A 56,163-nucleotide genomic window follows, 5' to 3' on the forward strand; every position below is an offset into this window, starting at 1 on the left:
CCATGTACTCTACGGAGTCGGCAATGATCTCCCGGGAGGGCAGGGAGTACAGCATGCCGTCGTGGCCCATGGCGATACCGTCGTCCACGGCGATGGTGTTGAATTCCTTCGCCACACCACCGGCGGCTTCGATTTCGCGACAGACCAGCTGGCCCAGGTCTTTCAGGTGCACGTGGCCGGGCACAAACTGGGTGAACGAGTTGGCAACGGCGATAATCGGTTTGCCGAAATCGTCATTTTTCATACCGGTGGCGCGCCAGAGCGCACGGGCTCCAGCCATGTTGCGGCCGGCGGTTGAGGTGTGGGAACGATACTGGGGCATGGTGTGCTGCTCTCTCCCTTAATTTTGAACGGACTAAGCGAAACCGAGAGGATAACAGATTCCGTGCCCCTCGCATGGCTGTTTTCCGGATCGGTGTTTACAATAAACCTTCAGCCCGCAGGCTGAATTCCATAAAACCAACCAAGAGCCATTCCCACAGTGACTGACTCACTTTCCAGCGTGCCGCTGTTTCCGCTCAATTCCATTATCCTGCCCAAGGGGCGTATTCCCCTGCAGCTGTTCGAGCCCCGCTACATAGATATGCTGACCCGCTGCCTGAAAGAGCAGCAGGGCTTTGTGGTGGTGCTTTTGCAGGATGGCGACGAGGTTGGCCGCAAGGCCCTGTTCCACGATCAGGGCACCTACGTGCGGATTATCGACTTCCAGCAGCTGGAGAACGGCTTGCTGGGTATCACCGTTGAAGGCGACACCAAGGTGCGGGTAGTCCGCAACTGGCAGCAGGAAGACGGTTTGCACATGGGGGACGCCGAGCCGCTGGAGCCGGAGCAGCAGGTTGATATCCCTGGCCGGCACTATGAATTGCCGGCGGTTCTGCAGGCCCTGTTCCGGCATCCGGTGGTGAAGGATCTGGGCATGGATGTCGATTTTGAGGATGCCCGTGAGGTGGGCTGGCGGCTTACCGAGCTGTTGCCCCTGGACAAGTCCGAGAAGCAGCAGCTGGCGGAGTGCCAGGATCCGGTCGAACGCCTGGACCGGTTGCAAGCCCTGCTGGATATCCTTGAACAAGGCTCCTGAAACCGGTCAGGGCGTCACAGGCTGCGGCGAGTAGGCCAGAACGGCACCGTCCCAATGGCCGGCAATGTAAACGGCGGTGAATGCCAGCCACAGGCCCAGCGCTGCCCAGGTGAACGGATCCGGGCTCAGCGGCACGCGATCATATCGGCTGTAGCTGGCGCGGATAACCCCGGTAATGGCCAGGCCCAGGAACAACCCTCCCAGAACATCGGTAAACCAGTGTACCCCCAGATACAGCCGGCTCAGGGCTACCGGCAGCAATGGCAGTGACAGCAGCACGTAGCTTTGCCAGCGCTGCCGTTGCCGGCTTTCCGCCGCAATGAAGCTGGCGCACAGGGTTACCAGCACCGTGGCCCCGGCAGTGTGGCCGCTGGGAAAGGCTCCTGAAGGTGGCGGGAGCATCACCGTATCGGGCCGTGGTATTCCGAAGCCGGCTTTCAGTAACCAGATGCTCCCGCTGGCCAGGATGGCGGCGGCTGCAACGTGGATAGCGGCGGCATAGTAGCCGCGAAATACCAGCACCAGAAACCCGAGCACGGCGGCGGCAATCAGTACCGGTGGGTCTCCGGCCAGGGTAAAGGCAACCATCGGCAAATCCAGCAGCGGCTGGCGCAGCAGGGCAAACCAGGCCAGCACCTGTTGGTTCAGTTCATACAGTTTGCTGCTGACCGTCACCACCTGAGCCAGGATCAGGAACAGCGCCAGGGCTGTAACGGACATCATCAGGGACGGCAGCGGGAATTCGCCACGGCGGGCCGGCCGCTCGCTGGTGTACAGCCGCCAGAACCGGTGGGTTGCATCGTAGCGGGCCATGGTGGTTTCCAGCCACCGGTACGGGCGGCTGCCTTCTCCCAGGCCCAGTCGCATTTGCAGCAGGATCAGGTAAACCACCAGCAGTACCCCAAAGCTGACTCCGAGCACCAGGTAGAAGTGAGGTGGCGGCTTGATTTCGCTGGCCAGTGCCGTGCCTACGGTGAACCCGGGCAGGATATACACCAGTGCCCACCCCACGGCTGACAGCAGGTTAAAGGTAATGAAGGTGCGCCAGGGCATGTGCAGTGCGCCTGCCACCATGGGAATGATAGGGCGTATCGGGCCCACGAATCGCCCGATGATGACGCTCTTGCCGCCATGGGCCCGGAAGAAGGTTTCTCCCTTGGCAATCAGGCCGGGGTAACGGCTCAAAGGCCACACGGCGTCGAGTCGTCCTTTGAGTAGCCGGCCGATGGAGAAGCTCAGGACATCGCCGGCAACGGCGCCCAGGCCGGCCCAGATCAGGGCTTCGGACAGGGGAATGCCGGTTTTTCCGGCCAGGGCGGCAAAGGCAAACAACATAGCCACGCCAGGCACGATGATGCCGGCGATAGCCAGGGATTCAATCAGCGCCGTGGCAAACAGGGCGAACACCAGCCAGCCCGGGTTTCCAGCTACCCAGGTGGTCAGCTCAGTGAACCAGCTCCCGGTCATGCCCTGACCGGCTCTCCCGGGGTGAACCATGCGGAATCAGCCCCGTGTTTCCTGGCTTCCAGCATGGCATTGGTTGCCCGCTGGCGAAGCAGCTCGGTGCTGGTATCGCCATTGCCCCGTGTAGTACAGCCAAGGCTTACGGACACCTTGCCGGTTTCCGGCCAGTCCCGTTCGGCGATGGTGCGGCGGATGCGTTCGGCAATTACCCGCAGGCCTTCTTCCGGGGTGAATGGCAGGATCAGGAAAAACTCGGAATCCTGCAGGCTGTACAGGGAGTCTCCCGCCCGGATGGTTTCGAACAGTTGCCGGGTAATCTGGCTCAGCAGGCGGTTCAGGCCGCGCTTGCCGTGCAGGTCGCGGATCTGGTCGTGGTGGTCCAGGCTCAGGCTGATGACCGACAGCGGGTGGCCGGTGGCAATGGCCCGGCTGATTTCCTTTTGCAGGGTTTCATCCAGGAAACGGGCATTGTGGGCGCCGGTGATCGGGTCGGTAATGGCCAGGTCCTGGGCGGACTGGGTCATGTGGTCGTAGTGCCATACATACAGTGCGGTGACGGCGGCCAGGAGCAGCAGGCCGGCACTGGTGATGACGGCATCGGTAACAGGGTTGCCGAGCCAGGTCACGGCAATCACCGGCAGCAGCAACAGGGCGCACAGCGCCAGCCCCTGCCGAAGGGGCAGGATCAGTAGGTTAAGCACCAGCAGGGGCATGGCCCAGTGGCTGATGCCGGGCGCGTTCATGGTCAGAACGGCCGCCACCAGGCCACTGTTCAGGCCGGCCAGGATGATCAGGTGGCCCGGTGCCGAAAGCTGGTGGCGACGGCAGAAGTAGGTATACACCAGCCCGGCCAGCAGCAGGGCGGTCATTGCCAGGGCCAGGTAAAACAGTTGGTAGAAGCCGTAGCGCAGGTTCTGCAACGCCAGGACGGAAATAACCAGGGCTGTCAGGCTGTAGGCGGCGCTGTGGCTCCAGGTACGCAGGCGGGTTTCGGTCATTGAGCGTTGGCCTCCGGATCCTGTTTGCCCGGAAGGTCGGACGGCAGCGGGTTGCTGAAGGTCTGGGTGCGATTGCCACCCTGTTGCTGGGCCCGGCGCAGGGCGTTGGCCACGCTTTGCTGTAGGCTGTCGGCATCATCGCCAATGTTCAGGCCGGCGACGCCGGTGCTGACGGTGAGTTTCAGGCCGTGAGACTCCATCAATTTATCAAGTCCCTGGCGGATGAGGTCTGCCTTCTTTGCGGTTTCGGCGGTATTTGCGCCCGGCAGAATCGCCAGGAATTGCAGGTCGGCCACCCGGTAATAGGTATCGAAGTCCCGTAACTGGGAATGCAGGTAACGGCCGATTCTGGGCAGGATAGCGCGGATGTCTTCGTCCGGGTCGCTGTCACTCAGATGGGTGTCGAGGCCGATCATCATCACCGACAGGTTGGTGCCCTCCCGTTCGCTGCGCTGGATTTCCTTGTGCAGGTCCGCCGACAGGTACTCCCGACTGGCGGCCTGGGTGAGCTCGTCGGTGCGGCGCAGTGGCGCCAGCTGGCGGGACTTGTATTCCCGCAGGAACACCAGGATGCCGGCCAACAGCGTGGTCAGTACAAACGCGCTGACCATCTGGTGGCGGTCTGGCAGGTTGACCAGCCATTGGGCGCTGGACAGCACAAGGACCAGCAGAACCAGGGTCACCGGTGCCGCGAGGTAAACCGGCAGCAGGGCGAAGGTGGCCAGCGGCAGGGCATAGAGCCAGTGGCTTAGCGACCACGGCCCCAGCCACAGGGCGGCAACAAGCGCCAGGGCCAGGGCGCCGAGGAAAAAATACCTCAGTTGTGGCCATGGCAGTTTGCCCTGTTGATTGTTCAGGGGGCTGCCTGCCAGGCACAACCCGGCAGCAGCCGCTGCAGAAGCCGCCGCAAGGGGTTCGCCAAGCAGCACACTCAGAGCGCTGGTGAGTGCCAGGGCGGCACAACCGGCTTTGGTGAGGGTGCTGGGCAGGAATTTTTCGGCCGACTGGGGCATGGAACCTCTGTCCTTCGCTGGCACATCCATTGAATATTGAAAGCAGTGCAGCGGTATAATAGTCGTTTGGGGTGCGGACTTGAAACGGGAAAGGTAAAGTAACCGCCCGGTTTTGGAATCAGCTAGCAGAATAAAAGGTAAATCGATGGATGTTGCAGCCTATATGGCGGAGCTTGGCCAACAGGCCAGGGTCGCCTCAAGAGAAGTCGCCCGTTCGGCAACCGCCGTGCGCAACCAGGCCCTGCTGGCAACAGCGGAAGCACTGGATGCGGCGCGCCAGGCACTGGCAGAGGCTAACCGCAAGGACCTGGAAAACGGCCGGGCCAATGGCCTGGACGAGGCCATGCTGGACCGCCTTGAGCTGACGCCGGCCCGTATCGACACCATGATTGAAGGCCTGCGCCAGGTAGCAACCCTGCCGGACCCGGTGGGCGAAATCACCGATATGACCTATCGCCCCTCCGGTATCCAGGTGGGCAAGATGCGCGTTCCGCTGGGCGTTATCGGCATCATCTACGAATCCCGGCCGAATGTGACGGTCGAGGCGGCCAGCCTTTGCCTGAAATCCGGTAATGCCACCATTCTGCGCGGTGGCTCCGAGGCCATCCATTCCAACCAGGCGATTGCCGAATGCCTGGCCACCGGCCTTGCGGCCGCCGGGCTGCCGGAAACCGCAGTGCAGGTGGTGAAAACCACCGACCGCGCCGCGGTGGGCGAGCTGATCACCATGCCCCAGTACGTGGATGTGATTGTGCCCCGGGGTGGTAAAGGCCTGATCGAACGCATCAGCCGCGATGCCCGGGTGCCGGTGATCAAGCACCTGGACGGTGTTTGCCACGTGTACATCGACAGCCATGCCGACCCTGAAAAGGCCTTGAAGGTCGCGGTTAACGCCAAGACCCACCGTTACGGCACCTGCAACACCATGGAAACCCTGTTGGTGGACCAGGAAGTGGCAGACGATATGCTGCCCCTGCTGGCGGCCGAATTTGCCGCCAAGGGTGTGGAGTTGCGGGGCTGTGAACGTACCTGCGCGATTGTTGAAGGCATCAGTGCCGCCACCGAGGACGACTGGCACGAAGAGTACCTGGCGCCGATTCTTGCGGTGCGTGTGGTCGACGGCCTGGATGGCGCCATCGAGCACATCAACCGGTACAGCTCCCAGCATACCGACAGCATCATCACCGAGAACTACACCCGGGCCCGCCGGTTCCTGACCGAGGTGGATTCCAGTTCGGTGATGGTCAACGCCTCCACCCGCTTTGCGGACGGTTTCGAATATGGCCTGGGGGCTGAAATCGGCATTTCCACCGACAAGATCCACGCCCGTGGCCCGGTTGGCCTGGAAGGCCTGACTTCCCAGAAATATGTGGTATTCGGCGACGGCCACATCCGGGCCTGATGCCATGCATGTAATCTACGGTGGCACCTTTGACCCCATCCATCACGGACACCTCCGGCTGGCGCTGGAGGTATCCGACGCCCTGGCGGTGGATCGGGTTCACCTGGTGCCCTGTCATATTCCTCCCCATCGGGGCGACACGGGAGCGACCTCTGCCCAGCGGCTCGAGCTGATCCGCCTGGCCATCGCCGGCGAAGAACGCCTGCGGGTGGATGACCGTGAACTTCAGCGGGCCGGTGCCTCCTACACCGCAGACACTTTGCGCCAGCTCCGGCAGGAACTGGGTGCGGAGACGCCCCTGGTGATGGTCGTGGGTACTGATTCCTTTGCCGGTTTTGACCGCTGGCAGGACTGGCAGCAGATTCCTGAACTGGCGCACATTGTGGTGGTCCGCCGGCCCGGGGCTGAGCTGCCTGAAAACAGTGGTGCGGCACACTTGCTTGCAGGCCGGCGCGCTGCCGGTGCGGCCAGTTTGCGGGAGAGCCCCGCTGGCCGGGTACTGGAGCTGGATCCGCCGCTGCTGGACATCTCGGCAACCGGCATTCGGGAGCGCATTGCAGCCGGCCGTTCGCCCAGATACCTGATGCCCGATGCCGTGTGGCAGAGAGTGCAGGCACTGGGCCTTTATGGTTCCGGCAGCGCCAACGGTTTTTAGGAGTTATCCACAGCTGGCTTTGATGCTACAATCGCGGCTGAATATCACTTATCGGGTGGCCACTCCGGCCAGAGCCCGGAAAACAGGGTAATTATGCAGGCAGAACAACTGAAAGATCTGGTCGTAAACGCTCTTGAAGAGGTCAAGGCACAGGATATCAGCGTGATTGATGTCCGTGATCGCACCAGCGTGACCGACTTTATGGTTCTCGCATCGGGTACTTCCAACCGTCACATCAAATCCCTTGCCGATTCCGTGGTTGTCGAAGCCAAGGAACAGGGTGTGCGCGCCAACAATGTTGAAGGCGGCGCCGGTAGTGACTGGATTCTGGTAGATCTGGGCGATGTGGTGGTTCACGTGATGATGCCTGCTACCCGCGAATTCTACGATCTGGAGCGCTTCTGGCGTGATGCTCCGGACCTTGGTGCAGCGGGCAGCGAGTAACCATGCGCCTGCGTCTGATCTGTGTCGGGCAGAAAATGCCCGACTGGGTCAGTGCGGGGTACAACGACTACGCCCGCCGGATGCCTCCGGAGTTGCCCCTCGAACTGACTGAAATCCCCATGGCCCATCGCGGCAAGAATCCGGATATTCCCCGGTTGATGCAGCGTGAAAGCGACGCCATCCTGTCGGCAGTGGGTCAGCGTGACCGCGTGATTGCGCTGGAAGTAGGTGGCCGGCCCTGGTCCACCGAGAAACTGGCAAGCCAGCTGGAAAACTGGCAGCAGGATGGCCAGGATGTCTGCTTTCTGGTGGGCGGCCCCGATGGCCTGGCCGATGCCTGCCGCAACCGTGCCGACCAGCAATGGTCGCTTTCCCCCCTTACCCTGCCGCACCCGCTGGTGCGCATCGTCCTGGCCGAACAGCTGTACCGGGCCTGGTCCATCACCCGTAACCATCCTTACCACCGGGCATAGGGCTGCCAATGGCCTGGGGCGAATTCAAGGACACCGTAGCAGAGCGCCGACTGTTCCAGCGCCGGGCACTGGTTATGCTGGTGCTGGTTATGCTTGCCCTGGGTGGTTTGCTGGCGCGGATGTACCAGTTACAGATCGTCGAGCATGAAATCTATACCACGCTGTCTGACAAAAACCGGGTGCAGGTGCAGTCGGTCCCGCCTCCCAGAGGGCTGGTTTACGACCGCAATAACCTGCTGCTGGCGGAAAACCGGCCGGTGTTCAGCCTCACCCTGGTGCCCGAGCGGATTGGCAGCATGGATGAAACCCTGGCCCGGCTGACGGAAATCCTGAGTATTTCCGATGAAGACATTGAACGCTTCCAGCGCCGGCTGAATGAACCGCGCCGCCCGTTCCAGGAAATTCCCCTGAGTTACGACCTGAACGAAGAGGAAATCGCCCGGATGGCGGTACACCGGCACCGGTTCCCCGGTGTCGAGGTCAAGGCCGAACTCGTTCGCTATTACCCGCACAGTGAGTTGACCGCCCATGCCCTGGGCTATGTCGGCCGTATTAACCGGAATGAACTGCAGCGCATTGATCCGGTGAATTACGCCGGCACCAACTACATCGGCAAATCCGGTGTGGAGCGATTCTACGAAAAAGTGTTGCACGGCAAGGTGGGGTACCAGCACGTAGAAACCAATGCCCGGGGGCGGATACTCCGGGTGCTGGAACGGGAAAACCCGGTACCCGGGGAAGACCTGCAGCTGCACCTGGATTTGCGCCTGCAACGCAAGGCCCACGAATTGCTGGAAGGCCGGCGTGGCGCCATCATTGCGATCGAGCCCGCCACCGGCGGCATCCTGGCCCTGGCCAGCGTGCCCGGCTTCGATGCCAACAAGTTTGTGACCGGTATCAGTGTCAAAGACTACCGGGATTTGAGTGAAAGCATCGACAAGCCCCTGTTCAACCGGGCCCTGCGTGGCCAGTATCCTCCCGGCTCCACCATCAAGCCTATGATGGCCGTGGCCGCCCTGGACAGTGGCGTAACCACCCGCGAGCGAACCATCTGGGACCCGGGTTATTTCCAGCTCAAGGAAAGCGGTCGACGCTACCGGGACTGGAAGCGAACCGGGCATGGCTGGGTAGACCTGATGGATTCCGTGGCGGAGTCCTGCGATGTTTATTTTTATCAGATCGGCGTCGAAATGGGTGTCGACGTGATGTACGACTATCTGTCCCGCTTCGGGTTTGGTGAAGACGCCACCCTCGACGTCGCCGGTGCCCTCAGTGGTCTGCTGCCGTCCCGGGACTGGAAGCGGGCGGTCCGCAGTGAACCCTGGTATCCGGGGGATTCCGTCAATATGAGTATCGGCCAGGGCTTTTTCCTGGCTACACCCCTGCAACTGGCGACCGCCACGGCCCTGATTGCCAACCGGGGTGAGTGGGTAGAACCGCGCCTGCTGAAAGATATCCGTGGTGACCGCCCGGTGGAAGAGTTCCTGCCGGCATCCACCCATAAGCCCCTGGATCTCAAGAATCCTGACGATTGGGAATACGTGGTGGATACCATGGAAGAAGTTATGCACGGAACCCGCGGCACGGCTCGTGGTGCCGCAGCGGGTGCCAGTTACCGTATGGCCGGTAAAACCGGTACTGCCCAGGTGTTCAGCCTGGGTGAAGACGAAGAATACGATGCCGAGGAGATCCGCGAGCGCCTGCGGGATCATGCGCTGTTTGTCGGCTTTGCCCCCACAGACGATCCGAAAATCGCCGTTGCCATCATTGTCGAGAATGGCGGTGGTGGCAGCAGTGTCGCGGCACCGGTCGCCCGCGGGCTGTTTGATGCGTGGCTGGAGGAATTCCCTGCGGCAGAGGCGGCCCAGGTGGTGGGCCAGGCTGAAACCGGAGGTGAGGGCTGATGGCACTCGGAAAGCTGTTGAACAGCCAGGAATCGGGCGCTCTGGGCCGGCCCAGAAGCATCTGGTCAACGTTACACCTGGATCCAATCCTGCTGGCGTTATTGTTGCTGCTGGTGGGTGGTGGCCTGTTTGTATTGTACAGCGGTGCAGACCGGAACTTTGCCGTGGTTAAGGGCCAGATGATCCGGTTGGGCGTGGCCTTTGTGGTGATGTTTGTGTTTGCCCAGCTGGACCCTGCCATATTCCGGCGCTGGGCACCCTGGCTGTACCTGGCAGGCCTGGCCGGGTTGGTGGCGGTATTGCTGGTGGGTGTTGGCGCCAAGGGTGCCCAGCGCTGGCTGGCGCTACCCGGGCTGCCCCGTTTCCAGCCTTCGGAGCTGATGAAACTGGTGGTACCGATGATGGCGGCCTGGTATTTGTCCCGCTATTACCTGCCACCCACGTTTTCGCGGATTGTGGTTGGCCTGGTGATTGTTCTGTTGCCCATGTTCCTGATCATCCAGCAGCCTGACCTGGGTACTTCGCTGCTGGTGGGCATGGCGGGCATCTTCGTGGTGTTCTTTGCCGGCATCAGCTGGAAGCTCATCACCGCCTTTTTCGGCATGGTGGCGGTTTCCGCGCCGCTGATGTGGTTCTACGTGATGCGGGACTATCAGAAGCAACGGGTGCTGACCCTGCTTGATCCGCAAAGTGATCCTCTGGGCGCGGGCTGGAACATTATCCAGTCGAAAACCGCCATTGGCTCCGGTGGTATGGATGGCAAGGGCTGGCTCCAGGGCACCCAGTCGCACCTGGAATTCCTGCCGGAAAGCCACACTGACTTTATTGTGGCGGTGCTTGCCGAGGAATTCGGCTTTGTCGGCATGATGCTGCTGATGGCGGTGTATTTCCTGATTATCCTGCGCTGTCTCTACATTTCCGTAACCGCCCAGGATTCCTTCAGCCGTTTGCTGGCGGGTGCCCTGACCATGACCTTCTTCATCTACATCTTTGTGAACGTGGGAATGGTCAGCGGGCTGCTGCCAGTGGTTGGTGTTCCGCTGCCCCTGATCAGTTACGGGGGCACGTCCGGGGTCACCCTGATGGCAGCCTTCGGGGTGCTGATGTCGATTCACACCCACCGCCGGATGATCTCGGCGTAGCCGGGCTGGCAATAATGGCCGGCCGGTAATGGTGAATCGCGCCTGGAACCCGTTACAATGTTGCCGGTCAGTAATGACTGACCAACCGAGACAATACAGGGGTAGGCGCTGATATGCTGCAGGTTCCGAAACATTGGCTGCCGGGGTTGATCACACTGGTTCTGGTGTCTGGCTGTGCCAGCACGCCGGCTCCGGAAACCGATCATTCCTCGCGCTATACCATAAAGCAGGATCGTGGCCCCTCCGGTGACTACGACATCAGCGGCTTGACCGACGCGGTGCCCCGGTACGAGGAGCCTCGCCGGGCCGGTAACAAATCCCCGTACACCGTGTGGGGCAAGAGTTACCGGGTGATCGACAGCAATGACGGCTATGTGGCCCGGGGTACAGCCAGCTGGTATGGTGAGAAATTCCACGGCCACAAAACGTCCAATGGCGAGACCTTCGACATGTACGCCATGTCGGCCGCCCACAAGTCTCTGCGCATACCGGGATATGCCCGGGTGACCAACCTGGACAATGGCCGGTCGGTGATTGTCCGGGTGAATGATCGTGGCCCGTTTCACGGCGACCGCCTGATTGATCTGTCCTATGCGGCAGCCAAGAAGCTGGATTATCACGCTCGCGGCACAGCCCGGGTGGAGGTGGCCGCTATCACGGTTCGTCCGGATGGCGCCATGTTCCTGGCGGGCGAGCCGTTTGAGCCCACTGGCAAGGTCCAGGCACCGGTGCAGGTAGCCTCAGAACCTGCCTCTGCGCCGGCAGCATCGGGACAGGCGTTGTTTGTGCAGCTGGGTGCCTTCAGCAGCCGGGACCCGGCCGAAGCCCTGCTGGCCAGGGCCCGGGAAGCAACGGAGACTCCGGCACGATTGCGTGAAGTGAGCACCGGCTCGGGACGTTTCCACCGTGTACAGGTGGGCCCGTTCCCGAATGAAGACGAAGCCCGCTATGCCCGGAACCTGCTGGAATCCCGGGGTTTCGGCCAGCCCATAGTCCTGACGGATTCGCACTGAGTTGCCGCCGGCACACATAAGACCAACATCTGACGACGAATGACACAACCCATGGCTTTCAAAATGTTTACCCGAATTTTTCTACTGGCATTTGCTCTGTTTGTAACCGCAGGGACGGCTTCGGCCCAGTCCCAGTCGGTCCTGATTCCTTCTCCTCCGGCCATTGCCGGCAGCTCCTGGGTTCTGATGGACCCCCTGAGCGGCCGTGTGATCATGGAGAACAACAGCAACGAGCGTTTGCCCCCGGCCAGCCTGACCAAGATGATGACGGCTTACATTGTTGAGCGTGAGCTGGACGAAGGCCGGATTTCCATGTCTGACATGGTGCCCATCAGTGTGAAAGCCTGGCGTACCGAGGGTTCCAGGACCTTCGTACAGGAAGGCACCACGGTATCCGTGGAAAACCTGCTGAAAGGCGTGATCATCCAGTCCGGTAATGATGCCTCCGTGGCCCTGGCCGAATTTATTGCCGGCAGTGAGGGTGCGTTCGTGGACATCATGAACCAGCAGGCGCAATTGCTGGGTATGACGAACACCAACTTCCAGAATGCCACCGGCTTGCCGGCCCCGGACCATTTCTCGACCGCCTACGACCTGGCTCTGCTGGCCCGGGCAATTATCCAGGACTATCCGGAAAACTATCCGCTGTATGCGGAGAAGCACTTCACCTACAACAATATCCGTCAGCCAAACCGCAACGCCCTGTTGTGGCGGGATGACAGCGTGGATGGCCTGAAGACCGGCCACACCGAAGAAGCCGGTTACTGCCTGGTGGCATCTGCCAAGCGTAACGATACCCGCCTGATTGCCTCGGTAATGGGCACCTCGAGTTCCGAAGCCCGGGCCCAGGAAGTTCAGAAAATGCTGAACTACGGTTTCCGTTACTACGAAACCGAGCGTTTGTTCCGTGCCGGCCAGGAGCTGGTGCAGGCAAAGGTCTGGGGCGGCCAGGCTGACCAGATTTCCGTGGGTATGCCGGAAGATGTTTACGTAACCATTCCCCGCGGCTCCAGAAACCAGCTGGAATCTACCGTAGACCTTGATTCTGTGATCAAGGCACCCATCAATGTGGGAGACGAGCTGGGTCGCGTTCGGGTTATCCTGGATGGTGAAACCCTGGTGGACGAACCGGTACTGGCGCTGACCGAAGTACCGGAAGGCGGGCTGTTCAAGCGGCTTTGGGATGCCATCAAGCTCTTTTTTGTTCAACTGTTTGAGTGAGCCACAGGCACAGAGCGTGCCCTGGCCGGGAGAAAGACGGCGTGAGTGAGCCGAAAGCACCGAAAATTGAATTTCCCTGCGATTACGTGATCAAGGTGATCGGTAATGCCGCCCCGGATTTCACGGAATTCGTGGTGGAAGTGGTGGAGCAGCACGCGCCGGGCATCTGCGAGGCAGATATCTCGGTAAACGACAGCAGCAAGGGCCGGTTTTCGTCTGTGCAGCTGAAAATCGTTGCCACCGGCGAAGAGCAACTCAAGGCACTGTTTGAGGACCTCAAAGCCAGTGGCCGGGTTCACATGGTGCTGTAAATGCCAGACCTGATTGTCCGCTCGCTGGGCCAGCAGCCCTACATGGAAGCCTGGGAGGCGATGAAGAACTTCACCGCCAACCGGGACGACTCCACGGTCGACGAACTCTGGTGCCTGGAACATCCCCGGGTGTTTACCCAGGGGCAGGCGGGCAAGGCCGAGCATATCCTGTTACCGGGTGATATCCCGGTTATCCAGGTAGACCGCGGCGGCCAGGTGACGTACCACGGCCCGGGCCAGCTGGTGATCTACCTGTTGATTGACCTGTCCCGGCGCAAACTGGGTGTCCGGGCCCTGGTGGATGTGATCGAGCAGGCTATTGTGCGCACACTGGCCCAGTCCGGTGTGGAAGCGGCACCCCGTGCCGACGCACCCGGTGTCTATGTGAACGGGGCCAAGATTGCATCGCTGGGCCTGCGGGTGCGCCGGGGCTGTTCCTTCCACGGCCTGGCCCTGAACGTGAATATGGACATGGAGCCGTTCTCCCGCATCAATCCCTGTGGCTATGCCGGCATGAATATGTGCCAGGTGAAAGACTTCGAGCAGGGGGCCTCGGTATACGAGCTTGAACGCCGCCTGGTGAAAGAGCTGGTAGCCGGGCTGGGCAACCAGCAGGTGGAGCATCGCCAGGGCTGGTAAGCCGGTTCAGCGTGCAGCCGTGGCCTCGATGCACACCTGGTCCCGGCCGCCGGACTTGGCGGCATACAGGGCTTCATCGGCCCGCTGCAACAGCCGGTCAATCGATTCCGATCCCCGAATGCTGGCAACGCCGGTACTGATGGTAACCCCCATGGTTTTGCCGCTTTCGGTCTGAACAGACTGCCTGGCTACTGCGGCCCGCATCCGTTCAGCGCTGGCACTGGCTTCGGCCAGAGCCGTTTCCGGTAACAGCACCAGGAATTCCTCCCCGCCCCAACGGGCAATGGTATCCATCTTGCGACAGCCGGATGCCAGCGTGCGCGCCACCAGGATAATCAGTTCGTCGCCCACCTGGTGGCCATGCTGGTCGTTCACGGTCTTGAACAGGTCAATGTCCATCAGTAATACCGAGAAAGGCCTCCCGTTGCGCAGGTAGCGCTGGTATTCGCCTTCGAGCTGGGTCAGGCCTTCGCGGCGGTTGGCCAGCCCGGTCAGGGCATCGTGCTTGGCCGCATATTCGAACTCCGCCGCCAGTTTCAGCAGCCCCAGCTTGCTGCGGCGCCGGCTCTGGTCGAGGATATAGCAAGTGATCATTTCGAACGCGAGCACGATCACCAGGGAAATCCGGAAACTGCTGCTGTAAGTGGCGCCAAACAGCCATTCGCCGGCGGGGCTGAACAGAAACAGTACGGCCAGCCAGCCGCCAGCACAGGCAAACACGCCCACCCGGGCTTCACTGATGTAAAAGATGATGGGCGGGTAGGCAAACAGCCAGATAATGGCAGAGCCATCTTCCACCGCGTGCACGGCAAGGTACGTGAACAGCACGGTGATCAGCGAAATGAAGCCCCGACGCTGCAGGGTTTTGTGGCGAAAGCCCAGAAACACCAGCAGGTTGAGTGACAGCAGGCCGGAGAATACCAGCAGAACGCTGGCGTTCAGGTTGTCGCCATGCTGGCTCGAGCGCCAGGCGAAGAAGGCCAGTATGGGAACCGCGGCCGCGCTCAGCCAGTTGATCAGGGCCGGTACAGGAATTTCGCCTTTAACCCGAAACTGAGACAGCTCGGAATCGGCAGCGGATTGGGGTGTCTGCGTCATGGCATTATTGTTGTATAAGATTTCAGGGCGGCCAGTTGTGGCCGGTCTGTATATAGTAGAGACACTTAAGCGCTGTGACTGTATCGAATCGTAACCTTCAGCGGGTACTGATTATTACTGGTTAAAGTTTGTGCACATTGGCCCCGGAAACGGAAATCCGGCGACGAATCGGTTAGCTTGTATCGGGGCAGGATCCGTATAATGCATGGAAGTATCGGAAAAGCAGCAAATTCCCAGACAAAGACAGGTCGTTCATGACAGAAAGGCGCTCCGGAAAATCCGTCTCACGCATCAAGACCGGTAGTTTTGAGCGTCGGCTGTCGCTGACCAAGGCCGGTCTCTTTGCCGGAACCCGCATGGCCTCCCACATGGCTACCAACTGGTTCAGCAGCAAAGACACCCGTGAGCAAAGGCACAAGGCCATGCTGTCCAGCCAGGCCCGGTTCCTGGTGGATGAGCTTGGCCGCCTGAAGGGCAGTGTGGTCAAGATCGGCCAGGTGATGGCGCTGTACGGCGAGCACTTTCTGCCGGAAGAAGTGACTGAAGCCCTGCATACCCTGGAAGACCAGACCACGTCCCTGGAGTGGCCTGCCATTGAACGGGTGCTGAAGGCGGAAATCGGTGCGGACCGGCTGGCAGAGCTGGAGGTAGACCCGGAACCCATAGGCGCTGCCTCGCTGGGGCAGGTGCACCGTGCCGTGCGCCGTAGCGATGGCCTGGAACTGGTGCTGAAGGTTCAGTACCCCGGCGTGGCCGATGCAGTAGACAGCGACCTCAACGCCGTGGCCCAGTTATTGAAAGTGGCCAGGCTGGTGAGCTTCGGCCCCGAATTCAATGACTGGCTCGAAGAAGTCCGGCAGATGATGCACCGGGAGGTGGACTACCGGCTGGAAGCCCGCACCACGGAAAAATTCCGCCAGATGCTGGCGGACGATCCCCGGTTTATCGTGCCTCGGGTTCTGCCGGAATATTCCACCGATCACATCATCGCCTCAACCTATGAACACGGCCATTCCGTAGGCTCCCAGGAAGTGCGGGAGCTGTCCCTGGAGCGCCGGAGCGCCCTGGGCAAGGCGGCCCTTGAGCTGTTTTTCCGGGAGCTGTTTGTCTGGGGCGAAATCCAGACCGATCCCAACTTCGGCAATTACCGCATTCGTATTGCCGGTGAAGCCGGGGAGGAGCCGGATTATGATCGCATTGTGCTGCTCGATTTCGGTGCGGTACAAAGCTATTCCCGGGAGTTTCTGGATCCGGTCATCCAGATGATCCGCGCGTCTTATGAAGACGACCTGGAGCAGGTGATCGAGGGCGGCGTGAAGCTGCGCTTTATGAGCTACGACTGGCCCCGGGAAGTGCTGGAAAAGTTCGGACAGGTTTGCATGTCGGTGCTGGAGCCCCTGGCCCGGGACCAGGGCCAGTGGCCGGACTATGCGGTGAACAGCCACGGCCAGTACCGCTGGAAACAGAGCGACCTGCCCTCCCGGGTGGCCCGGCAGGCAGCCCGCTCGGCCATCAGCCGTTACTTCCGGGTACCGCCCAAGGAGTTCGTGTTCCTGAACCGGAAGCTGATTGGCGTGTACACCTTTGTGGCAGTGATGCATTCCGAGTTTAATGGTGAGCCACTGTTGCGCCGTTACCTTTACGGTGAGGATCCGACCAACCCGGACGCTTCGAGTACCACCCAGATCACAAAGGCGTAGCGCAAGCCCTTGCCGATGGCTACCAGCACCACAAAGTTGAGCCAGGGCACCCGCATAATGCCGCCCACCAGTGTGAGCGCGTCACCCCCGATCGGCAGCCAACCGAGGAGCAAAGACCACTGCCCGTAGCGGTTGAACCGGTTGCGGGCCTTGTGCAGTTGCAGTTCGCTGACCGGAAACCAGCGTTTGTGTTTGAACCTGTCTACCTGCCGGCCAATGATGCCATTCACCACCGAGCCCAGGGTATTGCCGGCGGTGGCCCAGAACCAGATCCAGAACAGGGCGTAATCCTGGTTCACCAGGGTACCCACCAGGATCTCGGAGTAGGCTGGCAGCAGGGTAGCGGCCGCGAAGGCGGTCAGGAAAAGAGTCAGGTAGGCCATGGCGTCTCCATGGCTGAATCGTAAAGTACTATGGCTGTAATGGTAAGTGCCAATTTCCAATCCCCGGACGAGCTGTCATTATTTGCCCAACTTTCAGGTTTTGGTTTTCCTTTATTTCCCGAGGAGGTTTTATGGAGCAGGTTACCATCTACGGTCGCATGAGCTGCCCGTTCTGCGTAGCGGCAAAGAACTTGTGCGAGTCCCGGAACATGCCCTACGTGTGGGTCGACATGATCGAGAAAGGGCTGAGCAAGCAGGATGTTGCCGACAGGATTGGCCGCCCGGTGTATACCGTGCCGCAGATTCTGGTGGGTGACGAATACGTTGGCGGCTAAGACGATTTCTCCGCCTACGTGCGCAGGCAGCCCGCCTGACCCCATTTTCTGTCTTCCAGAAACACAAAGGCCCGGCTGTAAAAAGCCGGGCCTTTGTGTTTCTGGCGATAGCTGTTATAGGGTGAACTCTGTTTTCAGCTTTTTCTCGGCCAGTTGGTTTTTCAGCTTGGCCACCTTGGGCAGGCCATTCTCGAACGGCGGGAAGCTCTCGCCCTCGATCAGCGGCTGCAGGTAGTCACGGCACTCCTCGGTAATGCCGAAGCCGTCATCCGTAATGTAGTGGATGGGCATTTTCTTTTCCTGGTTAGCCACTTCGCTCAGGTTGGCCTGGCCAATGCTCCAGCGGTAAGGCTTGGCCTGGTCCCGCACGATGGTGGGCATCAGTGCCTGTTTGCCGTTCAGGGCCATTTCCACGGCAGCCTTGCCCACGGAGTAGGCCTGTTCTACGTCGGTAGCGGAGGCAATGTGCCGCGCTGCGCGCTGCAGGTAATCGGCAACGGCCCAGTGGTACTTGTGGCCCAGGGCCTGTTTCACCATATTGGCCAGGGCCGGTGCAACACCGCCCAGCTGGGTGTGGCCGAAGGCATCCTTGGCGCCAGCGTCGGCTACAAACCGGCCGTCTTCGTACTGGGCACCTTCCGAGGCAACCACCACGCAGTAGCCGTAATCTTTCACGCACTGGTCTACGCGCTCCAGGAACTTCTCCCGGTTGAACGGGATTTCCGGGAACAGGATGATGTGGGGCGGCTCGCCTTCACCCTGGCCGGCCAGTCCGCCGGAAGCGGCAATCCAGCCCGCGTGCCGGCCCATCACTTCCAGGATAAACACCTTGGTGGAGGTTTCGCACATAGACTTGATGTCCAGGCTGGCTTCCAGGGTAGAGGTGGCAATGTACTTGGCGACCGAGCCAAAACCGGGGCAGCAGTCGGTGAACGGCAGGTCGTTGTCGACGGTTTTGGGCACGCCGATGCAGGTAATCGGATAACCCATCTTGTCGGCCAGCTGGGACACCTTGTAGGCGGTATCCTGGGAATCGCCGCCACCGTTGTAGAAGAAGTAGCCGATGTCGTGGGCGCGGAAGACTTCGATCAGGCGTTCGTACTCGCGCTGGTTTTCCGACAGGTTCTTCAGCTTGTAGCGGCAGGAACCGAAAGCGCCGCCCGGGGTATGAATCAGCGCCTGGATGGCGTCATCTGACTCCAGGCTGGTATCAATCAGCTCTTCTTTCAGGGCGCCGATGATGCCGTTACGGCCGGCAAACACCTTGCCGATCTTGTCCGGGTGCTGGCGGGCGGTCTGAATAACGCCACAGGCACTGGCGTTAATAACGGCGGTTACCCCGCCAGACTGGGCATAAAACGCATTCTTGATAGCCATCTCGGGCTAAAGCCTCCTGCTGGTTCAATGATGGCGCAAATCATACGCGAATCAGGTGGAAGTTTCATGAGCATATACCGTGCCCTTGACCCCGCAGAAAGTATGGTAGAGGCTTGGCAGGTTTCAAACCGGAGGCCTTACCTTAATGCACATACACATACTGGGAATCTGCGGCACTTTCATGGGCAGCCTGGCGGTCATCGCCCGGGAACTGGGGCACACTGTGACCGGCTCCGACCAGGGGGTATACCCGCCCATGAGTACCCAGCTGGAGGCCCAGGGTATCTCGTTAATGGAAGGCTACCGGGTGGAGAACCTGGAGCCGAAGCCGGACCTGGTGCTGATTGGTAATGCCATGTCCCGGGGCAACCCGGAGGTAGAAGCCGTGCTGAACCGGCGCATCGATTACATGTCCGGCCCCGAGTGGCTGGCCCGGGAAGTTCTGCGCCATCGCTGGGTGATGGCGGTGGCCGGCACCCACGGCAAAACCACCACCACCGCCATGCTGCTGTGGATCCTGGACCAGGCCGGGTTTGATGCCGGCTACCTGGTGGGCGGCGTGCCCCAGGATTTCCCGGTGTCCGCGCGCCTGGGTAGCAGCGACTTCTTTGTCATCGAGGCCGATGAATACGACAGCGCGTTCTTCGACAAGCGCTCCAAGTTTATCCATTACCGCCCGAACACCCTGATCCTGAACAACCTCGAATACGACCACGCCGATATTTTCGAGAACGTGGAAGCCATCGAACGCCAGTTCCACCACCTGGTGCGCACTGTCCCGTCCCAGGGTCTGATCATTCGCCCGGCCCTGGACCAGCACCTCGATAATGCGTTGGAAATGGGCTGCTGGAGCCCGGTGCAGGATACCGCCATCGGCAGCGAGATCAGCCGTACCGCAGACTGGCGCGCGGAGCTGCTGGCAGAGGACGGCAGCCGCTTTATGGTCATCCACCACGAGCAGCCGGTGGCTACCCTGAAGTGGAAACTGACGGGTATGCACAACGTGCGTAATGCGCTGTCAGCCATTGCCGCTGCCCGCCATGTGGGTGTAACGCCGGACCATGCCGTGGCCGCCCTGTGCCGGTTCTCCGGTGTTAAGCGACGGATGGAGCTGGTGGGCGAGGTTGGTGGTGTGCGGGTGTATGACGACTTTGCCCATCACCCGACTGCCATTGCCCTGACGCTGGAGGGCTTGCGCAGCCAGGTGGGGGACGAGCCGATTATGGCCATTATCGAGCCCCGTTCCAACACCATGAAACAGGGCGTACACCAGCAGACCCTGATTCCCAGTGCCGCGGCAGCAGACCGCGTTCTCTGGGGTAACCTGAGCGAGATGAGCTGGCTGCCGGAACTGGTGAACGTCTGGCGTGCCGAGCACGGCGAGCTGGACCACCATGGCGTGGAAGAGTCGGTCGATGCCCTGATTTCCCGGGCCGTGGACCAGCTGCCGGAAACCTGCCACATTGTGATCATGAGTAACGGTGGCTTCGGTGGTATTCACCGCAAGCTGGTGGCGGAACTGGAGAAACGTCGTGGCTGAGAATTCCCCGGTAATTAACCTGGCATTTACCGGCGCGTCCGGGGCCCAATACGGACTGCGCCTGCTGCAGTGCCTGGTAGCCAACGGTTGCCGGGTGAACGTGATGATCAGCAAGGCGGCCCAGGTGGTGATGGCCACTGAAACCGATTTCCGCCTGCCCGGCTCCACACCCGCCATGGCGGAGGCTTTGTCGGCCTATGCCGGTGCCGAAGATGGCCAGGTGCAGGTGTTCGGCCGGGAAGAATGGTTCTCGCCCCCGGCCTCCGGCTCCGGCGAGAAAGCTCCACTGGTGGTTTGTCCCTGCAGCACCGGCACCCTGTCGGCCCTGGCGACCGGTGCCAGCAACAACCTGATCGAGCGGGCCGGGGATGTTGCCCTGAAAGAGCGCCGCAAACTGATCCTGGTGTTGCGGGAAACTCCCTATTCCGAAGTGCACCTGGAGAACATGCTCAAGCTCACCCGCATGGGGGCGGTGATCATGCCGGCCAGCCCGGGCTTCTATCACAACCCTCAATCCCTGGATGACCTGGTGGACTTCATGGTGGCCCGGATTCTTGACCACCTGGACCTGCCGCAAACCCTGGTCCCGCGCTGGGGTGCAAAGAAAACAGATTGACCCTTCCCGGGACGTTGGTTTTGGCCAAAGCGATTGATGGTTTTCACCATTGAGCCAAAACCCGCCCCGCCACAGACTTGCTGAACACAACGATAAACCAACCCGTTCACCGAGGTTCAGCATGATTCCACGTACTCTGTTCGACGCCGATCTTGAAGGCTTTCGCGATTCCGTTCGCAAGTTCCTGGAACAGGAAGCCGCGCCTTATCACGAGCAATGGGAAAAGGATGGCCAGGTCAGCCGCGAGCTCTGGCGAAAGGCGGGCGAGCTGGGCTTCCTGTGCCCGATGCTGCCGGAGGAGTACGGCGGCGTGGGGGCCGATTTCCGCTACTCGGCGGTGATTATGGAAGAGATCTCCCGGGCCGGTCTGTCCGGCATTGGCTGGGGACTGCACTCCGATATTGTGGCGCCGTACATCCTGAACTACGGCTCGGAAGAGCAGAAGCAGAAGTACCTGCCGAAAATGGCCTCCGGTGAAATGATTACCGCCATCGCCATGACCGAGCCGGGCGCCGGTTCTGACCTGCAGGGCGTAAAGACCACCGCCATTCGCCAGGGCGACCACTACAATCTCAATGGCTCCAAAACGTTTATTACCAACGGTCAGCTGGCAGACCTGGTGATCGTTGTGGCCAAGACCGATCCCAAGGAAGGCGCCAAGGGCACCAGCCTGTTGCTGGTGGAAACCGCCTGGGAAGGCTTCGAGAAAGGCCAGAACCTGAACAAGGTGGGCATGAAGGCCCAGGACACCTCCGAGCTGTTCTTCCAGGATGTAAAAGTGCCGGCCGATAATCTGTTGGGCAGCATGGAAGGGCAGGGCTTCTTCCAGCTGATGCAGGAGTTGCCGGCGGAGCGCCTGCAAGTGGCTCTGACTGCCGTAGCCGCTGCCGAAGCAGCCTGGCAGTGGACCCTGGACTACGTGAAAGAGCGCAAAGCCTTCGGTAAACCGGTTATCGCGTTCCAGAACACCCGTTTCAAGCTGGCGGAGCTGAAAGCCGAAATCACGGCCGCCCGGGTGTTTACCGACCGCTGCCTTGAGCTGCACCTGGACAAGAAGCTGGATATCCCCACTGCAGCCATGCTCAAGCAACACACCACAGACCTGCAGTGCAAGGTGATGGATGAATGTGTGCAGCTGCACGGCGGCTACGGCTATATGTGGGAATACCCCATTGCCAGGGCCTGGGCCGATTCGCGGGTGCAGCGCATCTATGCCGGCACCAACGAAATCATGAAAGAAATCGTGGCTCGTTCATTCTGAGGGTTTTGACCCGACTGGCCCCGACACCGTGCGGGGCCAGTGCTTTACCAAACTTTACAATTTGCCAAGCCTGTCAAGGTCTCCCGGCAGGACATCCCCTAAAGTAGCGGCACAACCTCTAACAAGGATAACCGGTTGCCGCGATGAAACGCCTGACTGCTCTCTCCGTTCCCCTGCTTACCCTTGCCATCGCCGGTTGTGGCGAAGAATCCGACCAGCTGCCCGTGGATGGCCGCGAATTCGATGGCGTGAATTACAGCGAACCGGCGCCTTATCAGGGGCGGGTGATTGACGGCTATCTGAGGAATGCCCGGGTGTGGCTGGATGTGAACGGTGATGGAAAGTACACCGCCGAGTCGTTCACCGTAGAGCTGGATAATGGCAATTCTGCGGTTATCGAAGGCGGCGAACCCATGGCCATGAGCGGTCAGGATGGTGCGTTCAGCCTGGACCTTGCCGCTTTGCAGTTGTCACCCCAGGAAGGCCGACCGCTTGATCCACGGGACTACCCGCTGTTCGCAGCCGCTATTCCCGGAACCACGGTTGAGCAGACCGAAGTGGGGGATCAGGCCATAGCCGTGGGCTATGTTTTGTCGGCTAATCCCGGTGTCCGCAATGTAACGCCGCTGACCACCCTGGCCCGTTACCAGACGGCATTGGAATTGATGCCCGGGGGCGATCTGGGTGAGAGCCTGGCTGGCATCAACGTGACTGCGGATTACATCCGTGGGCAGGATGACCGGGCCCATGCCTATGCCCGGGCACTGGTGAAGTTTATGACGCAGCAGGTGGCAAGCAGCATGCCCGAAAGGGCGGGCGCAGAGCTTAGCCTTAGCCCGGAAGAGGCCCGGCTTCTGGGCACTTCCCTGTTGCGGCACGCTCCGGCCGTAATTACGGCCGTAGATCAGGCGGCTGGCGATGACTACTCCAGCGTGGCGATCGATACTCTGGAACTGCCGGATGTCACCGTCAGTATCACCGATCCGCTGGTGCTAACGGGTCAGCAGATCTTTGCCCGCGCGGAAAGTGGTGAGCTGCCGGTGGCACCGGATAACCTGGTTGCCTCATCCGGGCTTGAGTTTGAGTACGGTGAAGACGGGCGGCTGGCTAAAATTGCGGCGAATGGCTGCCTGGCGCTGTCGATGCGGGAACTGGCCCGGCTGATTGTTGCTGGTGGTTATATGGGCGGGCTTTCTACCCAGTGGCTGCCTTCGGTATCCCTCGCGCCAGCGGGTTGGGATGCGTTCAATCCTGAAAATGATCCCGACCAGGTAGTGGATGAAACTCTGACCTTTGACTGGGGTACCCAGACAATCGAATTCCAGACGTCGACACTTTGCCATGCAGCCAGGGGCATCGAACCGGCGTCCACCGAGCTCGGAGCCGGAGCGGAGGTTAGCTATAGCTGGAGTGAGCAGGACGGTGCAATTTCGGAGCTTGTTGCGACAGTCGGTGGCGTTGGTGCGATCGCGGGGGTTGTCTACCGGCTAGCTCCGGGTTCAGGGGAGTTGGTGGCCGATTACACTATTACCAAAGATGGCCAGCCACTCGAGTCTGTTGAACGGCAGGGCGAACCCGGCACCTGTGAGCCGGTTGACGAAGAAACCGCACAGGAAAACTTTGTAGTTACCGAAACCCTTAGCTATCTATTTACCGGCTATGAGCCACAGCCGACAACCTTTACCGACCTGGCGTTCGAATACGATACCCGGACGTTTTCGGCCGACGGTGTTGAGGTAGAGGTCAATCGCCTCCTGCGCTACGCCTTCCTGGATCCGGCGCTGGCCGGTTCGGGCAATGTCGCGGCAGACGCCGGGTTCCAGTGGTTACTGCACTACGACGCCACGCCGGATGTAAATGCTCCGAACCTGATTCGGGAGGCTTATCTGTCTGATTATTCTGTGCGGAGTTGCGGAACCGGGAGGCCCGCGCCAGCCAGGGCCTACGCGAAGGTTGAGTACAGTTACATGAAGTTATCCGAGTATTTACTGGAAGCAATCCAATAAGAGTCAGGTGGATGCCGGGTGACGCTGTGCGCCCGGCAGTCCAGGCAGGATGATTGGAGGCGAAGGTACAAGGTAAACAAACGCAGAAAGACCGACAGCAGGCCGTTTGGCTTGGTCAGTGGCGTATCGCGCTTTTAAGGCTTTCTAAGGAATCTTGCCATTTCCTGAGGGAGGAAATGGTGCCGAGGAGAGGACTTGAACCTCCACGGGGTTGCCCCCACTAGCACCTGAAGCTAGCGTGTCTACCAATTTCACCACCTCGGCAGGTGATTTGCAGATTCGCTGTTAGTCTATTGAAAACTTAGCGTTTCTGCCAGCCCGGTGAGGTGTTCCCCTCAACCGATGGCGCGTACTTTAATGATTCCGTTCGGGGCTGTCAAACATTTTTTCAAAAAAAGTTTTCGCCGTATTTGTGCCTATTAATTGTCCCCTGGTTAGGCAGGTTCGACATACCAACGTTATACTGCAGGAATAATGAATTCCGCCGCAGTATCGCGGCCAGATAGCAAGGATCCGAATGGTTTCCAGGAAGAAAGAACACAAAGACCCTCACGCCAGTCGCGAGGCTCAGAAATACGAAAACCCCATCCAGAGCCGGGAGTTTATTCTCCAGCACCTGAAAGAGCGGGGGGCACCGGCCACCCATGAGACTCTGTGCCAGGAGCTTGGGCAAACTTCCGAGGAAAGTATAGAAGCCCTTCGCCGCCGGCTGATTGCCATGTGCCGCGACGGGCAGCTGATTTGTAACCGCCGGGATGCGTTCCTGCCTATAGAAGAAGCAGACCTGGTAACCGGCCGGGTAGTCGGGCATCGGGACGGCTTCGGTTTCCTGATTCCTGATGATGGCGGTTCCGACCTGTTTCTCACCGCGCGCCAGATGCGCCAGGTGTTCCACGGTGACCGTGTAGCTGCGCGGGTTGACCAGGTGGATGACCGTGGTCGCCGGGAAGGCAAGATTGTTGAAGTGCTCGAGCACCGTACCCAGCAGATCGTTGGCCGCTTCTTCAAGGAAAGCGGTATTACCTTCGTGGTGCCCGAGAATGCCCGCATCAACCAGGAAATCCTGGTTCCGGACGAGCACGCAGGCAAGGCGGTGCATGGCCAGTATGTAGTCGTACAGATTCTGCGTCAGCCGACAATCCGTACCCAGCCGACAGGGCAGGTTGTCGAAATCCTGGGTGAGCACATGGCGCCCGGGATGGAAATTGATGTGGCCATCCGTTCCTACGAGATTCCCCACAGCTGGCCGTCCGCAGTGGGTGAGCAGGCAGCAGCGATTCCTGCCGAAGTGGCAGAGAAGGATAAGGCCAACCGGGTTGATATCCGCAATATGCGGCTGGTGACCATCGACGACGAAAGCGCCCGGGACTTCGATGACGCCATCTATTGCGAGCCGCGCCCCCGTGGCGGCTACCGCCTGGTAGTGGCGATTGCTGACGTATCCCACTATGTGCGTCCGGGCTCCCCGCTCGACGAAGAAGCCATTCAGCGTGGCAACTCGGTGTACTTCCCGGATCATGTCGTGCCCATGCTGCCGGAGAAGCTCTCCAATGGCCTGTGCTCCCTGAATCCGGGCGTGGATCGCCTGTGTATGGTGGCGGACATGACCATCAGTGCCGCTGGTAATATCAGTGGTTACACCTTCTACCAGGCGGTGATGCGCAGCCATGCCCGGCTGACCTACAACAAGGTCAGTGCCATGCTGGAGCATCCGGATACCGAGCAGGGCTACAAGCTCAGCAGCCATTACGCTGATTTGTTGCCGCACCTGCATAACCTGTATGAACTGTACAAGCTGCTGCGCCGTGCCCGCACCGAGCGGGGCGCCATCGATTTCGAAACCACCGAAACCAAGATTGTGTTCGATCCCGAGCGCAAGATTGAGGAAATCGTTCCGGTGCACAGGAACGATGCCCACAAGATTGTGGAAGAGTGCATGCTGTGCGCCAACGTGGCGACGGCGCGGTTCCTGAAAAAACACAAGATGCCGGCGCTTTACCGGGTACACGATGGCCCGTCGGAAGAGCGTCTGGGCAACCTGCGCCTGTTCCTGGGCGAGCTGGGTTTGCAGCTGGGTGGTGGTGACAAGCCCACCTCCGGTGATTACCAGCAGTTGCTGGAGCAGGTGGCGGATCGCCCGGATGCCAACGTCATCCAGATGGTGATGCTGCGTTCCCTGAGCCAGGCGGTCTATAGCCCGGAAGAAGCGGGCCACTTCGGCCTGGGCTTCCCCAGCTATACCCACTTTACGTCGCCGATTCGCCGCTACCCGGATTTGATTGTGCATCGGGCTATCAAGTCCCGCATCCATAATCCGGAAGTGACCAAGGATGTGGTCTCACCCAAGGTGGCGGATCCGCAGCTGGCAGAGTACCCCTACGACCTCGCCAAAATGGAACAGCTCGGTGAGCATTGTTCCATGACCGAGCGCCGGGCTGATGATGCCACCCGGGATGTGATGGCGTGGCTGAAGTGCGAATTCCTGCGTGACCACGTGGGCGAGGAGTACAACGGTGTGATTGCCGCCGTGGTGCCTTTCGGTTTCTTTGTGGAACTGTCTGATATCTACATCGAAGGCCTGGTGCACGTTTCCACCCTCAGTGGTGACTACTTCCACCACGATGCCGCCAAGCATCGCCTGATCGGCGAGCGCACGGCAGTCAGCTTCCGCCTGGGTGATGAGGTGCGTGTGAAGGTGGTGCGGGTCGACCTGGAAGATCGCAAGATTGACCTGGAGCTGGTCAGCACCCCGAAGAAGCGCACGGCAGACCGCGATGCCCTGGATATGTCCAAGCGTGAGTCCCGTGGTCGGGGCGATCGTGCAGGCAAGGGTGGTAAAGGCGGTAAGCGTACCGGCAAGCCGGCCAGTGCCAAGGAAAAGCTGGCGGCTGAAGCGGCCAGGGACGCAGCGCGCAAAGGTGGCAAGGGCAAATCTCCGGCGGCAGGCAAGAAGCGCAAGCCCCGAAAGTAACCAGTTACACAGGAATTGATCGTTAGTGTCTCAGGAATATGTATTTGGCTGGCACGCCGTGGATGCGGTGCTGAAGCGGGAGCCGGAGCGGCTTCAGCAGGTCTGGATCCAGACCGGGCGGCAGGATAAGCGGGTAAAGTCGGTGACCGATGCCCTGGATGGCCTGGGTGTGCGTTGGAAGGTGGTGCACCGCCGGGAGCTGGATGAACGCGTGTCCGGCGTCCATCAGGGTATTGTGGCGGCCGTGGCGGAAAGCCGTGAATGGACGGAAGACGACCTGCTGGCCCAACTGTCCAATAGCGACAAGCCGCCATTTTTGCTGGTCCTTGATGGCGTAACCGACCCGCACAATCTCGGTGCCTGCATGCGCACCGCAGATGCGGTCGGAGTGCAGGCCGTTATTGTGCCCAAGGACAAGTCCGCGTCGCTCACACCGGTGGCCCGTAAAGTGGCCTGTGGTGCGGCAGAAACCGTCCCCTTTGTACGGGTCACCAACCTGGCCCGCTTTCTGCGGGAGCTGAAGGATCTGGGGGTGTGGCTGATCGGCACCGCCGGTGAGGCCGATGCCGGCCTTTACCAGGCTGATTTCAAGGGGCCGGTAGCGCTGGTTATGGGGGCCGAAGGCAAGGGCATGCGCCGGCTGACCCGGGAACACTGCGACCAGCTCATCAACATCCCCATGCAGGGCCATGTCGACAGCCTGAACGTGTCGGTGGCCACCGGCGTTTGTCTGTACGAGGCCTTGCGCCAGCGACTCGGTTAATCCTTGCACTGCAGGCCCCTTGGGCCTAGAATACGTGACCCCTTTTTTAAGGGGCGGTTTTGTATTGCCTGTATTCCGGGCTGCAAAACGCCGCTTTTGATCTGGCCTTACCCGTAAGTGCCTAGTTGATAAAGCAAAAAAGAAGCCGGCAGCCTTGCTGTCACCTCCTTGCTTTCATGCTGGGTCGCGGTCCGGAAGGATCGCCGAAAGAAGAAAGCTGTTTAACCCGTAGGGAGAACTCATGCGTCACTACGAAATCGTTTTCATGGTACATCCGGATCAGAGCGAGCAGGTGCCCGCGATGATCGAGCGTTATACCAGCGTCATCACTGAAGATGGCGGTAAGGTACATCGCCTGGAAGATTGGGGCCGTCGTCACCTGGCATACCCGATCAACAAGATTCACAAGGCTCACTACGTACTGATGAACGCCGAATGTTCACAGGCCGCTATGGACGAGCTGACTCATAACTTCCGGTTCAACGATGCCATCATCCGTGACCTGATTCTGCGTCGCGACGAGGCTGTTACCGACATGTCTCCGATGAAAGCCGCTGAGTCCCGCGAGGACCGTCGTTCCGGCGGAGACGATCGTCCGCGTCGTTCAGCTGATTCTGACGACCGTCAGAGCAGCGCATCCCAGGACGAAGAAGAGTAATTAACCGGAGTTAGGAGTTACGTTATGGCTCGTTTTTTCAGACGTCGTAAGTTCTGTCGTTTCACGGCAGAAGGTGTTAAAGAGATCGATTACAAAGATCTGGACACCCTGAAAGGCTACATCACTGAAACCGGCAAAATCGTGCCCAGCCGCATCACCGGCACCAAAGCACGTTATCAGCGTCAGCTGGCTACCGCTATCAAGCGTGCCCGCTACCTGGCACTGCTGCCGTATACGGACAGCCACGATCACTAAGCACAGATAGACAGGACCCGGGACCATGCGTGCACTGGCACAGTATGTAATGCGCGGTCCCATGCAGGCCGGCGGGGTTGCGGCAGTTGCGACTGCATTACCCTTGCTGTTCTGGATTGGCGCAGCAGTTATCGGCCTGGTCATTTTGCGACTGGGCATCCGGCAGGGGCTGAACATCGGTCTCTGGGCAGTACTACCCGCACTGGGTTGGGCCACCTTCGGGCAGGATCCGACCGCGCTGGTGGTGCTGTTGCAGGTGATGCTGATGGCGTCGATTCTCAGAACATCGCTGTCCTGGGAGAGAGCGCTGCTGTCGGGCGCCTTTCTGATGATACTGACAGGGCTGATGATGCCCTTGATGTATCCGGCACTGCTGGACGAACTGGTCCAGGCCGGTGTCGGGTTTTACGAGCAATACAACGCCGAGGTGGCGCGGTCACTGGGCAGCGAACTTGAGCTGATCATCCGCAACACCATGAACGCCAGTATGGCGGGCACCTATTTCGCCACGGCCATTGGTATGACAATGCTGGCGAGGGCATGGCAGGCGGGGCTGTATAACCCCGGAGGTTTCCGCAAGGAATTCCATGCCCTGAGGTTGTCGCCGGCCATTGCGGTTGTGTGCGCTGTCACCATGGTGATAGGCCCGCTGCTGGGGCTCAATTCCATGCTGCTGGCATGGGCTGCGGGAACACCGCTGTTCATCGCTTCGCTGGCACTGGTGCACGGGTTTGTTGGTCGTAAACAGTGGGGCGGGCAGGCATTGGTAGCATTCTACGTGCTACTGGTTCTGCTGGGTCCGAGTCTGATGATGCTTTTGTTGGTTCTGGCTTTTGTGGATAGCTGGCTGGATATCCGGGGGCGAATAAAACCCGCCGGGCCGGCTGAATAAAGCACGAAGAGGTTAACGAGATGGAAGTTATTCTGCTCGAGAAAGTAGCAAACCTTGGCTCCCTGGGTGACAAGGTAAAGGTTAAGGCCGGTTACGGTCGTAATTTCCTGCTGCCGTATGGCAAGGCTGTTCCTGCCACGGCTGCAAACGTACAGGCGTTCGAAGAGCGTCGTGCCGAGCTGGAAAAAGCTGCCGCTGAGAAGCTGGCTGCTGCCCAGGCCCGTGCCGAGGCCCTGGAAGGTGCGTCCTTCACCATCAGCTCCAAGGCTGGTGAAGAAGGCAAGCTGTTCGGTTCTATCGGTGTTCGTGACATCGCAGAAGCTGTTTCTGCCGGTGGCACTGAAGTCGAGAAGAGCGAAGTTCGTCTGCCGGAAGGTCCGCTCCGGACTGTCGGCGAGTTCGACATCGAACTGCAGCTGCACACTGATGTTGAAGTTACTATCAAGCTGGCGGTTGTTGCCGAGTAATCGGTAGCCGCTACAGGTAGCTTCAAAGGAGCTGAAACCCCGGGTTTCAGTTTCCCCAGACGGGCCCGAACCGGAGACGGTTTCGGGCCCGTTGCTTTCTGGTATTCTTGTACTCCCGTATTCCCATTTCAATGTTGTCGGTATTTATGGCCAATCCCACTCTGAAACCTGCGTCGATGGATCCCGAAACCAGCCGGATCAAGGTTCCCCCTCATTCGGTAGAGGCAGAACAGGCTGTTCTCGGTGGTTTGATGCTGGATAACCGCCGTTTTGACGAAATCTCCGAAGTTATTTCTGCCTCCGACTTTTACCGGCAGGATCATCGGCTGATCTTCGGTGCGGTGGAACGGCTGGCCAGCGAAAGCGAGCCGCTGGATGTGGTTACCCTGGCCGAGTTCCTGGAGCGGGCCGGCGACATTGAAGATGCCGGCGGCTTGTCGTACCTGGCCGAGTTGGCCGAGAAAACCCCGGGCGCGGCGAATATTCGCGCCTACGCTGATATTGTCCGCGAGCGTTCGATCCTGAGAAAACTGGTGGAAGTTTCCGGCCAGATTTCCGACTCGGCCTTTAACCCGCAGGGTCGCAAAAGCAGCGAGATTCTGGACGAAGCCGAGCGCAGCGTGTTCCAGATTGCAGAATCCCGCAGCAAGGAGGGCTCTGGTCCCAAGGCCATCAACCCGATCCTGGCCACCACGCTGAGCCGTATTGAAGAGTTGTTCGAATCCGGCGAGCAGACCACCGGCCTGACCACCGGTTTCCGGGACCTGGACGACCAGACCTCCGGTATGCAGCCGGCAGACCTGATTATCGTGGCGGGGCGGCCCTCGATGGGTAAGACCACCTTCGCCATGAACATTGTTGAAAACGCACTGATCAGCACCGGTACTCCCATCCTGGTGTTCAGTATGGAAATGCCCGCCGATGCACTGGCCATGCGTATGCTGTCTTCACTGGGCCGGATCGACCAGACCAAGGTACGAAGCGGCAAGCTGGAAGAAGACGACTGGCCGCGGCTGACCTCGGCGGTCAGCCTGCTGAAAGACAAGCCCCTGTACATAGATGACACCCCGGGCCTGAGCCCTACGGAAATGCGTTCCCGTGCGCGCCGTATTGCCCGGGAAAACGGCGGCAAGATCGGCCTGATCATGGTCGACTACCTGCAGCTGATGCGGGTGCCCGGTAACACCGAGGGCCGTACCGCCGAGATCTCGGAAATATCCCGTTCCCTGAAAGGCATTGCCAAGGAACTGAGCTGCCCGGTGGTTGCCCTGTCGCAGCTGAACCGGAGCCTGGAGCAGCGGCCCAACAAGCGACCGGTGAACTCGGACTTGCGGGAATCCGGTGCGATCGAGCAAGACGCCGACGTCATCATGTTTGTATACCGGGACGAGGTGTACAACGAAGACACCCAGGATAAAGGCATTGCCGAGATCATCATCGGTAAGCAGCGGAACGGCCCCATCGGCACCATTCGCCTGGCGTTTATCGGCAAGTACACCAAGTTTGAGGACCTCGCCCACGGGGATTACGGTGACTACGGTGGTGATTACTGATGCCACGCCCCACCGTTGCCCGTATTGACCTTGAGGCGGTCAGGTTCAACTATCGCCTGGCTCAGCAGAAAGCCGGCAATGCCCGGGCCATGGCTGTGGTCAAGGCCGACGGTTATGGCCATGGCATCCAGGCGGTGGCCGGTGCCCTGGACGGGCTGGCCGGGAAATACGCCGTAGCATGCCTTGAAGAAGCGGAAGCCATCCGTCAGGCGGGCCTGCCGCAACCGGTGGTGTTGTTGCAGGGCGTGCACGAAGCGAGAGACCTGGCCCGTTGTGCCGCCATGGACTTCGAGCCGGTGTTGCACTGCCGGCAGCAGCTGGGCTGGCTGTCTGAAGCCTCGGTGCCGAGCTTCTGGCTGAAGGTAAATACCGGTATGAACCGGCTGGGTTTCCGGCCCCGGGAGTTACCGGAGGTGGTGGCCGGCCTGGAGTCCATGGGCGGCCGAGCCCGGTTACAGGGCTTTGTCACCCACTTTGCCTGTGCGGATGACCTGGCCAGTGATTTCACCGGGCAGCAAACCCGCAGCTTTGAAGCGGCTGTCGCGCCCTGGCCGGATCTGATGCGCAGTGTCGGTAACTCGGCGGCCCATTTCCGGCCCAACCAACCCCTCTACGAATGGAGCCGGCCTGGCATCATGCTGTACGGCGCCTCGCCAATGATTGGTAAAACCGGACTGGATCTCGGGCTGAAACCGGCCATGACCCTGGAGGCACCGTTGATCACCACCCGCACCGTGCGTGCCGGTGAAGCCATTGGCTATGGGTGCACCTTTACCGCAGACCGGGACACCCGCATGGGCATGGTGGCGATCGGTTACGGCGACGGCTACCCGCGCCATGCGGGCACGGGAACGCCGGCGGCCATCAATGGCCAGCGCATACGGCTGCTGGGCCGCGTATCCATGGATATGCTGGCGGTGGACCTGGGCAATGCGCCTCAGGCCCGTGAAGGGGACAGGGTGGAGCTTTGGGGCCCGACCGTCAGCGTGGATGAGGTGGCGGAATGTGCCGGCACCATCGGTTATGAGCTACTGACCGGGGTGTCTGCTAGGGTGCCTCGGGTTCATGAATGATCTCCTCGATGAAATCGAGAATCGCCGCCAGGCTACGGTCATCCAGTTTTTTCAGAACCTTGTGAATCACCATCTTGCTGCCTTTGAGCATGCTGCTGATGCCCATCCTGGCCATGCCCATCATCATGCTGCCGGCTTTCAGGCGGCGCAGCGGTTCGATGAAGAAGAAATCCAGCCCGGCTTCGGTCAGCTCGTTGATCAGGTCGTACAGCTGTTCAATAGCCTGCTTGTCGGCCTTGCCGCGGCTTTTCAGCTCGCTTACTGTGTACAGCGCGCGGGTACGGAGTTCATCGGGAATCGGGGCAACAATATGGCTCTGTTGTTTCAGCATAGGGCTTCCTGTTGTTGTATGCTCGCAAGTGAGACTTCAATTAACACCGGCGTTTCAGGTTGCAGGCATAGTGCAGCAACCCTCCGCTCCGGCCATTGGCCTGAGTGGTTTCCGACAGGCGTCATATCAGTGATATTCCGGAGGCGTTGATTCCGCGTGCATGTACTTGTTGTTCACGACTACGGCCCACTGGGGAAAGTGCTCCTGGAGCGCTTGCGCAAAACCCATCTGCGGGTGAGCCCTTTGCTGGTCAGCGACCCGGCCAATGCCGACCTGAAAGCCCTGGAAAGCTGGATTCCGGAAGATGCAGACCTGATTGTGAATGCGCTCTGGCTGGCTGACCCGGAGAAGGCCGAAGCCAACCGGGAAGCGGCCCATGAGGTGGCCTTTTCGCTGCCCCTGTGCCTGGCCGAGCACGCCCGGGACCGAGGCATGGCGCTGCTGCAGTTGTCTTCCTGCTACGTGTTTGACGGTCGCAAACAGGGTGCTTACATAGCGTCTAACCCGGGCCAGCCAATCAACGAGCTGGGCCGCTGGCAGTGGGAGTGTGAACAGGCGCTGCGTACACTGCTGCCCCGGCACATCCTGCTGCGTACCGGTTGGAGCCTGGGCCGCTTTATCCGCAAGCTGTACGAAAGCACGGGGCGCGCAGACACCTTGTCGCTGCCCGGCCGCTGCCAGGGCCAGCCAGTGGCAGTCCAGGACCTTGCCCGGGTGATAAGTGCGATTGTGCTGCAGCTGGATTGCGGTGCCGAAGTCTGGGGCACCTATCAGTATGCCGGTTCCGAAGAGATCAACCTGTACGAGCTGGGGCTGGCGATTGCCGGTATGCCCGGTATTCCGGAAGACATTCGCGTGGTGGACGAACTGCCACAGTGGGGACACCTGGAGCCGGTAAACACCACCATGGTGTGCAGCAAGATCAAGAACACGTTCGGTATCAAGCAGCTGCCCTGGCGCACATGGCTAAACGAAGAGGTTGCCATGATCAAGGGTACGGGTAGTATCGACGAAAAAGCTGAAGAGAAGACCGAGCCGACGGACCTGTAATCCGCCGGCCAGTGATATTCAGAAAGAAGTCAGGGTGGTTACTGACAGCCCTGGCGGGCGAAGTCACGGGTAACCAGCTGCAGGGCTTCTACATCCAGCAGTTCTACTTCACGGCCACGGGCACGGATAATGCCCTGGTTCTGGAAGCGGGTGAACACCCGGCTAACGGTTTCTACTGCCAGGCCCAGGAAGTTGGCAATGTCGTTCCGTGCCATGGGCAGGCTGAAGTTGGTCGGCGACATGCGACGGCGACGGAAGCGGCTGGACAGTGACAGCAGCAGGGCGGCAATGCGCTCTTCTGCGGTGTTCTTGCTCAGCAACATGGCCAACTGGTGGCTGTTCTGGATTTCCTGGCTCAGCAAGTGGTACATATGATGCTGAAGCTCGGGCAGTTTGCCGGTGAGCTCTTCCAGCTTTTCGATCGGGAACTCGCACACACTGGTGCGTTCCAGGGCCTTGGCCGTGCAGGCGTAGGTGTCGCTGCTCATGCTGTCGAGCCCGACCAGCTCGCCAGGCATAAAGAAGCCGGTCACCTGCTCGTCACCGCCTTCGGTAATGATAGAGGTCTTCACCGACCCGCTCTTCACCGCAAAGCAGGACCGCATCGGGGTGCTCTGGTCAAAGATGTGCTCGCCCCGGTTGTAGATTTTGCCCTGCTGGACAATATCTTCGAGCCGCTCGAGATCGTTCTCTTCAACGGCAAGGGGAAGGCAGAGGTTGCTCAGGCTACACTGCTGGCATGAGGCTTTGAGCGGAGATACTTGGTGGAGATGAATTGCCTGGGCCATAGTTGATAAACCATCCGGGTTGATCCAAATCAAGCATAGCAGAATGGTAGCCTGATATGTAAGTGTTGAACAGCGAACGATCTATTCAGCGTTTCTTTCGTTTCCGCTGTTCGGCTTTGATGGCTTTTTCCTTCGCTTCCTGCTCTTCCTTGATACGGGCTTCTGCCAGTTCCTGTTCAACCATGTCAGGTGTTTCCAGAGAAATCTGCCCCAGTGTGCCGGCCCGGAATTCGTTCAGCAACACCTCGGAAACCTTGTGCAGGTCCGGTACGCCGCCGCGGCCCAGGAAGCGCCGCTTTTCCGCAATCGCGTCCATCAGCGCCAACCCGTCCTGTGGCTTCTGGTCGAGGCCGTAGCGGGCCATGACCAGCTCCGGGTAGGCCTGCACCAGGTAGTCGGCTTCGAACATCGCAACATCTTCAAAATCCAGTACCGCGCTGCGGATGGCGCCGGTGACTGCCAGCCGGTAGCCGCACTGCTCCGGTGACAGCTTGGGCCAGAGGAACCCCGGGGTGTCGTACAACAGCACGTTATCCGGCAGCTTGATGGCTTGCTGGGCCCGGGTAACCGCGGGCTCGTTACCGGTCTTGGCGGCAGGGCGACCGGCCAGTGTGTTGATCAGCGTAGACTTGCCCACGTTGGGGATGCCCAGAATCATTACCCGCAGGGCGCTTTTTTCCCGGTTGTGGGTAGGGGTCATTTCCTCCGCCAGCTTGAGGATGCCCAGGGCTTCCTGGCGCTGGTTGTGGGTGAGGGTGATGGCCCGCACTCCGCGTTCTTTTTCAATCCAGGCCAGCCATTGTTCGGTGATTGCCGGGTCAGCCAGGTCTCGCTTGTTCAGCACCTTGATCAGCGGCGTGTCGCCACGCAGCGACGGCACCAGCGGGTTCTCGCTGCTGAACGGGATTCTGGCGTCTACCACCTCGATGATCAGGTCCATCTGGGGCATGACCTGTTTGATCTCCTTGCGAGCCTTGTGCATGTGCCCGGGAAACCAGTTAATCGCCATCGGTGTTGCTCCGCCTGTTGCTGAAAGGCGCCATTATGCAGGGGAATGACTAAACTTTCACATTTATCGGAAGCCCCGTGTTGCCTGGGCTGGCAACGGTTTTTCTGTGTGCTGTGTACAGAAAGACGGGATATCGGGATGAAATCCGGTGTGTGATTGTTTTAGGGTGTGGGGTCTCAAACGTTAAGCCAATAAACGGCGGCTTTGACAGTGGCCGTCTGCGATGGAGAAAATTATGCAGCAAGTTGTGAAATTTATCGGTTCCGCACTGATTGCCCTGAGCCTGTCGGCCACCGCATTCGCCCAGCAGCCCGGCCAGCCGGACCAGGTTGCCCAGCTTGCAGAAATGGTGGGGCTGTCTGACGACCAGCAGAGCGAAATCCGCGGCATTATTGATGACATGCAGGGCGAGATCGGCGAGTTGCGCCAGAGTGCCCAGAACCTGCAACAGAAGCTGCAGGGTGAAATCAAGCCGGACTACAACGAATCCGCCATCCGCGACAACGCCGAAGAGCTGGGTGATGTAACCGGTGAAATTGCCGCGCTTTCCGCACTGATGCAAGCGAAAGTGGATGCCGTTTTCACTGAGGAACAGCGCGCAGAGCTGGACCGCCAGATGCAGGAAATGCAGCGTCAGATGCAGCAACAGCGTCAGATGATGCAGCCGGGCCAGTAAGTTCGCCCGTCGTAATACCGCCCGCGCCTGCCGATGCTGCAGGTGCGGGTTGTTTTCTCTCCGGTTACCCCCTTTGCCATTCCGCCTTTTCCCCGCAACTCCTTCTGCACAAAAGCCTTGACCGGTCTATAAGTTTATTTCACGGTTAGAAGTATTCTGTGTAATCCAAATAATGCATTTGATCCTATACTTTTCGTAATGCTCGAAAGGGCTCGCAAGAAGCCCTGTAAAACTCACTCATAACATGGATGGACTCTATGGCTTCAGATACGAAAGCTATCCGTTCCACTATCCTCGTACCGGTCTTTATTCCGGCCGTTGTTGTTGCGCTGTTGCTGGTGATCGGAACCATCAGCAATCCCGAGCTGGCAGGGGAAGCGTTCAGCGCGACCCTGGCCTGGATTACCGATACCTTCGGCTGGTTCTACATGCTGTCGGTTGCCATCTTCCTGGTCTTTATTGTCTCTGTGGGTGCATCCAAGTGGGGCAATATCAAACTGGGGCCGGATCACGCGGAAGCCCAGTACTCCTTCCCGGAATGGTTTGCCATGCTGTTTTCGGCCGGCTACGGTATCGCGCTGCTGTTCTTTGGCGTGGCCGAACCCGTGCTGCATTACGCCACGCCGCCTGCCGGCGCTGCTGAAACCGTGGATGCGGCCAAGCAGGCCATGCAGATTGCTTTCTTCCACTGGGGCTTTCATATCTGGGCCATCTACGGCCTGGTAGGCCTGGTGCTGGCGTACTTTGCCTTCCGCCATGGTCTGCCGCTGTCTATCCGCTCCGCGCTCTACCCGCTGATTGGCGAGAAGATCTACGGCCCCATCGGCCACGCAGTGGATATCTTCGCCATTCTGGGCACCATGTTCGGTATAGCCACTACGCTGGGGCTGTCGGTTACCCAGATCAACGCAGGCATCAACTATCTCTGGCCGGAAGTCCCCATCAGTACCACGGTGCAGATTATTGCCATTGCGGTGATTACCGCGGCGGCGACCGTGTCGGTGGTGGCAGGTATGGATAAGGGTGTAAAGCGTCTGTCCATTCTCAACATGGTGCTGGCGGTATCCCTGATGCTGTTTGTGTTTGTGGTCGGGCCCACCATCCACATCCTGGAAACCTTCCTGCAGAACACCGGCAGCTACCTGAGCGGTATTGTCGAGCGCACCTTCAACCTGCAGGCCTACACCCGCAGTGACTGGATCGGTAACTGGACGCTGTTCATCTTCGGCTGGACCATCGCCTGGGCGCCTTTCGTGGGCATGTTTATCGCCAAGATCAGCCGCGGCCGTACCATCCGCCAGTTTGTGTTCGGTGTGATGCTGGTGCCGTCGGTGTTCACCTTCCTGTGGTTCTCGGTATTCGGCGACACCGCCCTGAACCTGATCATGAACGAAGGCCTGGATACCCTGATCACGGACGTGCAGGATGACCACGCGGTTGCCCTGTTCAAGCTGTTCGACGTGCTGCCCTGGTCGTTCTTTATTTCCCTGCTGACGGTGTTGCTGATCATCACCTTCTTTGTCACCTCGTCTGACTCAGGCTCGCTGGTGATCGACTCCCTGGCTTCCGGTGGCGTGATCAATACCCCGGCATGGCAGCGGGTGTTCTGGGCCGTGCTGGAAGGTGCGGTTGCAGCGGTGCTGCTGCTGGCAGGCGGGCTGAGTGCCTTGCAGACCATGACCATTGCCAGCGCCTTGCCATTTGCCATCATCATGCTGATTGCCGCCGTTGGTATGTGGCGGGCCCTTGTGATTGAAGGCCACCGTGAAACCAGCCTGCAGGCGCACATGATGAGCAGCCGGCACATGACCGGCTCCCAATGGAAGCATCGCCTGGCGGCGATTGTGGAATTCCCGGGCCAGCACGAAGTGGAAATGTTCATCAAGAACACTGCCATGAATGCCATGCGGGAAGTGGAGCAGGAATTGAAGGCCAAGGGCTGGGATGCAACCGCCGAGTTCGATGCCGAGAATCTGCGTTCGCACCTGCAGGTGCACCGTGAGCACCATGTCGACTTCATCTACGATGTGCGGCTGACCGAGCACCCGATGCCGGGCTTTGTCTACGGCGAGCTCAAGCGTGACCCGGACGAGCCTGAAGCCTATTTTCGGGCAGAAGTCTATCTGCGCCGGGGCGGTCGTTCCTACGATGTGTTCGGCTACGATGAGCATGACATCATCAAGGACATTCTCGACCAGTTCGAGAACTACCTGCACTTCCTCAATATCTCGCCGGGCAAGCTGCCGTGGGATATGAATGAGCATGATGACATGATCAACACCGACGACCCGGAGCCAGGCAAGGCCTGATCCGGTAACTACAAAAACCCCGCCCGAGCCATGCTCCGGCGGGGTTTTTATTATGGGGCAGGGAAAGGCTTGATCAGGACAATCAGCCGGGGCAGCAGGGTCAGGGCGCCGAGCAGGGCCATGAACATGGCGAAGCCGGTGAACAGGCCGAAGTAGATCGTGGGAATAAAGTTCGACAGCACCAGGATCGAGAACCCGGAGATGATGGTCAGCGAGGTAAAGAACATGGCCTGGCCGATGCTGCGATGGCAGCGGTGCATGGTGGCCAGGTAGTCACCGTCTTTGGCGAACTCGGTTTTGAACCGGTGGATGTAATGAATGGTGTCATCCACGGCGATGCCAACGGTAATGGCGGCCACGGTAATGGTCATCATATCCAGCGGAATGCCGAGCCAACCCATCAGGCCCAGCACCGAGCCGGCGGCAATCAGGTTGGGTGCCATGCCGATCAGGGCCAGCTTTACCGAGCGGAACAACAGCAGGAACATGGCCAGGATAGCGCCAAACACGACCCCGATGGTTTTGATCTGCGAATCGAACAGGCTTTGCAGCATGTTGTTGTACATCACCGTCATGCCTGAAAGCAGGATACGGTCTTTGTCGTAACCCAGTTCGGTGGTCAGGTGGCTGCGGATTCTGTCCAGCAGCTCCTGCCGGCGCAGTTCCGGTAAGGTTTCCAGTATGCGGATGCTGAACCGGGCCTGGTCGTGCTCCTCGGAAATATAGGGGGTGAGCAGGATGTCCTGTAAGTCTTCTGGCACGGCAGCCGGTACAAACGCCAGCTGCAGGGCATCCAGCGGTTCACCGCCGTTTACCTGTGCCAGCAGGTCCAGCGTTGTGCTGATCGACAGCACCTTGCCGGTTTCCGGCAGGCTGTGCAGGTAGTCGTGTACCGCGCCCAGGTCCCGCATTTTCTGGTAGGTGTACCAGGTGTCCCGGTATTCCTCGTCGCCGCAATCGTCCAGGAACGGATCGCAGTCGCTGGCAAAGGGATCGTTGCCCGGGTTTTCGGGCGCTGGTTCATCGGTAATCACCACATCCAGCGGGGTCGTGCCGCCCAGCCGGTCGTCGATGGTGATCATGCCCTGGTGAATCTCGGTAGAGGATTTGAAGTAATCGATAAAGCTGTTTTCCACCGTCAGCCGGTTCAGGCCGATCACACACAGCACAGCGATGATTGCCGAGCCGACCAGGACGGTGCCGCCGAAATGCTCGGTAAAGCGGGCAAAGGCATCGGTGAAGGGCACCTTGTTTGACGTTACGCGGTTATCCAGCGGTGGTGGCAGCAGGCTGAGCAGGGCGGGGAAAACCAGGAAGGTGATCAGGAACGCCACGGTAAGGCCGAGGGTCATCATCCAGCCGAAGTCGATCACCGGGCGTATGCCGCTGAAGGTGAGTGAGCCGAAGGCCACGATGGTGGTCACCGCCATGTAAAAACAGGGTTTGACCATGGCCATGATGGTGCGGCGCAGGACATCCCGGGGCGCGGCATCCGGCTCGTCGTGCTGGAATTCCCGGTAGCGCACAATCAGGTGGATGGTGAGCGACAGGGTCATGATCAGCAGCAGCGAAATAAAGTTGGAGGAAATCACGGTGACCGGCCACTGGGCCCAACCCAGAAAACCGATCATCAGCCACACGGTAAAGCCGCAGCACAACAGTGGCACCAGTACCCATCGCCACTGGCGGAAAATAATCGCCAGGGTCAGTAACAGGAAGGCCAGTACGCCCAGGCCAAAGGTGGACAGGTCGCTTTCGATAAAGCGGATCATGTCGGCGACAATCATCGGTACGCCACCCAGGTGGATGCTGGCGTGCTCCCGGTAGTTGTCCAGAATGCTGCGCACCTGCCCAATGGTGGCATCCCGCTCGGCACCCAGCTGTTCGGTGTAGTCGATGAACTGCCGGCTGACCTGTTCCAGTTGCTGCTGGTCTTCGGCACTGGCATTGCCGCTGCTGGCTTTGTCTCGCAGTTCGTTGCGGCGATTCAGCAGTTCAAAATAGCGCTCCGGTGTCGGCAGGTTCACCTGAATGGCGGTGGTACCGGCATCTTCGCTGAGCAGCAGGTTCGGGTACATGGGGTTGTCGAGCAGGGCCTGGCGGGCGGTTTGGGGCGCCACATTGTGTTCGTCCAGGGTTTTGATTTCACTGTCGACGGTATCGAGGGTCAGGTCCGGGCTGTGCAGCAGGGGTACGTTAAGAATGCTGTTGGTAGAGCCGACCGCCTCCAGGGCCTGGAGTTCGTCTCTCAGTGCTGCCAGCCGTTGCAGGCCGGTTTCACTGAACAGGTCTTCCCGGGGGGAATAGGTCACCACCAGGAAGTCGTCAGAGGTAGTGAATATCCGGTTTACCTGCCGGTACTCTTCCAGGGAACGGTCGTTTTCCAGGACCAGGGATTCGGCGGAGGCATCCAGCCGGAACTGATCAAAGCGCAGGGCTGCCAGGGCCAGGATGGCACCGAACAGGATCAGCACAATCCAGGGGTGGGGGAGGATAAAACGGTCGTACAGGGCGCCGAGGCGATTCATGGCTTACTACTCTGCTGAAAAAACGAGTGCAGAGTGTGCCACAAACCCGGGCCGACTGTGACCTCCGGCCCGGGAATCTGTGAACGGATCAGTCGACGGCTTTCACCGGGATCTGCATGGCGTTGGAGGCGGGCACTTCCGGCACGGCCAGCCCGAGGTTGTTCTTGTCGAACACCCGGTCAGCGCGGTAGCTGGAGCGCACCATGGGGCCGGAGGGCACTTCCATAAAGCCCTTTTCGAGGCCGATTTCACGGTAGCGGTTGAACTCTTCCGGAGTCACATAGCGTTCCACCGGCAGGTGGTTCGGGGTGGGGCGCAGGTACTGGCCGATGGTGAGGATGTCTACGCCGATGGCGCGCAGGTCATCCATGGTTTCCAGGATTTCTTCTTCGGTTTCACCCAGGCCGACCATCAGGCTGGTCTTGGTGAGCACGTCTGGCCGGTGTTTCTTGGCGTGGGCCAGGACGCTCAGGGTTTTCTCGTATCCGGCGCGGGGGTCGCGCACACGGCTGGTCAGGCGTTTGACGGTTTCCACGTTCTGGGCGAATACATCCAGGCCGGAATCCACGACTTTTTCCACATCGCTCATCACCGCATCAAAGTCCGGAGTCAGGGCTTCAACGGCCACTTCCGGGGTGCGCTGTTTGATGGCAGATACGCAGGCGGCGTAGTGAGCGGCGCCGCCGTCGTCCAGGTCATCCCGGTCGACCGAGGTCAGTACGATGTAACGCAGGCCCATCAGCTCAACAGACTTGGCGGTGTTCTCCGGCTCTTCCGGGTCCAGCCAGCCTTTCGGGTTGCCGGTATCCACTGCGCAGAATTTGCAGGCGCGGGTGCACACAGAACCCATCACCATGATGGTGGCAGTGCCGTTGGTCCAGCATTCACCGATGTTGGGGCAGTGGGATTCCTGGCACACGGTGCTCAGGCGATGTTCCGAGACGTTGCGGCGCACCGCGTCATAGCGCTCGCCACCGGGCATACGCGCCCGCAGCCATTTCGGCTTGCGCTCCAGGGGCTTGTCTTCCGTGTTTGAAGAGGAACGTTTTACGCCGTCCTTGATGGCGGAAAAGCCGTGTTCGTTACGGAATTTGGAACCACTGGTAATGCGGGACTTTGCGCTGTCGCTCATGGGGCCGGAAACTCTCGGGTCAACGTATGGAGAACCTTAAAGAATAATCCTGAGGCAGGGCAGTTACAAGGCGGGTAGGGGGAATCACGGGGTAACCGGGCACGACATTGGTCGTACCCGGTTGATCAATGTCAGGCCTGGGATTTGTCCAGGGCCTGGGTGATGTCGGAGATGATGTCGTCGGCGTCTTCAATGCCGATGGAGAGCCGCACCAGGTCCTCGCTGACCCCGGCACTTTTCAGCTCGTCAGCGTTGAGCTGGCGGTGGGTAGTGGTGGCCGGGTGGCAAGCCAGGGACTTGGCATCGCCGATGTTCACCAGGCGCAGGATCAGATCCAGGGCGTCGATGAACTTCGCGCCGGCCTCGCGGCCACCCTTGATGCCGAAGCTCAGAATGCCGGAGGCCTTGCCGCCACAGATCTTGTCGCAGGTGGCCTTGTAGGGGCTGTTGGCCAGGCCGGCGTAGTTCACCCACTCAACAGCCGGGTGATCCTGCAGGAACTGGGCAACCTTCTGGGCGTTGTCGCAGTGGCGTTCCATGCGCAGGGCCAGGGTTTCCAGCCCCTGCATGATCAGGAACGAGTTGAACGGCGACAGGGCAGAGCCGGTGTTACGCAGCGGCACTACACGGCAGCGGCCGATGAAGGCAGCTTCGCCCAGGGCTTCGGTGTAAACCACGCCGTGGTAGGACGGGTCCGGCTGGTTCATCATCGGGAATTTGTCGGCGCTGGCTTTCCAGTCGAACTTGCCGGAATCCACTACGATACCCGCCACCGTGGTGCCGTGGCCGCCAATGTACTTGGTCAGGGAGTGGATCACGATGTCCGCGCCGTGTTCGAACGGACGGCACAGGAAGGGCGTCGCTACGGTGTTATCGACAATCAGCGGAATGCCGTGTTTGTGGGCAATTTCGGCCCACTTCTGGATATCCACCACGTTGCCGGCCGGGTTGCCGATAGATTCGCAGAACAGGGCGCGGGTCTGGTCGTCGATGGCGTTCTCGACTGCCTCGAAATCATCGTGGCGCACCATCTTGCACTCGATGCCCTGGTTCGGCAGCGAGTGGGCAAACAGGTTGTAGGTGCCGCCATAAAGTTGACTGGTACTGACAATGTTATTGCCGACCTTGCAGATGGTTTGCAGGGCATAGGTGATGGCGGCCATGCCCGAAGCCACCGCCAGGGCGCCAACGCCGCCTTCCAGCGCAGTCATTCGCTCTTCCAGCACATTGTTGGTCGGGTTCATGATGCGGGTGTAAATGTTGCCCTGAACTTTCAGATCAAACAGATCGGCACCGTGCTGGGTGTCATCAAAGGTGTAGGACGTGGTCTGGTAAATAGGAGTGGTAGCGGCCTTGGTGGTCGGGTCGCTCTTGAAGCCGGCGTGCAGCGCGAGAGTTGCTGGTTTCATCACAACATTCCTTGCGGGTGGATTGTTCATTATTGGTTTGAGGCACCGAGTATGCCACAGGCAATGGAACCCTCGCACAGTTTCAAACGTTATAGGCGTATAAGAAGTATATGGTTTAATGAAAATTCACTGACCCTGATAAGGAAATGCCATGAAACTGACCGTGATTCGTTCTGCCGTGATTGCCTCCAGCCTGTTGCTGGCAGGGGGTCTGGTATCTGCTCCGGTGTATGCCCAGGCTGGCGGTAACAACGCCCAGCAAGGTGAGCAAATGATGCAAAAGGGCAAGGCCAAGGCGGAAGAAGCCAGAAACAAGGGCCAGCAGAAAGCTGAAGAAAAACGCGCCAAGAAACAGGAAGAAATGACCCGCGAGCGCAACAAGGACGAAGCTGAGCGTGCACGCGAGCGCGCAAAGGATATGGAAGAGCGTGGCCGTGATGAAGCGGAGCGCACCCGTGAGCAGGCCAAGGATCGCGCCGAAGCAGAAAAAGACCAGGCTGAGCGCATGCGCGAAATGCAGCAAAAACAGGAAGAGCAGGCCCGTGAACGCGCTCAGGACCAGAAAGAGCGCATGAAGGATCAGGGGCAGGGAGAATCCAATCGGGATAACACGAACCGCAAGGCTGATCCGGCCAGCAAAGGTAGCGAGCAAGGCCAGGCCAAGAAGCAGGAAAAGTCCAAGGCCTGGTGGAATTTCTGGGGCGAATAATTCCCCCTGCGTTTACGAAAAAGCCCGCAATTGCGGGCTTTTTCAGTTCAGGGCTCCGTACACCAGTGCCCGGAGGTCCTGGCGGATGGGGTAGGAGGAAGATGGCATCAGCTGGGTCATGAAGATCACCACCATGTCTTCCACAGGATCCACAAAGAAGCTGGTGCTGGCCAGTCCGCCCCAGCCGAATTCGCCTTCCGAGCCGATGGTGGCAGAACTGGCAACATCGGTTTTCACCGAAAAGCCCAGCCCGAACCCGCTGCCGGCATAGGGTGTTTCGCTGAAGCCGCCAATAGAAAGCCCCGGCAGGTCCTTGCCGCCAGGTAGGTGGTTCAGGCGCATGAATTCCAGGGTTTTGCGCCCGATGATGCGCTGGCCCTGATACTCGCCGCCCTGGCAGAGGGCCTGGGCGAAGCGGAAATAGTCATCAATGGTGGAGACCAGCCCACCGCCGCCGGACAGGAACTTGGGCTGCTTCAGATAACGGGAGCGCTCCGGGTCGTCCTGCAGCTTCATGGTGTCGCCGGGTTGGTACAGGTAGCAGGCAGCGAAACGTTCCTGCTGGTCCTGCCGGACCTGAAAGCCGGTGTCGGCCATGCCCAGTGGTTCGAAAATGTGCTCACGGAAATACGCATCCAGTGGCTTGCCGGATAACAGCTCAACCAGGTAACCCAGTACATCGGTGGATACGGAATAGTTCCACGCGGTGCCCGGTGAGAACTCCAGTGGCAGTTCTGCAAGGCGATCCACCAGCTTGTCCAGGGTCAGGATCGAACTGCCATCCAGTTTCAGCTGGCGATAGGCGGCATCGACTTCTGTTCGCTCGGTGAAACCGTAGGTCAGCCCGGAGGTGTGAGTCATCAGGTCCCGGATGGTCATGGTGGTGGTTGCCGGTTCGGTTTCGAAATCCGGGTAGCGGCCACCCTTGTACACCTGAAGGTTTCGCCAGGAGGGAATGTACTTGTGTACCGGGTCGTTCAGCAGAAATTTGCCTTGCTCATACAGCTGCATCATGGCGATGGAGGTGATGGGCTTGGTCATGGAGTAGATGCGGAACACTGTATCCCGTTCCATGGGCAGGTTGCGTTCGACATCTCTCAGGCCCTGGGCTTCACACCAGAGAACCTTGCCATGCCGGGCCACCAGCGTGACCGCCCCCGGAATCTTGCCGGGTTGAATGTAGTTCTCGTCGAAGTGGCGGGTAATACGCTTCAGGCGATCCAGGGAAACGCCGGAGGTGATTGATTCCTGCATGGCAGCGGGCAGCCTTTTGTTCGGTTTAACGGATCTGGTTGGTAGATGCCGGGCCGGCATCGTTATCGGGAAACACGGTATCGTAGCACCAGGTAAACACAAAGGCGTAAACCAGGTAAAACACCACAAAGGCGATATCTACGATCAGCGCATCCAGCAGGCCGATGTCGAGCCACCAGGCGATCACTGGCAGGAATGCCAGCATTAGCCCGAACTCGAAACTGATGGCATGCAGGAATCGCAGCTTGAGGGTTTTCCGGGTAGTGCCGGTGAACCGCTTCAGGCCGTGATCAAACATCAGGTTGAAGATATAGTTCCACAGGGTGGCCATGGTGGCGCCGATGGCGGCAAGTACACCGGTTTCCCCAAGATCCAGGCCAAAGACAAAGGCGGCCAGGGGAGTTGATATGAGCAGGCCGATCACTTCAAAGGAAATGGCCTGGCGGATTCGGTCTTTTGTGGTTCGCATGGTGTTGGGAGTAGCGTAGGCGGGTCGTCCCGCGTTCTGTTCCCGGGAAGGGTGGGGTCGTCCCCAGAACTGAAAAAGCCCGGTTCTTTCGAACCGGGCTTTCAGAATACTGGTAGCAAGGGGCGGAGTCGAACCGCCGACCCCAGCATTATGAGTGCTGTGCTCTAACCAACTGAGCTACCTTGCCATTTCGCTTCAGGGTATGCCCCAAACGAGGCGCGTATTTTCGGTATTTGGGCTCGGGGTGTCAAGGCCTTGAGCCCAAAATTCCGGAAAAATTACACGTTAAAGCGGAAGTGGATAACGTCGCCGTCTTTGACGATGTATTCCTTGCCTTCCAGGCGCCATTTGCCGGCATCCTTGGCGCCGGCTTCGCCGTTGTATTGTACGAAATCGTCATAGCCGATAACTTCGGCGCGGATGAAGCCCCGCTCGAAATCGGTGTGGATAACTGCGGCGGCCTGGGGAGCGGTGGCGCCGATTTTTACGGTCCAGGCGCGGACTTCCTTAACCCCGGCGGTGAAGTAGGTCTGCAGGCCCAGCAGGCCGTAGCCGGCGCGGATGACGCGATCCAGGCCCGGCTCTTCCATGCCCATTTCATCCAGGAACATGGATTTCTCTTCGTCTTCCAGTTCCGAGATTTCTGCTTCCAGTTTGTTGCAGATAGGCACGACTACCGCATTTTCAGACTCGGCGATTTTGCGCACAGTGTCCAGGTGCGGGTTGTTCTCGAAGCCGTCTTCGTTCACGTTGGCGATGTACATGGTGGGCTTGACGGTAAGCAGGCACAGTTCACGGATCAGTGCCATCTGGTCTTTGTCCAGGCCCATGCCGCGAACGGGTTTGCCTTCGTTCAGCACCGGCAGCAGCTTTTCAAACATCTCCAGCTGGGCCTTGGCTTCCTTGTCGCCGCTCTTGGCGACGCGTTGTACTCGCTTGATCGCTTTCTCGACGGTGTCGAGGTCGGCCAGTGCCAGTTCGGTGTTGATCACTTCGATGTCCGAGGCCGGGTCTACCTTGTTGGCGACGTGAATCACGTTGCCGTCTTCAAAGCAGCGCACCACGTGGGCGATGGCGTCGGTCTGGCGGATGTTGGCCAGGAACTGGTTGCCCAGGCCTTCACCCTTGGATGCACCGGCAACCAGGCCGGCGATGTCCACGAATTCCATGGTGGTGGGAACCACGCGCTCAGGCTTTACGATTTCCGCCAGCTTGGTCAGGCGGGGGTCCGGCATGGCCACCACGCCGGCGTTCGGCTCGATGGTGCAGAAGGGGAAGTTTTCCGCGCCGATGCCGGCTTTGGTCAGTGCGTTGAACAGGGTGGATTTGCCGACGTTGGGAAGGCCGACGATGCCGCAGTTAAATCCCATGGAATGCCTCTGCTGGAACTGAAAAATTTGGGCGGATTATACCGGTGTATCGGTAAGGGTGCGAGTAAGGGGTTGTGCCCCTGCTCAGGGAGCCGGTTTGAAGCTGTGCAGGCGGTTCATGGCCGCGGCCAGTTTTCCGCTGGCAGCATCGGGCAGTACCCGCATCACTTCGTCGAAGACGGCATGGAGCTGCTCGGTTTCTTGCTTGCCCAGGCGGCCCAGTACGTAACCGGTTACCTTGCGGCTGTCGCCGGGGTGGCCGATGCCAAGGCGTAAACGCTGGAAGTCGTTGGTGCTCAGGTGGGCAATGGTGTCCCGAAGACCGTTGTGGCCGCCGTGACCGCCGCCTTTCTTGAGCTTGGCCGTGCCGGGAGGCAGGTCGAGTTCATCGTGGGCGACAAGAATCTGTTCGGGGGGAATCTTGAAAAAGTCCGCCAGGGCTTTGATTGCGGTGCCGCTGCGGTTCATAAAGGTGCTGGGGTTCAGCAAGTGCAGGTCGAGGCCCTGCCACTGAATGCGGGCATACAGCCCGTGGTACTTCTTTTCGGGGCGCAGCGTCTGGCCCGCATCGCGGGCCAGCGCTTCGACGAACAGGGCGCCGGCGTTGTGGCGGGTATTCTCGTAGTCGGCACCGGGGTTCCCCAGTCCAACCACCATGACAATATCCTGTGCCATTCGCCTTTGCCCCCGGAGTGATTACTCCTCGCCGCCTTCCTCGCCTTCGGCTTCCTCGGCGTCGTCCGCCTTGGCACCCTTCGGCTTGTGGATAGAGGCAACCGGCTGGTCGTGGTCTTCGCCCTGCAGCAGGGCAGCAACCTGAACGCCCTTCGGCAGTTTCAGATCGCTCAGGTGAACAACCTGGTCCATCTCTACTTCGTTCAGGTCTACTTCGATGAACTCGGGCAGGTTCTGCGGCAGACAGATAACTTCAACTTCAGTCATAGTGTGGGAAACAACACCACCCTGCAGTTTCACGGCCGGAGCAACATCTTCGTTGATGAAGTGCAGCGGTACGTTAACGTGGATCTCGTGATCCTTGTCAACGCGCAGGAAGTCGGCGTGGGTCAGCAGCAGCTTGTACGGGTGACGCTGCAGATCCTTCAGGATCACGCTTTCTTTCTTGCCCTGAATGTCGATAGTCAGGATGTGAGAGAAGAAGGCTTCGTTTTCGAGGGCCTTTTTCAGCTCGTTGTGCCAGATGGCTACCGGAGTTGCGTCTTTGCCGCCACCGTAGATGATGGCCGGGATTTTACGCTCTTCGCGACGCAGGCGGCGGCTCGCACCTCTCCCCTGATCGTCACGAGGAAATGCTTCAATTACGAATTCCTGGGACATGGTATGTACCTCGTTATTCATCTGAACGGCCCGCGACCAGGCTTGGAACAGATGAGTTCTCTGAAAGGCCAGTTATCTGGCCTACTAAAAGAGTCGGGAGCCCAGCTGGACTCCCGACCCGAAAACTGCCTTTAAGTCTGAGTGTTACGGAGATTTGCCGGCTCAGACGTTCTCAAACATGGCACTGATGGACTCTTCGTTGCTCACACGACGAATGGATTCGGCGAGCAGCCCAGCCATGCTGAGGGGGCGGATTCTATCACAATTTTTTGCTTTGTCACCCAGCGGGATGGTGTCACATACCACCAGTTCGTCCAGCTCCGAGTTGCTAATGTTCTCGATAGCCGGGCCGGAAAGTACCGGGTGGGTAATGTAGGCAACCACGCGGGAAGCGCCGTGCTCTTTCAGGGCATTGGCGGCTTTGCACAGGGTGCCGGCAGTATCGACAATGTCGTCTACCAGGATGCAGGTCTTGTCTCGTACATCACCGATGATGTGCATCACCTGGGATACGTTGGCCTTGGGGCGACGCTTGTCGATGATGGCCAGGTCGGCATCATCCAGGCGCTTGGCCACGGCGCGGGCGCGGACAACGCCGCCGACGTCCGGAGAGACAACCACAAAGTTTTCGAAACGCTGCTTCTCGATGTCTTCGAGCAGAACCGGCGTGGCATAGATATTGTCTACCGGGATGTCGAAGAAGCCCTGAATCTGGTCTGCGTGCAGGTCTACAGTCAGTACACGATCCACGCCGATGCTGGAGATCATGTCGGCTACTACCTTGGCGCTGATGGCAACCCGGGTAGAGCGAACGCGACGGTCCTGACGGGCGTATCCGTAATAGGGGATAACGGCGGTGATCCGTGTGGCGGAAGCGCGGCGCAGGGCGTCGGCCATCACGATCAGTTCCATCAGGTTGTCGTTGGTCGGGTAGCAGGTGGGCTGGATGATAAAGACATCGTGGCCGCGCACATTTTCGTTGATCTCAACGGTGGTTTCACCATCGCTGAAACGACCAACAGTGGCCTGACCCATGGGAATATGAAGTTTCTTGGCAATATCCTGAGCGAGTTCAGGATTGGCGTTGCCGGCGAAGATCATCAATTTGGACACGACAGTATCCTTCTCAGTATCGGCGTTTGATTCAGAAGAAGCGGGAGAAAGGTGGCTGGGGTGGCAGGATTCGAACCTGCGCATGACGGGATCAAAACCCGTTGCCTTACCACTTGGCGACACCCCAATATCATCGTGCTTTCTTGGCATCATTTCAGCTCTGTTAGCTTTTGGTGTAGAGGCGAAATGTTCACCCCTTTAGCTACGAACCCCGTGATGCCGGAGGGTTTGCTTTCCCAGATAATCCGGGCTGCGGATTCTGTAGGGAAACGTCCAAAAATGCAAGCCCCGGTTCCGGTTAATCTTGCAGGTCCGAATTGTGAAAGCCATTCCAGGCTCTGGTTAACCTTCGGATACAGTTTGCGAACTACATCCTCACAGTCGTTTCGGTACCTCGAGGCGTCTCCCTCAAAAGCGGGGCGTATTTTGATTTTTGGTGTGTCCCTTGTCAACCCTTGTTCTGAAAAAATCTTTCCGGTGTTTATTTCGCACTCAGGTTTCAGGACAACAAACCAGTCTTCCGGCGGGTTTACGGGGGTCAGTTTTTCGCCGACACCCTCGCCAAAGGCGGCGTGGCCGCGCACAAATACCGGTACGTCGGCGCCCAGGCCAAGGCCGATTTCTGCCAGCTGGTCTTCATTCAGGTGCAGCTGCCACAGGTGGTTCATGGCCAGCAGGGTGGTTGCGGCATTGGAGCTGCCGCCACCCAGACCGCCGCCCATGGGCAGGCGTTTGTGCAGGTGAATGGTTACGCCGGGCAGGGGGGCTTTGCTGAGTTCTGCCAGTGCCAGGGCGGCCCGCACCACCAGGTTGTCGCTGTCGGGCACGCCGGGAATCGGGTCAGCCAGGCGCACACCGGGTTCATCCGGGGTCAGGGTAAAGCTGAGCTCGTCCCCGTAGTCGAGAAACTGGAACAGGGTCTGCAGCTCGTGATAGCCGTCAGGCCGGCGGCCGACAATGTGCAGGAACAGGTTGAGCTTGGCGGGCGAGGGCAGGGTCAGGTCGGCCACAGGTTTAGTCCTCCCGGCGCCAGTCAGCAATCACCACACGAACCCGCTTGTCTTCTTTCAGGGCGGTGATACGGGCCGGCAGCGAAGGCAGGTCTTCGATAAAGCCGTGCCAGCGGTCGTAGCGTATTTCCCAGCCGTCCTGCCTGATGATGGCCAGCTGGCTTTGTTCGTCGAACAGCAGGCGGAAGTCGCCATCCGGTGATGGCAGCCCGCGAATCCACCAGCTCAGGCTGTCGATGGGCAGCTGCCAGCCGGTCGCGGCATTCACCAGGGTTTCCGGGTCGGAAGACTGGTAAACATCGCCGTTGGCCAGGGTGAGCTCGATAAAGCCCGGAACGCCCTGAAGCCGGGTTGTGCCCATGCCCAGAAACGATGACGACAGGGACAGATCGTATTGCTCGCCATTCTGGAACCAGCGATTGATCACGGCGGTGCCGCTGTCTGAGGGCTGCTTGACGGCAAGCTTGCCGGACAGGTGCCAGTGGTCGAAGCGGCCCAGGTTCCGGCTGCGCTCTGTCCAGTCTGCCGGTGGCTGGTCTGTCATGCCGTCCGGCAGCGGTTCCAGCGCAATGGTGGTACAGCCGCTGAAGGCCAGTGCGGCAAGCAGTATCAGGGGTAGCCTGGCGGTCATTGGTTGCCCCCGTTCCGGGTCAGGCGCTCGATGGTTTCGTTCAGGATGTCATGGTTCGGGTCTTCGTCCAGGGCTTGGTCCCAAACCACGCGGGCCTGCTCTTCGTTGCCGGTTACCCAAAGCACTTCGCCATAGTGGGCGGCTACTTCAGGGTCCGGGTAGGTGGCCCAGGCCCGGGACAGGTATTCCAGTGCGCCTTGGTTGTCTCCCTGCCGGAACAGGACCCAGCCCATGCTGTCGAGAATGGCCGGATTTTCAGGGTCCAGGCTCAGGGCTTTCTCGATGTGTGCGCGCGCCTCGTCCAGCTGATCGGTACGCACGGTCAGGATATAGCCCAGGGCATTCAGGGCGACGGCGTTCTCCGGCTGGGCTTCAATGATGGCGCGCAGGTCTGTGATGGCCGGGTCTGTATTGCCCATGGAGTCTTGCAGCATGGCGCGGGCATAGCGGATTTCGATGTTTTCCGGATAGCTCTCCAGGGCCAGGTTGGCCGCCTCCAGGGCTTGCTGTTCCCGTTCCTGGTCCAGCAGGAGATTGACTTCCAGCAGCCAGAAGCGTTCGGCCTGGTCCGGGTTGGTGTCCCGGAGTTGCCGGATGTTCGCCAGGGCGTTGTCCAGCTCGCCGACTTCGGCCTGCAACTGGCTGGCACGGGCCAGGGCCGGGAAGAAATAATTGCCCTGTTCCACGCTCTGGTAATAGCCGATGGCCTGAATGGTGTTTTCGGCCTGCTCTTCTACCTGGCCCAGGTAGTAATTGGCTTCGTCGGTGTGGTGGCCTTGTTCGGTCAGACGGGTGAGCTCTTCCCTGGCCAGGTCCGGTTGCTGGTTTTCAAGGGCCACCAGGGCGTGGGACAGCCGCAGCCCCGGGGTGTCCGGATAGCGTTTTACCAGCCGGGCGAATTCGTCCTGGGCGGCCTGCAACTCGCCTTCGTTGATCAGCATGCGGCCGTACAGGGTACCCATCTGCCGGTTGGCAGGGAAACGCCGGGTGGCGGCGGTCATGTGATTCAGGGCGTCGCGGTTCTGCCCGGTCTGATACAGCAAGTCACCTTTCAAAATGATGGCCGGCTGGAACTCCGGTTCTCGATTGAGCAGGGTGTTCAACTGATCCAGTGCGGTCTCCGGCTGGCCGGTGATTTTCTGGAGCAGGGCAATGCTGTATTCCAGTTCGGGGGTTTCCGGGTGCCGTTCGGCCAGGTTCTGGTACAGCTCCAGCAGTTCCTGTTGCTGGGCAGGTGGCAGTCGGGCGGCCATGGCGGCGAGGCTGTCGAAGTCGGCATCTTCGCCCTGGTCCATAATCTGCTCCATATGGAACAGGGCGGTTTCCAGGTTCTGGCGTTTTACTGCCTGAATGGCCGCTACCCGGTGTGCCTGCAGGTTGTCCGGGTCAATATCCAGCCAGAGGGTGGCCAGCTGCTGCTGGGCGTTATCTGCATTGAGGGTCTGGGCAATCCGCATGGCCCGGTCGATCACTGCGGGGTCTTCCGAGGTCTTGGCCGCCTGCAGGTAATTCACCAGGGTTACGTCATAGCGGCCACGCTGTGCGGCAATTTCTGCGGTAAGCAGCTGGTACAGCACTTCCGGTTCAAAGTCGGCGTACCGGATTTCTTCCGTTTCAGCCTGCTCGGCCTGAACCGGAGGTGCCGGTTCCTCGGCGGTTCCGGAAAAACTGGCGCAGCCCGGCAGGACAGCTACGGTAAAACCCAGCAGGCAGGTAACCAGGTACGGTGCGGATTTGTGCATGCAATTTCCTGTGTGTTTCAGGCGATTTTTCAGGAAAGACCCTCTTTTCGCCCCGTTAATTGAGGCAAATCGGATTGCGGTCGTGGCCGAAACCCTATAATGGCATAAGCGTCTTATCTTGCCCAACCTGTCCGCAGTTCCCGAAGCACCGGTGTTTTCGGGTGGCAGGCGGGGCCTTGCGCCGGTAGAATGCTGTTTGAATATCCACGACTGGAACAGGGTTATCTGACCATAAAATGGCGTTGCTGACACTGGGAATCAATCACCGAACCGCACCCGTAGAAATTCGCGAGCGTGTAGCGTTCACTCCGGAGCGGATGGCGGAAGCCTTTTCCGAACTGCGTGCTGCCTCCGGTGCCGGTGAGGCTGCCATTCTGTCTACCTGTAACCGTACCGAGCTGTACCTGGCCGGTGACGACGACTGCGCGCCTACCGTGCTGCGCTGGCTGGCGGGCTTCCACGACCTGGACGTAGCAGACCTGGAGAACGTGCTTTACCTGCACCGGGATTCCGATGCCGTTCGCCATATGATGCGCGTTGCCTCCGGCCTGGATTCCATGGTGCTGGGCGAGCCGCAGATATTCGGCCAGCTGAAAGATGCCTATTCCCTGGCCCGGGAACACGGTGCCACCGGTTCCTTCCTGACCCGATTGTTCGAACACACTTTCTCGGTTGCCAAGCGGGTGCGAACCCAGACTGCTATCGGCGAAAACCCGGTATCTGTGGCCTATGCCTCGGTCAGCATGGCGCACCATATCTTTGCGGATATGTCCCGCAACAAGGCCTTGCTGATTGGTGCCGGTAAAACCATCGAGCTGGTTGCGCAACACCTTTCGGAAGCCGGTGTGCGCCAGTTCCTGATTGCCAACCGTACCCTCGAGCGGGCCCAGTCCCTGGCCGAGGCCCACGGCGGCAAGGGCATTCTGCTGTCCGAGATTCCGGACCACCTGGCGGATGTCGACATTGTTATTTCCTCCACCGCCAGCCCGCTGCCCATTCTGGGCAAGGGTGCCGTTGAGCGGGCCCTGAAAAAGCGCAAACACCGCCCGTATTTCATGGTGGATATCGCCGTACCGAGGGATATCGAACCGGAAGTTGCCTCGCTGGCAGACGTTTACCTGTATACCGTTGATGACCTCAAGCAGGTAATCGAAGAAAACATCCGCTCCCGGGAAGGCGCAGCCCGTGAGGCCGAAAATCTGATCAGCAGTGGCGTCCAGGATTTCCTGGAGCAGCTGCGGGCCCTGGATGCGGTTTCTACCCTGAAAGTTTTCCGTCAGCGGGCAGAAGTGATGCGCGATGCGGAAACCGAAAAAGCCCTGCGCGCCCTGCGCAACGGCGCAGACCCCGAGACAGTGCTGCGAAGCATGGCCCGGGGCCTGACCAACAAACTGCTGCACCAACCTTCCATCCAGGTTCGCAAGGCCATGGCCGAGGGCCGGACGGAAGTCACGGAATGTCTGAGGGAGCTCTACCAGCTGGATACGCTGGATGCGGACGAGCCTATCACCACGGAAAAACTATGAAGCCATCCATCCAGTCCCGCCTCGAACGTTTGGTAGAGCGGTTCGAGGAGGTGAGCGCACTGCTGAGCGATGCCTCCGTTATCTCCACCCAGGACAAGTTCCGGGAGTTATCCCGGGAGTTTGCCGAAATCGAGCCGGTGGTAAAGTGCTTCCAGTCCTGGCAACAGTCCCTCGACGACATCAGTGAAGCGAAAGAACTGTTGAAAGACGGCGATGCCGACATGCGCGCCATGGCTGAAGAAGAGCTGGACGGCGCCGAAGCCCGCAGTGAAGAGCTGGATGAAGAACTGCAGCGCCTGATGCTGCCGAAAGACCCCAACGACACCAAGAACGTGTTCCTGGAAGTCCGGGCCGGTACCGGTGGCGATGAAGCAGCCATCTTTGCGGGCGACCTGTTCCGCATGTATTCCCGCTACGCCGAGAAACGCCGCTGGCAGGTAGAAGTGCTGAGCGAAAACGAAGGCGAACACGGCGGCTATAAAGAAGTGATTGCCCGGTTGTCCGGCGACGGCGTATACGGTGCCCTGAAATTCGAGTCCGGCGCGCACCGGGTACAGCGGGTACCGGAAACCGAATCTCAGGGCCGTATTCACACCTCCGCCTGCACCGTGGCAGTGATCCCCGAGGCAGATGAAGCCGAAGCCATCGAAATCAACAAGGCCGACCTGCGGGTGGACACCTTCCGTTCCTCCGGCGCCGGTGGCCAGCACGTTAACAAGACCGACTCCGCCATTCGCATTACCCACCTGCCGACCGGCATCGTGGTGGAATGCCAGGAAGAGCGCTCCCAGCACAAGAACCGGGCCAAGGCCCTGAGCCTGCTGGCGTCACGCCTGCAGAATGCCGAGCTGGAAAAGCAGCAGAAAAGCATGGCGGAAACCCGTAAAAGCCTGGTGGGCAGCGGCGACCGCTCCGAGCGCATCCGCACCTACAACTTCCCCCAGGGCCGGGTAACCGACCATCGCATCAACCTGACGCTGTACAAGCTCGACGAAGTGATTGCCGGCGACCTGGATGCGGTGGTGCTGCCGCTGCAGCAGGAACACCAGGCCGAACTGCTGGCTGAA

General features: G+C 59.7%; 53 protein-coding genes and 3 tRNA genes (2 of these 56 cut by a window edge). 31 read left to right on the forward strand and 25 right to left on the reverse strand.

All coding sequences use genetic code 11. The features are described from left to right. On the reverse strand, positions 1 to 322 hold the start of the coding sequence (gene ilvD, locus B2589_RS11180; protein WP_286816624.1) for a dihydroxy-acid dehydratase. Its footprint begins 1,514 nt before the window's first position; 322 of the gene's 1,836 nt are visible here — the first part of the coding sequence; the start codon lies at positions 320 to 322; its stop codon lies beyond the left edge, outside the window. Positions 323 to 481: 159 nt separating this feature from the next. Here ilvD and B2589_RS11185 point away from each other — a divergent pair, with 159 nt between their 5' ends. After that, the gene (locus B2589_RS11185) at positions 482 to 1,078 is read left to right on the forward strand and encodes an LON peptidase substrate-binding domain-containing protein (protein WP_286816625.1); all 597 of its coding nucleotides are present in this window, start codon (positions 482 to 484) and stop codon (positions 1,076 to 1,078) included. A 6-nt stretch (positions 1,079 to 1,084) separates the two neighbouring features. On the opposite strand, the gene B2589_RS11190 is transcribed toward B2589_RS11185, so the two are convergent. The 3 genes from B2589_RS11190 to B2589_RS11200 are packed head-to-tail and all read right to left on the reverse strand — an operon-like array spanning position 1,085 to position 4,553. Further along, positions 1,085 to 2,545 (reverse strand): bifunctional DedA family/phosphatase PAP2 family protein, encoded by a 1,461-nt coding sequence (locus B2589_RS11190; protein WP_286816626.1) that lies wholly within the window; start codon positions 2,543 to 2,545, stop codon positions 1,085 to 1,087. Continuing rightward, positions 2,542 to 3,540, reverse strand: coding sequence for a GGDEF domain-containing protein (locus tag B2589_RS11195; protein WP_094624596.1), 999 nt, complete (start codon positions 3,538 to 3,540; stop codon positions 2,542 to 2,544). Before B2589_RS11195 ends, B2589_RS11190 begins: the two co-directional genes overlap by 4 nt. Further along, a complete protein-coding gene (locus B2589_RS11200; protein WP_286816627.1) occupies positions 3,537 to 4,553 on the reverse strand; it encodes a GGDEF domain-containing protein in 1,017 nt (338 codons plus the stop codon). The genes B2589_RS11195 and B2589_RS11200 overlap by 4 nt, the downstream gene beginning before the upstream one ends. A gap of 145 nt (positions 4,554 to 4,698) precedes the next feature. Between B2589_RS11200 and B2589_RS11205 the strand changes: the two genes are divergently transcribed. From B2589_RS11205 to lipB, 10 genes are all read left to right on the forward strand, one after another. After that, a complete protein-coding gene (locus tag B2589_RS11205) occupies positions 4,699 to 5,955 on the forward strand; it encodes a glutamate-5-semialdehyde dehydrogenase (RefSeq protein ID WP_286816628.1) in 1,257 nt (418 codons plus the stop codon). A 4-nt stretch (positions 5,956 to 5,959) separates the two neighbouring features. Further along, positions 5,960 to 6,610, forward strand: a complete 651-nt coding sequence (nadD, locus tag B2589_RS11210; RefSeq protein WP_199456191.1) for a nicotinate-nucleotide adenylyltransferase — start codon at positions 5,960 to 5,962, stop codon at positions 6,608 to 6,610. A 93-nt stretch (positions 6,611 to 6,703) separates the two neighbouring features. Further along, on the forward strand, positions 6,704 to 7,054 hold the full coding sequence (gene rsfS / locus B2589_RS11215) for a ribosome silencing factor (RefSeq protein ID WP_199456192.1): 351 nt from the start codon (positions 6,704 to 6,706) through the stop codon (positions 7,052 to 7,054). Between the two features lie 2 nt (positions 7,055 to 7,056). Then, positions 7,057 to 7,527, forward strand: a complete 471-nt coding sequence (gene rlmH / locus B2589_RS11220; protein ID WP_022988721.1) for a 23S rRNA (pseudouridine(1915)-N(3))-methyltransferase RlmH — start codon at positions 7,057 to 7,059, stop codon at positions 7,525 to 7,527. An 8-nt stretch (positions 7,528 to 7,535) separates the two neighbouring features. Then, a complete protein-coding gene (gene mrdA / locus B2589_RS11225; RefSeq protein WP_286816629.1) occupies positions 7,536 to 9,431 on the forward strand; it encodes a penicillin-binding protein 2 in 1,896 nt (631 codons plus the stop codon). Next, on the forward strand, positions 9,431 to 10,573 hold the full coding sequence (gene rodA / locus B2589_RS11230; protein ID WP_022988723.1) for a rod shape-determining protein RodA: 1,143 nt from the start codon (positions 9,431 to 9,433) through the stop codon (positions 10,571 to 10,573). Before mrdA ends, rodA begins: the two co-directional genes overlap by 1 nt. A 113-nt stretch (positions 10,574 to 10,686) precedes the next feature. Then, positions 10,687 to 11,586: a septal ring lytic transglycosylase RlpA family protein gene (locus tag B2589_RS11235; protein WP_058340383.1), complete on the forward strand. Its 900-nt coding sequence runs from the start codon at positions 10,687 to 10,689 to the stop codon at positions 11,584 to 11,586. Positions 11,587 to 11,625: 39 nt separating this feature from the next. Continuing rightward, positions 11,626 to 12,807, forward strand: coding sequence for a D-alanyl-D-alanine carboxypeptidase family protein (locus tag B2589_RS11240; protein WP_058340382.1), 1,182 nt, complete (start codon positions 11,626 to 11,628; stop codon positions 12,805 to 12,807). A gap of 41 nt (positions 12,808 to 12,848) precedes the next feature. Beyond that, positions 12,849 to 13,118 (forward strand): HP0495 family protein, encoded by a 270-nt coding sequence (locus tag B2589_RS11245; RefSeq protein ID WP_036219349.1) that lies wholly within the window; start codon positions 12,849 to 12,851, stop codon positions 13,116 to 13,118. Beyond that, positions 13,119 to 13,757: a lipoyl(octanoyl) transferase LipB gene (lipB, locus tag B2589_RS11250; RefSeq protein ID WP_286816630.1), complete on the forward strand. Its 639-nt coding sequence runs from the start codon at positions 13,119 to 13,121 to the stop codon at positions 13,755 to 13,757. Positions 13,758 to 13,763: 6 nt separating this feature from the next. Here lipB and B2589_RS11255 read toward each other — a convergent pair whose 3' ends face one another. Continuing rightward, entirely contained in the window at positions 13,764 to 14,855 is a 1,092-nt protein-coding gene (locus B2589_RS11255) for a GGDEF domain-containing protein (protein ID WP_286816631.1), read from the reverse strand. A 254-nt stretch (positions 14,856 to 15,109) separates the two neighbouring features. Here B2589_RS11255 and B2589_RS11260 point away from each other — a divergent pair, with 254 nt between their 5' ends. Next, complete coding sequence (locus B2589_RS11260) at positions 15,110 to 16,555, forward strand: ABC1 kinase family protein (protein ID WP_094624603.1); 1,446 nt, start codon at positions 15,110 to 15,112, stop codon at positions 16,553 to 16,555. Here B2589_RS11260 and B2589_RS11265 read toward each other — a convergent pair. Beyond that, positions 16,495 to 16,938, reverse strand: coding sequence for a YqaA family protein (locus B2589_RS11265; RefSeq protein ID WP_058340378.1), 444 nt, complete (start codon positions 16,936 to 16,938; stop codon positions 16,495 to 16,497). The two genes, B2589_RS11260 and B2589_RS11265, sit on opposite strands and share 61 nt — an antisense overlap. Positions 16,939 to 17,069: 131 nt before the next feature. Between B2589_RS11265 and B2589_RS11270 the strand changes: the two genes are divergently transcribed. Continuing rightward, positions 17,070 to 17,273: a glutaredoxin domain-containing protein gene (locus tag B2589_RS11270; protein ID WP_286816632.1), complete on the forward strand. Its 204-nt coding sequence runs from the start codon at positions 17,070 to 17,072 to the stop codon at positions 17,271 to 17,273. Between the two features lie 114 nt (positions 17,274 to 17,387). Here the strand turns inward: B2589_RS11270 and B2589_RS11275 are convergent, their stop codons facing one another. Then, entirely contained in the window at positions 17,388 to 18,650 is a 1,263-nt protein-coding gene (locus B2589_RS11275) for a 6-phosphofructokinase (protein ID WP_022990265.1), read from the reverse strand. Between the two features lie 145 nt (positions 18,651 to 18,795). On the opposite strand from B2589_RS11275, the gene mpl reads away from it, so the two are divergent. From mpl to B2589_RS11295, 4 genes are all read left to right on the forward strand, one after another. Further along, on the forward strand, positions 18,796 to 20,190 hold the full coding sequence (gene mpl / locus B2589_RS11280) for a UDP-N-acetylmuramate:L-alanyl-gamma-D-glutamyl-meso-diaminopimelate ligase (protein ID WP_286816633.1): 1,395 nt from the start codon (positions 18,796 to 18,798) through the stop codon (positions 20,188 to 20,190). Next, positions 20,183 to 20,806, forward strand: a complete 624-nt coding sequence (locus tag B2589_RS11285) for a flavin prenyltransferase UbiX (protein WP_286816634.1) — start codon at positions 20,183 to 20,185, stop codon at positions 20,804 to 20,806. The genes mpl and B2589_RS11285 overlap by 8 nt, the downstream gene beginning before the upstream one ends. Positions 20,807 to 20,927: 121 nt before the next feature. Next, on the forward strand, positions 20,928 to 22,067 hold the full coding sequence (locus B2589_RS11290; protein ID WP_022990262.1) for an acyl-CoA dehydrogenase family protein: 1,140 nt from the start codon (positions 20,928 to 20,930) through the stop codon (positions 22,065 to 22,067). Positions 22,068 to 22,210: 143 nt separating this feature from the next. Continuing rightward, complete coding sequence (locus B2589_RS11295) at positions 22,211 to 24,073, forward strand: hypothetical protein (RefSeq protein ID WP_286816635.1); 1,863 nt, start codon at positions 22,211 to 22,213, stop codon at positions 24,071 to 24,073. 177 nt (positions 24,074 to 24,250) lie between these two features. On the opposite strand, the gene B2589_RS11300 is transcribed toward B2589_RS11295, so the two are convergent. Next, positions 24,251 to 24,337 (reverse strand) — tRNA-Leu (locus tag B2589_RS11300). A 253-nt stretch (positions 24,338 to 24,590) separates the two neighbouring features. On the opposite strand from B2589_RS11300, the gene rnr reads away from it, so the two are divergent. From rnr to alr, 8 genes are all read left to right on the forward strand, one after another. Continuing rightward, positions 24,591 to 27,044 (forward strand): ribonuclease R, encoded by a 2,454-nt coding sequence (gene rnr, locus B2589_RS11305; RefSeq protein WP_286816636.1) that lies wholly within the window; start codon positions 24,591 to 24,593, stop codon positions 27,042 to 27,044. Between the two features lie 25 nt (positions 27,045 to 27,069). After that, positions 27,070 to 27,807, forward strand: coding sequence for a 23S rRNA (guanosine(2251)-2'-O)-methyltransferase RlmB (gene rlmB, locus B2589_RS11310; protein WP_094624611.1), 738 nt, complete (start codon positions 27,070 to 27,072; stop codon positions 27,805 to 27,807). 241 nt (positions 27,808 to 28,048) lie between these two features. Then, entirely contained in the window at positions 28,049 to 28,465 is a 417-nt protein-coding gene (rpsF, locus tag B2589_RS11315) for a 30S ribosomal protein S6 (protein WP_058340370.1), read from the forward strand. 24 nt (positions 28,466 to 28,489) lie between these two features. Then, a complete protein-coding gene (rpsR, locus tag B2589_RS11320; protein ID WP_008937282.1) occupies positions 28,490 to 28,720 on the forward strand; it encodes a 30S ribosomal protein S18 in 231 nt (76 codons plus the stop codon). 25 nt (positions 28,721 to 28,745) lie between these two features. Then, positions 28,746 to 29,612 carry a hypothetical protein gene (locus B2589_RS11325; protein ID WP_022987836.1) on the forward strand — a complete coding sequence of 289 codons (867 nt, stop codon included), beginning with the start codon at positions 28,746 to 28,748 and terminating at the stop codon, positions 29,610 to 29,612. A gap of 20 nt (positions 29,613 to 29,632) precedes the next feature. Next, positions 29,633 to 30,079, forward strand: a complete 447-nt coding sequence (gene rplI, locus B2589_RS11330; protein WP_022987835.1) for a 50S ribosomal protein L9 — start codon at positions 29,633 to 29,635, stop codon at positions 30,077 to 30,079. 146 nt (positions 30,080 to 30,225) lie between these two features. Beyond that, the gene (dnaB, locus tag B2589_RS11335) at positions 30,226 to 31,632 is read left to right on the forward strand and encodes a replicative DNA helicase (RefSeq protein ID WP_036218876.1); all 1,407 of its coding nucleotides are present in this window, start codon (positions 30,226 to 30,228) and stop codon (positions 31,630 to 31,632) included. Continuing rightward, positions 31,632 to 32,705, forward strand: a complete 1,074-nt coding sequence (gene alr, locus B2589_RS11340; protein WP_286816637.1) for an alanine racemase — start codon at positions 31,632 to 31,634, stop codon at positions 32,703 to 32,705. Before dnaB ends, alr begins: the two co-directional genes overlap by 1 nt. Here alr and B2589_RS11345 read toward each other — a convergent pair. Then, positions 32,680 to 33,036 (reverse strand): hypothetical protein, encoded by a 357-nt coding sequence (locus tag B2589_RS11345; RefSeq protein ID WP_022987832.1) that lies wholly within the window; start codon positions 33,034 to 33,036, stop codon positions 32,680 to 32,682. The genes alr and B2589_RS11345 overlap by 26 nt on opposite strands. A 156-nt stretch (positions 33,037 to 33,192) precedes the next feature. Between B2589_RS11345 and B2589_RS11350 the strand changes: the two genes are divergently transcribed. Further along, positions 33,193 to 34,086 carry an SDR family oxidoreductase gene (locus B2589_RS11350; protein ID WP_286816638.1) on the forward strand — a complete coding sequence of 298 codons (894 nt, stop codon included), beginning with the start codon at positions 33,193 to 33,195 and terminating at the stop codon, positions 34,084 to 34,086. A 38-nt stretch (positions 34,087 to 34,124) separates the two neighbouring features. Here the strand turns inward: B2589_RS11350 and fnr are convergent, their stop codons facing one another. Both fnr and ylqF read right to left on the reverse strand, forming a co-directional pair. Beyond that, entirely contained in the window at positions 34,125 to 34,874 is a 750-nt protein-coding gene (gene fnr, locus B2589_RS11355) for a fumarate/nitrate reduction transcriptional regulator Fnr (RefSeq protein ID WP_022987830.1), read from the reverse strand. 85 nt (positions 34,875 to 34,959) lie between these two features. Continuing rightward, positions 34,960 to 35,883: a ribosome biogenesis GTPase YlqF gene (ylqF, locus tag B2589_RS11360; RefSeq protein ID WP_286816639.1), complete on the reverse strand. Its 924-nt coding sequence runs from the start codon at positions 35,881 to 35,883 to the stop codon at positions 34,960 to 34,962. Between the two features lie 235 nt (positions 35,884 to 36,118). Between ylqF and B2589_RS11365 the strand changes: the two genes are divergently transcribed. Continuing rightward, positions 36,119 to 36,559, forward strand: a complete 441-nt coding sequence (locus tag B2589_RS11365; RefSeq protein WP_227508219.1) for a Spy/CpxP family protein refolding chaperone — start codon at positions 36,119 to 36,121, stop codon at positions 36,557 to 36,559. A 257-nt stretch (positions 36,560 to 36,816) separates the two neighbouring features. Continuing rightward, positions 36,817 to 38,868, forward strand: a complete 2,052-nt coding sequence (locus tag B2589_RS11370) for a BCCT family transporter (protein ID WP_286816640.1) — start codon at positions 36,817 to 36,819, stop codon at positions 38,866 to 38,868. A gap of 50 nt (positions 38,869 to 38,918) precedes the next feature. Here the strand turns inward: B2589_RS11370 and B2589_RS11375 are convergent, their stop codons facing one another. The 3 genes from B2589_RS11375 to B2589_RS11385 form a co-directional block, all read right to left on the reverse strand. Continuing rightward, on the reverse strand, positions 38,919 to 41,396 hold the full coding sequence (locus B2589_RS11375; RefSeq protein WP_286816641.1) for an efflux RND transporter permease subunit: 2,478 nt from the start codon (positions 41,394 to 41,396) through the stop codon (positions 38,919 to 38,921). Between the two features lie 88 nt (positions 41,397 to 41,484). After that, the gene (gene lipA, locus B2589_RS11380) at positions 41,485 to 42,528 is read right to left on the reverse strand and encodes a lipoyl synthase (protein ID WP_199456223.1); all 1,044 of its coding nucleotides are present in this window, start codon (positions 42,526 to 42,528) and stop codon (positions 41,485 to 41,487) included. 131 nt (positions 42,529 to 42,659) lie between these two features. Further along, entirely contained in the window at positions 42,660 to 43,937 is a 1,278-nt protein-coding gene (locus tag B2589_RS11385; protein ID WP_286816642.1) for an O-acetylhomoserine aminocarboxypropyltransferase/cysteine synthase family protein, read from the reverse strand. 151 nt (positions 43,938 to 44,088) lie between these two features. Here B2589_RS11385 and B2589_RS11390 point away from each other — a divergent pair, with 151 nt between their 5' ends. After that, positions 44,089 to 44,646: a hypothetical protein gene (locus tag B2589_RS11390; protein WP_286816643.1), complete on the forward strand. Its 558-nt coding sequence runs from the start codon at positions 44,089 to 44,091 to the stop codon at positions 44,644 to 44,646. A 42-nt stretch (positions 44,647 to 44,688) separates the two neighbouring features. Here B2589_RS11390 and B2589_RS11395 read toward each other — a convergent pair whose 3' ends face one another. From B2589_RS11395 to B2589_RS11445, 11 genes are all read right to left on the reverse strand, one after another. Continuing rightward, positions 44,689 to 45,900 carry a serine hydrolase domain-containing protein gene (locus B2589_RS11395; RefSeq protein WP_286816644.1) on the reverse strand — a complete coding sequence of 404 codons (1,212 nt, stop codon included), beginning with the start codon at positions 45,898 to 45,900 and terminating at the stop codon, positions 44,689 to 44,691. Positions 45,901 to 45,925: 25 nt separating this feature from the next. Further along, complete coding sequence (locus tag B2589_RS11400; RefSeq protein WP_094624621.1) at positions 45,926 to 46,369, reverse strand: PACE efflux transporter; 444 nt, start codon at positions 46,367 to 46,369, stop codon at positions 45,926 to 45,928. Between the two features lie 110 nt (positions 46,370 to 46,479). Further along, positions 46,480 to 46,556: transfer RNA gene (locus B2589_RS11405), tRNA-Met, on the reverse strand. A 91-nt stretch (positions 46,557 to 46,647) separates the two neighbouring features. Further along, on the reverse strand, positions 46,648 to 47,739 hold the full coding sequence (ychF, locus tag B2589_RS11410; RefSeq protein ID WP_022987812.1) for a redox-regulated ATPase YchF: 1,092 nt from the start codon (positions 47,737 to 47,739) through the stop codon (positions 46,648 to 46,650). A gap of 84 nt (positions 47,740 to 47,823) precedes the next feature. Continuing rightward, positions 47,824 to 48,414 carry an aminoacyl-tRNA hydrolase gene (gene pth / locus B2589_RS11415; RefSeq protein WP_286816645.1) on the reverse strand — a complete coding sequence of 197 codons (591 nt, stop codon included), beginning with the start codon at positions 48,412 to 48,414 and terminating at the stop codon, positions 47,824 to 47,826. A gap of 21 nt (positions 48,415 to 48,435) precedes the next feature. Then, positions 48,436 to 49,074, reverse strand: coding sequence for a 50S ribosomal protein L25/general stress protein Ctc (locus B2589_RS11420; protein WP_058340356.1), 639 nt, complete (start codon positions 49,072 to 49,074; stop codon positions 48,436 to 48,438). Between the two features lie 162 nt (positions 49,075 to 49,236). Then, positions 49,237 to 50,187 (reverse strand): ribose-phosphate diphosphokinase, encoded by a 951-nt coding sequence (locus B2589_RS11425; protein WP_058340355.1) that lies wholly within the window; start codon positions 50,185 to 50,187, stop codon positions 49,237 to 49,239. 52 nt (positions 50,188 to 50,239) lie between these two features. Beyond that, a tRNA-Gln gene (locus tag B2589_RS11430) sits at positions 50,240 to 50,314 on the reverse strand. A gap of 22 nt (positions 50,315 to 50,336) precedes the next feature. Further along, entirely contained in the window at positions 50,337 to 51,197 is an 861-nt protein-coding gene (gene ispE, locus B2589_RS11435; RefSeq protein WP_286816646.1) for a 4-(cytidine 5'-diphospho)-2-C-methyl-D-erythritol kinase, read from the reverse strand. A gap of 4 nt (positions 51,198 to 51,201) precedes the next feature. Continuing rightward, entirely contained in the window at positions 51,202 to 51,828 is a 627-nt protein-coding gene (gene lolB / locus B2589_RS11440) for a lipoprotein insertase outer membrane protein LolB (protein ID WP_286816647.1), read from the reverse strand. Continuing rightward, the gene (locus tag B2589_RS11445) at positions 51,825 to 53,570 is read right to left on the reverse strand and encodes a tetratricopeptide repeat protein (protein WP_286816648.1); all 1,746 of its coding nucleotides are present in this window, start codon (positions 53,568 to 53,570) and stop codon (positions 51,825 to 51,827) included. Before B2589_RS11445 ends, lolB begins: the two co-directional genes overlap by 4 nt. Before the next feature lie 236 nt (positions 53,571 to 53,806). Between B2589_RS11445 and hemA the strand changes: the two genes are divergently transcribed. Together hemA and prfA are read left to right on the forward strand one after the other, a co-directional pair. Continuing rightward, the gene (gene hemA, locus B2589_RS11450) at positions 53,807 to 55,096 is read left to right on the forward strand and encodes a glutamyl-tRNA reductase (RefSeq protein ID WP_286816649.1); all 1,290 of its coding nucleotides are present in this window, start codon (positions 53,807 to 53,809) and stop codon (positions 55,094 to 55,096) included. Next, positions 55,093 to 56,163 carry the 5' portion of a peptide chain release factor 1 gene (gene prfA, locus B2589_RS11455; RefSeq protein WP_058340350.1) on the forward strand. The gene runs 18 nt beyond the window's last position, so 1,071 of the gene's 1,089 nt are visible here — the first part of the coding sequence; the start codon lies at positions 55,093 to 55,095; its stop codon lies off the right edge, out of view. The genes hemA and prfA overlap by 4 nt, the downstream gene beginning before the upstream one ends.

This window comes from Marinobacter sp. UBA3607 (assembly GCF_002375525.1).
Lineage (GTDB): Bacteria > Pseudomonadota > Gammaproteobacteria > Pseudomonadales > Oleiphilaceae > Marinobacter > Marinobacter vinifirmus.

What these genes read in the sequence shown, in the direction of transcription:
- B2589_RS11190 (WP_286816626.1), bottom strand. Translation starts at nt 2,545, where the DNA reads ATGACCGGGAGCTGGTTCACTGAGCTGACCACCTGGGTAGCTGGAAAC.
- B2589_RS11195 (WP_094624596.1), bottom strand. Translation starts at nt 3,540, where the DNA reads ATGACCGAAACCCGCCTGCGTACCTGGAGCCACAGCGCCGCCTACAGC.
- B2589_RS11200 (WP_286816627.1), bottom strand. Translation starts at nt 4,553, where the DNA reads ATGCCCCAGTCGGCCGAAAAATTCCTGCCCAGCACCCTCACCAAAGCC.
- B2589_RS11205 (WP_286816628.1), top strand. Translation starts at nt 4,699, where the DNA reads ATGGATGTTGCAGCCTATATGGCGGAGCTTGGCCAACAGGCCAGGGTC.
- nadD (WP_199456191.1), top strand. Translation starts at nt 5,960, where the DNA reads ATGCATGTAATCTACGGTGGCACCTTTGACCCCATCCATCACGGACAC.
- rsfS (WP_199456192.1), top strand. Translation starts at nt 6,704, where the DNA reads ATGCAGGCAGAACAACTGAAAGATCTGGTCGTAAACGCTCTTGAAGAG.
- rlmH (WP_022988721.1), top strand. Translation starts at nt 7,057, where the DNA reads ATGCGCCTGCGTCTGATCTGTGTCGGGCAGAAAATGCCCGACTGGGTC.
- mrdA (WP_286816629.1), top strand. Translation starts at nt 7,536, where the DNA reads ATGGCCTGGGGCGAATTCAAGGACACCGTAGCAGAGCGCCGACTGTTC.
- rodA (WP_022988723.1), top strand. Translation starts at nt 9,431, where the DNA reads ATGGCACTCGGAAAGCTGTTGAACAGCCAGGAATCGGGCGCTCTGGGC.
- B2589_RS11235 (WP_058340383.1), top strand. Translation starts at nt 10,687, where the DNA reads ATGCTGCAGGTTCCGAAACATTGGCTGCCGGGGTTGATCACACTGGTT.
- B2589_RS11240 (WP_058340382.1), top strand. Translation starts at nt 11,626, where the DNA reads ATGACACAACCCATGGCTTTCAAAATGTTTACCCGAATTTTTCTACTG.
- lipB (WP_286816630.1), top strand. Translation starts at nt 13,119, where the DNA reads ATGCCAGACCTGATTGTCCGCTCGCTGGGCCAGCAGCCCTACATGGAA.
- B2589_RS11255 (WP_286816631.1), bottom strand. Translation starts at nt 14,855, where the DNA reads ATGACGCAGACACCCCAATCCGCTGCCGATTCCGAGCTGTCTCAGTTT.
- B2589_RS11260 (WP_094624603.1), top strand. Translation starts at nt 15,110, where the DNA reads ATGACAGAAAGGCGCTCCGGAAAATCCGTCTCACGCATCAAGACCGGT.
- B2589_RS11265 (WP_058340378.1), bottom strand. Translation starts at nt 16,938, where the DNA reads ATGGCCTACCTGACTCTTTTCCTGACCGCCTTCGCGGCCGCTACCCTG.
- B2589_RS11270 (WP_286816632.1), top strand. Translation starts at nt 17,070, where the DNA reads ATGGAGCAGGTTACCATCTACGGTCGCATGAGCTGCCCGTTCTGCGTA.
- B2589_RS11275 (WP_022990265.1), bottom strand. Translation starts at nt 18,650, where the DNA reads ATGGCTATCAAGAATGCGTTTTATGCCCAGTCTGGCGGGGTAACCGCC.
- mpl (WP_286816633.1), top strand. Translation starts at nt 18,796, where the DNA reads ATGCACATACACATACTGGGAATCTGCGGCACTTTCATGGGCAGCCTG.
- B2589_RS11290 (WP_022990262.1), top strand. Translation starts at nt 20,928, where the DNA reads ATGATTCCACGTACTCTGTTCGACGCCGATCTTGAAGGCTTTCGCGAT.
- B2589_RS11295 (WP_286816635.1), top strand. Translation starts at nt 22,211, where the DNA reads ATGAAACGCCTGACTGCTCTCTCCGTTCCCCTGCTTACCCTTGCCATC.
- rnr (WP_286816636.1), top strand. Translation starts at nt 24,591, where the DNA reads ATGGTTTCCAGGAAGAAAGAACACAAAGACCCTCACGCCAGTCGCGAG.
- rpsF (WP_058340370.1), top strand. Translation starts at nt 28,049, where the DNA reads ATGCGTCACTACGAAATCGTTTTCATGGTACATCCGGATCAGAGCGAG.
- rpsR (WP_008937282.1), top strand. Translation starts at nt 28,490, where the DNA reads ATGGCTCGTTTTTTCAGACGTCGTAAGTTCTGTCGTTTCACGGCAGAA.
- B2589_RS11325 (WP_022987836.1), top strand. Translation starts at nt 28,746, where the DNA reads ATGCGTGCACTGGCACAGTATGTAATGCGCGGTCCCATGCAGGCCGGC.
- rplI (WP_022987835.1), top strand. Translation starts at nt 29,633, where the DNA reads ATGGAAGTTATTCTGCTCGAGAAAGTAGCAAACCTTGGCTCCCTGGGT.
- dnaB (WP_036218876.1), top strand. Translation starts at nt 30,226, where the DNA reads ATGGCCAATCCCACTCTGAAACCTGCGTCGATGGATCCCGAAACCAGC.
- alr (WP_286816637.1), top strand. Translation starts at nt 31,632, where the DNA reads ATGCCACGCCCCACCGTTGCCCGTATTGACCTTGAGGCGGTCAGGTTC.
- B2589_RS11345 (WP_022987832.1), bottom strand. Translation starts at nt 33,036, where the DNA reads ATGCTGAAACAACAGAGCCATATTGTTGCCCCGATTCCCGATGAACTC.
- fnr (WP_022987830.1), bottom strand. Translation starts at nt 34,874, where the DNA reads ATGGCCCAGGCAATTCATCTCCACCAAGTATCTCCGCTCAAAGCCTCA.
- ylqF (WP_286816639.1), bottom strand. Translation starts at nt 35,883, where the DNA reads ATGGCGATTAACTGGTTTCCCGGGCACATGCACAAGGCTCGCAAGGAG.
- B2589_RS11365 (WP_227508219.1), top strand. Translation starts at nt 36,119, where the DNA reads ATGCAGCAAGTTGTGAAATTTATCGGTTCCGCACTGATTGCCCTGAGC.
- B2589_RS11370 (WP_286816640.1), top strand. Translation starts at nt 36,817, where the DNA reads ATGGCTTCAGATACGAAAGCTATCCGTTCCACTATCCTCGTACCGGTC.
- B2589_RS11375 (WP_286816641.1), bottom strand. Translation starts at nt 41,396, where the DNA reads ATGAATCGCCTCGGCGCCCTGTACGACCGTTTTATCCTCCCCCACCCC.
- lipA (WP_199456223.1), bottom strand. Translation starts at nt 42,528, where the DNA reads ATGAGCGACAGCGCAAAGTCCCGCATTACCAGTGGTTCCAAATTCCGT.
- B2589_RS11385 (WP_286816642.1), bottom strand. Translation starts at nt 43,937, where the DNA reads ATGAAACCAGCAACTCTCGCGCTGCACGCCGGCTTCAAGAGCGACCCG.
- B2589_RS11390 (WP_286816643.1), top strand. Translation starts at nt 44,089, where the DNA reads ATGAAACTGACCGTGATTCGTTCTGCCGTGATTGCCTCCAGCCTGTTG.
- B2589_RS11395 (WP_286816644.1), bottom strand. Translation starts at nt 45,900, where the DNA reads ATGCAGGAATCAATCACCTCCGGCGTTTCCCTGGATCGCCTGAAGCGT.
- B2589_RS11400 (WP_094624621.1), bottom strand. Translation starts at nt 46,369, where the DNA reads ATGCGAACCACAAAAGACCGAATCCGCCAGGCCATTTCCTTTGAAGTG.
- ychF (WP_022987812.1), bottom strand. Translation starts at nt 47,739, where the DNA reads ATGGGATTTAACTGCGGCATCGTCGGCCTTCCCAACGTCGGCAAATCC.
- pth (WP_286816645.1), bottom strand. Translation starts at nt 48,414, where the DNA reads ATGGCACAGGATATTGTCATGGTGGTTGGACTGGGGAACCCCGGTGCC.
- B2589_RS11420 (WP_058340356.1), bottom strand. Translation starts at nt 49,074, where the DNA reads ATGTCCCAGGAATTCGTAATTGAAGCATTTCCTCGTGACGATCAGGGG.
- lolB (WP_286816647.1), bottom strand. Translation starts at nt 51,828, where the DNA reads ATGACCGCCAGGCTACCCCTGATACTGCTTGCCGCACTGGCCTTCAGC.
- B2589_RS11445 (WP_286816648.1), bottom strand. Translation starts at nt 53,570, where the DNA reads ATGCACAAATCCGCACCGTACCTGGTTACCTGCCTGCTGGGTTTTACC.
- hemA (WP_286816649.1), top strand. Translation starts at nt 53,807, where the DNA reads ATGGCGTTGCTGACACTGGGAATCAATCACCGAACCGCACCCGTAGAA.